Source organism: Legionella gratiana (assembly GCF_001467695.1).
GTDB lineage: Bacteria > Pseudomonadota > Gammaproteobacteria > Legionellales > Legionellaceae > Legionella > Legionella gratiana.
On record NZ_LNYE01000029.1, the window covers coordinates 497,773 to 555,443 of the forward strand.

Here is a 57,671-nt window from a genome sequence, read left to right on the forward strand (position 1 = left end):
TGTTGGCCAGCTTTGTACCATAGGAATTTTGGTGCTTGGTTTTTCCAAAGAATCTAAAGGTTTTCTCTCTAAAAGAATGTTGTAGCCCGCAATGACTACATCATTAATTACCTTAATGGGGCGTTGAAACTTACCGCCCGCATTGCCTTTATTGCTGCCTATCCAGGGTAGACCATATTCATCTCGCTTTTGAGCGATGCTTTTTGATGTTTCGGTCACATCGACGTTTTCCTTTTTAGCTCGTTTGGCAGCATCAAGCCATCCTTGACTATCGGATACTGATAATATGCCTTCCATTGGAGATTGGTTTTGTTCCAGTGCTTGTTTGACTTCCTGACAATCTTTAACCTTGAGGGTAAATTCGTTTTGTGCACTGGATGCAGCGTTTTGTAGAACATTGTATAAAGCAGGCATGGACTGTTGCAGCTTATAAAGAGGGAATCCTGCGACTGAACCTTTTAAGTTATCAATGACACCACCAGGGATATTTAACGCTGATTTTTTTAAATCCTGAAAGGTATTGGTAATGGATACGACAGGATTAAAACCGCTACAAGAGAATCCCATACGGCCATCAATATCTGCACCAATAACCAGCGTTTGATCTTTATTAACAGGTGGTATAAATAAATTGGAGGTTCCTCCTAATTCATAATAGTAATCTGATTGGCTGGGCATAAAGTTTCCGGCATGGGTTAGGTGCGGAATAAGTAAGGTTAATAATAGATATTTATTCATGTTGATGTCCTATCGTTTTTGAGGTTGTCCAACTTTTGGGAAAGTGAGAAAGTTCACGAGTTTGCCTTTGTTCTGAATACAGCCGCGATATTTGCGCCAAAGGACAAACACGTAATTGCCATTTCCGGCTTTTTCGTCTTCAATGCCGAAATCCTGTGCATCGCCTGGGTGGATATTGCGATTTAAAGGATAGATTTCCTGCCAGATGACTTTATTGTTTTGTGGGTCGTAAATGGCATTAGCCACCACACAATTTTTACCGCAGGAATTATTGGTTGACTTGGTGACATGCAAAGGATTTTTATTGGTGACAATATCTACGGCGTGCATGGCTGCAACAACTGAAGCTCTGTAGTTATAAGGTTGTGTTACGCGCATCAACCTGGGAATTTCAGAACCCCAATGTTGTGTTAATGTGCCAATTTCATGATTAATTAACAGATGAGGATGCGTTCCCATATATAACAATTCAGCTGCTTCTGTTCTATCCATGACTGCATCAGCTTCGGCCAGATAATAAGGAACGCCAAAACCAGTTTCCGGCCTGTGTGATAGATAAGGGATACGGTAAAATGCAGCAGGGCTGCCGATCACATCAACAATGCGCGTCCGCTCATCATTGATGTGAAGATCTGTGGTTTGACCGCTGTCATTGCCAAATCCTAACGCTGAACCAGTCGCAGCTTTATAGGCTTGTTGGTACATCGTTCTTGCTGCTTTATTTTCATAAAGCGTTCGAGCTTCAAGCCAGGGATTTTCTTCTGGTTTATTGCTGACGGTAATCACTAAATCAGGTAAAAACTGTTCAACCGCAGGAGTGACTTCAAGTCTTGGCGGTAAACGTCCCACCGTCCAAGTGCAAGAACCAATGACTTTGTAATGACTGTTTTGAAACAGTTTTTGCAAAACCCGTGTAGCGATTGTGAAGGTATTCACAGGATGAGGTGGGCTTGTGCTTTCTAAAGCAAGGGCAGTGTTAGTCATAAAAATAAGCCCTGTTATGAGTAGTTGCCTTTGGTTGTTCGAGTTTCTTAGCCATGATTTCAGCGGCGACCAGGACATCATGTTCTTTCTCCAGGAGGTGGCGTTGTGCTTTTTCTGATTTCTCAGTCATTAATAAGGCAAGCAGGTAGCGAGGTGGAATGACGCGAAACAATCCCTGATAGCGTGAGCCTAATAAAACTGCTTCTGCATACAAACCTTTTTGCGAATCAATATCTCTGATTAAGGTTTCCTGTTGCGGTGTTAAGGATTTAAAGCGTTTCACATCAGTGATTTCTTTTTCATCCAGCCCCAACAAAATCCAGGTTTCAATTAGCGATAAAATCTTTGCAGCCTTTTCAGAATTCATGTCGGTGACGTTTTGGGTAATTGCAACCAGCCAAAGCCCGAGCTTTCTGGCTACTTTGGCCACTAATAGGCACACCGTTACCACAGAAGGAATTTGAAATTGCAGATGGGATTCATCAATAAAAAGAAAGGTTGGCCTATTGTCGTTTTGAGTAGCCTCTGCCATGGCCAGTATTCTTGGCAACAAAGAAACCATAACCAAAGCCAGTTTTCCGGTGTCATCTTTAATGGCAGAAATATCAATATGAAAGATATCAAAATCACCTAAAGGTTCTGTTGGCACATTAAAGAAGCGTGATTTTGCGCTGTTAATGACATAACTGTTTAATCGGTCGTGCATATCCAGAATTCGGTCTTTCTTGCGAGATACCGTTTCTTTATCCAATCGCCGTTGAAATGCACTCACAATATGCTCAGTCAGCATTTGTGGTATGCCATCGTTAAATGAAGTTAGAATGGCATCAATTAATACTTCGATTAGCAGCGTTTCATCAGCCAGGGTAAATTGTTCTTCTTCCATGGCATTGGCTTCCGTAATCATGGTACGCAAAGCCAAGGCAAGCTCTGCAAGATATGCACGAGAACCATCACCACAAGCTAAATCTTCTGAGTGAGCAGGATCTTTAAGATCCATGATTTTTTGAGCTATTAAAGCAGCTTGTTCTGCGCTTAAATTATCTGTTATTTCTGGAATTGCTTTATACGCTTCACAAAATGGATTTAATGGAACAGCTTCCTCTTTTTTATTGCTTAATAATAACTGCTTGGTTTTTTTACCATGAGCTTTGGCATGAACGAGCATCCGATCAAACGAGTTTCCCATTTCAAAAAGTACTACACGGGCGTTTTTCATGGCGAGTAGTGATTGAATCATCCAACCTGTTAAAACTGACTTACCACCACCAGAGTTGGCGAAAATCGCGCAATGCGAATTTTGACTAATAAAATCATGGTGTAGTAAGTCAAAGAAAACGGGTTCGCCTAAGCGGTTGAAAAAGGGAAAGCAGGGTAAATGCCTTGCACCTTGGTTTCGGCCATAGACTGGAAGCAAGGCAGCAAGTTCTGTAGCAAACATCAGACGATCAAAACATAAGTACTTACGGGCATAGTGAGGATCGAAATTAAACGGCAACGCATTGAGCCAGGAATTTAAAGGGTGAATATCATAGCTGGAATGAATTAATGGCATCTTGGCGTCGTTGAAAATGGTATGCAGGTTTTTTTCTATGACTTGTGCTTGTTGTTCATCCTCTGCTTGATAAAAAACAGCCTGATTAACCCAGAACAGACGATTGCCAGTGCTTAATTCATTTCGGGCAGTTTTTATATCATCTCTTACTTCCTGTGGTTTTAAGCTGGTTCCCACAATTCCCTTTTCTAATCGTGTGAGATGATAATCCAGATTTTCATCATGGCTAAAGACGACTTGAATGGTGTAGATACTTCCTTCTGGCAAGGTATCCAAAAGCGCATAGCGGTGTTTCGGATTGGCTTGTTGTCTTTCTCGGGAGACTAAACCAATAATGGGTGCTTCTTTTAAGCCATCAACATACAGGATTCTTTGTTTTCGGCCTTCAAAAATAAATCCTTGCTCATCGCTCTCAGGCGGGGAAAAGAATATATTTTGCGTCAGATTAAAACCTGCGGGCATGGGATTAGGGTAGGGATATTGTTCCAAGATCTCATCGGCTGATTTCGGATTAAACCAGCGTATCCACCACTGATAATAATCCTGACCTTTAAGGCGTTTGATTTCTAAACCTGGTGAGCGTAGTTTGGTTTCAATCTGGCTGATGACTTCTTGATGTTCGAGAAGAATTTGTTCTCTGGTTAAAGTGGTTTGATGTAGTTGCCTATAAAATAACACTCTGATTCGTCGTCTTCGTCCTCGATAGGGCGCATCTGTTTTAGGATCGAGAAATAAACCTTCTGGCCTGGTCATTTTATTGTAGAGATCGTGCAGGCGTTGTAAGTAATCTTGCGTTAATGGGCTGTCAATAAACTGTTGTGGAATTTGGGCTTTAATATGGTCGATAACTGGATCAAGGCAATATTCGTCTTGAACAAACATTTGCATAACCCAAGGGTCTATTGCATGGAGGGGAACCACCGTTGCAAAGGTATCGCGGATTTTATTAAAGACGGCTTGCAAGTATTCGGGGGAGGCAGCTTCGGCTTGGATATCTCCTAGCTCAAACCCTGATCCCAAACTTTTTCCATCGGCAAATAAAAACACCTGTTCTTGTTCGTTGAAATCAACAATAGCCAGTCTGTCAGCAAAAGAGGGCAACGGATTGGCATATTGCTTTTTAATCATTTGTTCTTTGATAGCCTGGGGATTCATTTCCCCAAGCAACCAGTTAGATAATCGTTTCATCACACCTCCTTAATACAACTCTGATGCCAGGGCATATTGATTTTGCTTATAAAGAAAAAAGCGTGTGGTATAGGCTGGTTTGATGATTTGTTCATCGCCAAGCTGAGCCACATGAGCAAAAATATGGATAGGCACTTCGGAATTCGGCAGCTGCTTAAATTCTTCGCCTGAATCCTCAAACCGTACCTGTTGAACAACAGCCTTTTGTATAGGCTGTTGCATGCTTTGTTGATAAAGCTGACTGACTGTTAATCCCTGCTCAGGAATGGCGCTTTGCGATATATTGGCGGTTGAACAAGCGCTCAAAGCCAGACTAGCGCAAAGCATTGTCAAAGTTCTTTTGTTGATGGTAACCATAATCTAATACCCTCCCTTGGTGTTCTTTATCAATTGCTATTGTTTGACTGAAATGAAGACTGAATTGGTTTGGTATAAAACCTGAGTGACTGCGGATGCTGGCAGGAACAAAAACCATATCGAAGCTGCCTTGTATTCTTTTCTCAAGCCAATCAGTAATTTTTTGGCTGCCCTCGTTAATAGCACCGCCAGCTGCAAAATGTGCTAAATCACCCGTAGGCGTGGCAATCGCAGAACCACCTTCGGCTTGATAACTCATTTGCCATTTGGATAAAGCATTGCCAGCCCCCTGAATACCGCCAGCAGCCATGAAAGCGGCTAAAACTCTGGGGGCATTAGTGATGTACTGTCCTTTGATGCAAGGATTGCCGAATTGAGTAGTCAGATAACCAATGCTGTCATTGTTCACCATCTCCGCAGAGCTTTTCATTTGCTCTTGGCCGATACTGACAAAATGCCCATCCTCAAAGACAAATAAAGCGGCAGTGACATACGCGCGAACGCAGCTGATGTTATCGAGAAAAGAACCTACGCCAATGGAGTAACCACTGATTTTCATACCGATAATTTCTTCCGGCAATTGCATCCCATTGGCTGTCATTAAGTCTCCACGGCTGACCATTGCGGTAAAGGGAAACAAGGGCTGCATCAGTTTGCCTTCAACAGGTACTTCACCCATCAAGGCAGATAACAGCGTGACTTTACTGAAATCACTGCCTGCTGGAATGGTATAGAAGGGCGTTTTGGTTGGGGCTTCTTCTTTGGTTGAGGTGTCTTGTTCTGCAAAGACTTTACCCTCAATAGGAGCTTTATCCAGTAATCCATCCAGATCTTTGATTTGGCAAGATACAGGAGCTTGATTGCCCTCCATGGGGTATGATTGAGTTTGATGATCAGTAAGGGCTGAGAGCTTTTCTTTCAGCGTTTGCAATTCATCTTGTAGCGTATGGCTCGCTTCTTGTAGCGGTTGCTTTAATTGCTTTTGCAGCGATTTATTCTCCTTATGCATTTGTTCCAGTTTCTTTTCTGTTTCCAGAAGTCTTGCGGACACATCACGGATGTTGTCGTTGAATTGGCTGGTAATGGCTTCATGAAAATTGTTGGGATTAGGCGTATCATCATGAGCAGACGTAGTATGACGGCTATTGATAAGAATCATGACGACTGCGAACACCACCGATCCAGCTAAGATTTTAATGCCTTTATTTTTGTTCATCGGCTGTACCTCGCATGTTGAGTAAGTGCTGTGGCAAAGGGTTGATCTGAAACCAAAAAGACGGTGGTGCTTTCATGTTGATTTCGTGGAGGCAATTCCCCTTTGGGATAGAAACTTGCGGTTTGCCAATGTCCCATGAGTTTTGAAAATTGCAGTTTCACGGGTTGATTCAACAGGTTTTTCAAATCGACCGCAGTGACATAGAGACTACCGCCACGCCATGAAGCCAGAGGGTGCGCTTCAATGCTTGCACCATAAAATAAGGGAATGGTTTTGTTGGTTTGCATGGGCGAGCGATAAATACCCTCTGGAATATTTCTGACGCGTTCAGGCGAATACAAGGCTTGAATAGCAAATCGGGTAAGCTGGATGGCGTTATATTCGTATTGGCTTGCACCTGACTGATGAGTGGTTTTGGGATCATCAATCAGGATTTCAATAGGCGTGGTATTGACGGCTTTCTCATTGGCTTTAAGGTTCAGTATGATCACTTCACCTTCGGGTAAGAGCTGGACAATCAAACGTGCATCGTTGAAAGTGTCTTTGGCCTTTAAATACAAACTGCCTTTAACTTTTAGAATATCGAGGTTGGTACTGAGCTGTTGATCAATGATTTTAATGGCCTGGGGAAATTGAACCAGCCTTTCTTTATTGATAGGTAATTCAATCGTTAAAGGGACTTTTTCCCAAACCAGATGTTCGCTTTGCAGGGCGTAGCTCACTTGCGTGAGCATAAAGCCAAGCATTAATAAAATGTGTTTAATGCGTTTCATGGGATTCCTCCGTGTCGACCAATAAATCTTGTAAACGTTCTTCAGGACGGGTATAGCCATCGAGAGCGAGTTGGAAAGGGTTGTGTAAACGAGACAAATTGAGTTTGACTACACGCAGGTGATAGGCTACTACTTTGTCAGCAATCACCATGCCGCTGTTGTCTTTCAGTCTTTGAGTAATGCGCAGGATTAATTTCACCTCCCAAGTATCAGGAGCAATTTTTCTAATATCTTGGGGTTCCATGAAACGATAAAGACTGGCTACTTGGCTACGGTCAAAGAGCTGCGCGTTTTTATAAGCACCCAGCGTGTCTCTAAGTAATTGTTCATGACGAGTGGTAAAATAATAGTGAAAGGCTTTGATGTTTTGGTTAAATTCTTCTTTGCCTTTATTAGACCAGGTATATAGCGTTGGCATTAATGAGGACACAAATCCTTGTACATATTCATTAGGGATATCGTTTGCTTTCATTAAGCCGCCATTGGCTGCCATATTAGGGCTTAGCCAAAACTCATAGCGTTTGGGCATGGTCATGAGGTTAATGATTAAGGCCAAAACGATGACTGATAACAGGCCGATAAAAGCCAGTAATAAACGGTTATGGTGTTGTAGGTTGTCGATTTTTTTCCAATATTCAAACATGAGGCTCTCCAACAGATTTATTCTTTTGCCACTGTCCTTGATAATGAATCCAGGGCGAGTGTTTGAGCCTTAATCGCACCATCCATAGAATGGTTTTCTTCATCACATAACCATAAGGTTTGCCTGCTTTGATACGGGCGACTCCTTTTGGCCACACGGTAATGGAGAGGATGAATCCAATCACAAAACCGATGCAGCCAGCGGCCAGTGGATACCCTGCCATTGTTCCTAAAAGGATAAAAAACAAGGTGGTTACTGGTGTTGTAGTGATGACAATCCAAAATAATTCACGCAGACTTAAGCCTTTCCAGGCTGGGAAGTCATGTGATAGATGGCGCGAAGAAGGCTGACTCATAATTTCACCTCCTATATTTTGAACTTGGTAATCATGGTATAACCCACATAACCAGAAGCGATGCTAATGGCTAAATAGGTGATTCCCATTACGGCAAAAGTACCGAAGGCCACCATGGAACCTTCGTTCTTTTTGGATTCTTCAATACCGTGTTGCACCGTGGTAATGAACTTGATAAAGGTCACGACTGCGGTAATGAACAGCAATAAGCCAAGACCCTGTTTGACGTAATTGCCTGTTACCGACATCATGCTTTTGGAACCGTCACCAATGTTGTCCGCATCAGAAATTTTAGGGAACCAGTTATCTGCCAATAACACAGGGGCGTAAAAAAGATTGACAGCTCCCAGGTAGAGCGTGCGAAGCGTTGTTTTCATGTTGTCTCCTTAACGAATAACACTAAAATGAAAATCATCAGGCCAATGACAAGCCTGACCATTCGAGAGCCGAAATTCAGCAAGTATCCTTGTTGCTGTTTTTCCTCGGTTCCCATCATGTGGTTGACGCACCACATCACCGCTAAAATCACCAGGCTTATGGCAATAAAACGGATACTGCTGGAAAAGACTTGGGCTGAGATGTTGTTGCTGGCTTGTTTGAATGTTGAAGCAAACATTCTCGCTATTTCGTCTTTACTCATTAGGGTTTCCTCACAAAATCCATTTCTAATGGTTTAATTTTTCGAGGGGCAATGATGGGCTGGTTGATGTAGTCAATCAGGCCGTTTCGAATGTTTAGCAAGTCTTCTCTCAATCCGGAGTGATGCTGGCCTTGGAGATCTTCAAATCCTTCGATTTGCAATTGGATACGGGCATTTGGTGTTATCTGTGTTTGCGCTTCATCAAGCAAAGGCATGATGGCGTTAATCTGATTAATGATACGTACCAGCGTTTCATTCAAATCAGGGTTATTCGCAGAGCATTGCAGGCTTATTATCATTAAGGTGAGGCATAGTATTCGTTTCATGGTTTCTCCCTATAAGTATTTCTTAAAGCGGCTGGCCGTCATGGCTACCATTAATCCCATCAACAAACTGACAGGCACAAAGACATAAGCAGGGGTGATGCTAACGGGCAGGGCAAGCCACAGTATGAGTAAAATCACCAGTCCTTTTTTCAAATAGTGATTAAGCCTGTGGAACACGTAAGAGGATTCACGACCTAAACAAGCAGTGCGTATCGCTCTTTGATTTAGACCGTCAACCAGACCTGCAATCATGGTCAAAGCAAATAAGGGCATGGCAGCGAATAGGATAATGAGTTTTATTAAAAGGCACTGGCTGCTTAATAAAAGGATCTGCACGAATTGCTGTGATTTTTCGATTAAATCCTTGGCAAGATCATTGATGGCCAATTTGTTGAAATAAGGAATGGTAAATACCCAATCTGGTTTGGCATTTAAAGGAAGTACTACCAGCAATGAGCCTTGATAAACAGGGGTGATGGCCTCTCTTTGTGTGTTTACAAGGATATTCACTTTTTCAAAAGCAAAGGAGTAGCCATGCAACAGCCATTGACTTAACGCCCAGATAATAATCGCCAACCAACCTAAAAATAGTACTATGGTTAACTGCATGGTCATTTGTCTTGAATATTGTTTTACTGCCATAAAGCCCCCTCAGCAATGATTAAGGGGTAATGTTGTTCGTGAAGGTATGCAAGCAAGGGATCAACATTAACGGGCAGTAACGGTAGTTTGAATTTTTCTTGCAAAGCGACAATGGTTTCAAAGTCATTGACGTTGGTAATGAATCCTGTGGCTTGCATGAATTTTAATTCTTCTTGATGCTGTTCCAACCATTGAATCGATGCTTTATCTGCACCTATGACAAACAAAGGCATGTTTAATAAAGTGGTATCCAATGTTTTGCGGCTGACTTTGCCTGCGGTAGCTTTGCTTTTGGCTGGTACGCCTATTGGGCTGGACAAATTTAATTTTAATGACGTATCACTTTGTGACAGGGTTAAAGGAATGACGTTCATGCTATGAACATTCAACGCGACCGACAGTAAAAGTAGAATCCTAATCATTAAAATCTTCCTAAATCGACAACTTGCGAGGTTTTACCATTGGCTATTAACAGTAATGGGGTTTGTTTCTTGGCAAGTGCTAAGCCTTCAAATTGTTGGTTGCCAGGGGTTAGCGTGATTTGCTGATTGGTCACTAATTGAATGGGGATTTGATGTCGATTCGCCCACAGTTGTATGGCGTTATTGTTCATATCCAGAAACAGCAGGTTAAGTTTTGTATTGGGAGTGCGGTTAATCGCGTCAATCAGTTGCAGTACAATGGTGGTAACCGCATCGTCAGGTTTTATAAATAAATAGAGTGTTTCACCCTCTTTTAATTGAATAGGTTGATGAGCATAGGGTGAGTAAGGGGAGGGATCAAAATCGCCAACCACGGGTACGTCTTTAAATAGTTCGTTATAGGCCTTATAAAAAGCATTGTTCCAAGCGATATTTTGCGCCACTTTTTGTGCTTCCTGGCGAGCAGCAAGGCTTGCAAAATGTTCACGTTCCGCATCATCTCTGGCGTTAAGTCCAAGAATATCAATCGGTGTCATGCGCAAGTCTTTATAATACACACCGCTTCTGCTTTGCATTAATTGCAGATAGCGTTTTTCTTCTTTTTCATTCAATCCCCAGATTTTAGCTTCTTGCTTTTGAACATCATTCAGTAGGAAATCCTTTTCTTCGATCACTTCATCATGAAACTCAGTAAGACCTGCTTTTGCTAGGGCATTGTCGGCTTGTTGCATGGGTGAGGTGGCAATGCCAGGGATATACAAACCTGCGATGGCTTGCTGGCCTAATAACAGGCATAGAGTGATGGTAGACAATTTATTCATTGCCCACCTCTTGTTGAGTCAAATGCATCAGAACATGGGCTTTATCTGCGTTCTCAAATTCGATAGTTTGCTTGGCAAAATTGATATCTAGGATTTTCCATCCGGCTAGGGAATCCCCTTTCTCTAGGGCTTGGGTTTTATAATCGTAAGCAACCGATGCGACTGAAATTTCCTGTACGCTGTCTATGCTTAAAACTCTAAAAGGAAGTTCGCTTGCTGGCAGCATTTTAATAGGCTGCTTTTGGCTATCTAAATGCTTCAGCAATTCTTTAATGCCATCGAGCTGGTTTTTAATAGCAGCTTGTTCGGTTGAAAAAAGATCACCTAATTGATGGTCGTCTTTGTTTTGCATTTGTTGGATGAAATCCCCAAGCTGTTTGATATTGTCAGTAATAGGGGAAAGATCGGGTTGTTGGTTAGGTTTATTTAATTGCGATTGAATAGTTATAAGTTTTTGTTCCAGACCATTCAGATTGTTATTATTGATGGATGAAGATTGGTGTTTTACACACACAAACACAATCACCAGAACATTTAAAACAACCAGGCCAAGCCATTTGGCATCCAGAAATTTCTTCATTGTGCTCTCCTTGCATTAAGACTGAAATTGATTTCTCTTAAGAGGTCATCCTGCTTGAGGCTAAACAGGGTTTTCCCAACCAATACCGTGAGCCCGTCGGCTATAGTTAAAGGACCAAGGTTTCTGGTGACTTGGGGTAGGGGTTGTTGGAAGATTTGTTTAAGGCTTTCGTTTTGCTTATCCTGGGGAGCAAGATGGTAACCTGAATAACGAAGCCAATACTCAACCGCTTCACCTATCGTTTGAACTGAGCTTGGGAAATGAATCTGCTGGACTGTTTTAAGCGGATTTATCTGTGCTGCCAGGGGTTGATTATTCACGGTAGCATAACGTCCAACCTGGGTGATATTAGCAGCTTGTATTTGCAGGCTGCTTAGGGCTAAAAGGCCAATAATGGTTGTTCTCAACATAACTATCCCTATCCTTGATTTGACTTGTTTTCTTGGTCTAATTTTTGAATGTATTTGCGGATAAAGACTTCTTTGCGATCGATATCGATTTCGCTGGGTGCTCTGACACCAATTCCTATCAGGCCATTTTTTTCATAAAGAACAGTGATTTTGATTTTGCCTTTATTGATATAGATTTCTTCACCAATTTTGCGGTCTAGGATCAGCATGATTTTTTCTCCTTAACTGAGGGACTGGTTAGCTTTTCCATCATCTCTTTGATGTGGGATTTAACGATTTGTGGGTCGGTTCTTTTATGGTTTTCGGGTTTAGCCCGCAGAGCTTCTTCTCTTGCCTTAATACTTTTTTGAATGCTGATGCAAAGTTCTACAAAGACAGGAATAACGGGAGGGCGTTGTTGCGTTCTTTTTATTTTTTCCACCGCAAAGGTTAAGACCTGGCTATCAAATTCTTTGATGCTGTCAGCCCATTCCAGCTTGGCAGCTTCAAGGGCTTTTTCATTGTTATAGGCAGAAAGCCATAAGGCACCATAAATGGCATTAAATCTTAAGAACAAAGTATCAACCCGTTTGTCATACGCTTCTTGTTGAATTGAAGTGGAGGACGTTGTTTCCTGTTTGGGGTTTATCTTCAAAGTTGATGCTGAAGCTGGATTCTTTGCAGGATTCAGCGAGAATATCTGCGGCTGATTTTTTTCTATAACTTGTTTGAATGTTTGCATGGCCTTGCTCCTGTTTTCTTATGGGTAAAAGTTCATCATTCCAGCATTGTTGGGCTAGCCAATTGGCTGGAAACTTCCATTTAGGAACCCACTCGCCACAGAGCTCCATGTCTAAACGGTTTTCAATTTGTTCTTGCAGAGCATCCATCATCTGTCTAAACAGCGTTTCATCGGGCTTGAGTTTATAAAACTCCTGGAATGCCCTGGTCTCATCTTGCTTCTGTGGATAAAGTTCCCAAAATTTTTGAAATTGGGCGCGCACATACACACACAAATTTTCTGAGTTATGAGGTGTGTCGGGTTTTGTGTTTTCAACTGTGTTGGATTTTTTAGAAAAATCATCGTAACTTGATGATTTGTAATTCTTTTTGATGTTCGGGTTTGTGTCGGGTTGCTGTGTCGGGTTTGTGTCGGGTTTATTTTGGACAGAAATATCCGTATCAGCTAAAAGGCATTTTACAATCAGGTTCATGCCTATGGACTCAATCTTGATTAAACCAGCTCTCTCCAGCGCATAGATGATTCTTCGCAATTGTTGACGACTAGGACTACCGGATTGTTGAAAGCCTTGATGAGGCTCAATATATAAAGCCTCAGCGAGTTGCTGATAACTGATTTTTCGTTTAACCCCAACCAGAAAGGTTTCCCTATCCATATAAGGTCGAATCCCCAGCAAGTAGGTCGATTGCTGGATATAAGGCAATCCCATCAGTGCGGATAATTCGTTAGTAGTAACAAACAAAAATCCCATTTTCTTATTCATCCATCTAAAAACACTGTTCCAAATTCAGTGTTTGCAATATCAAATAATTTCATTTAGTATCAATCAATAACACGAAACGTGTTGTTGATAACCCATTGTAAATAAGCACTTTTTAGTGTCAATGGGCTATTTCCGTTTGATATCAAATGAACCTAAATGAACATGAAAAAAATTATAGGTAGTAGGATTACGCAGGCTAGAAAAGCAAATGGGTTGACGATTAAGATATTGGCAGAGAGAACAGGATTTGGCGCTGCCAGGATTGGGAATTGGGAGCAGGGTACGAGAAGCCCAGGACCTGAAGAGGCTTTAGTTCTGTCCAAAGAGTTGGTTGTTGCTGCTTCTTGGTTGCTTGGTATTTCTAATGACCCACATGGAGAGTGGATGGATCATGTTATATTTGAATATTAAGATCGCTTTTAATGCAATCTGAGTTTGGCAAAGTTGAAGGCAATCAACGACGTCTTCTAGATATTGGCGATAGCCATTCGGGGCTCGTTGTGGTGTCTCAATCAAACCGTAGCGTTCATACAGACGAATGGCAAACAGGATAAATCATTATGCTAGGCCTAACCCCTGTGAATTCACAATCCATCAAAGATCTTTATGAATTTACTGTGACTCCAAACGGAACAAACAGTGTTTTCCCATCGATTTGCACTTGGGCGAACATTTTAATAAATCCTACTTTGTTAGGTTTTATATGAAATAGCAATTCAGGTCCTCCTCGTTCCGTATTATTTGTAGGTTCCTTGCCCATTGGATGAACATGAGTTACTGTTTTAAAGTCCTCATTAAAACCAACGATGTGGGCATAAGCACCCATAATGGGTTCTAGGGTATGAACTGGGTTTTCCTTTGCATCGGTGATGTCAATTTTGCCCATGACTGCTTGACCGACGTGCAATGGTGTTTTATCAAAAGACAATTTAAAATGGTAGCCATCAACACTACTTTCAAATAATGGTTGTCGATGAATAGGATTTTCCAATTTCTTTTTTGTCTTTGGGTAAGGTAAATCAGCAACTACATATTCTTGGGTTTTTGTATTAGTCGGTATAAGATCAGCCCATGCTCGATAGGAGGCACTCTTAAGCGTAGGCTGCCATTCAAATTGATAGATGCCTGGTATCGTTGTTTCGACTGGATGGACATGACTGTAGTCAAGAAGTGTATCATCGATAATCAACAAATGAATCTTTTGTGTATGTGCTTCAATAAGATCGTTTAAGGTGATTGGTTTATTGCTTTTGGTGTCAATTAATTTGATTAATACCAGTTTCTTGTCCTTTTTATCCATTATCTCTTGAATAGATAATTGCAAGGTATTTTTTGATTTCAAAGAATGTGTCGATTGATTGTTCATCATGCGTTGATTAGGTTTTTCGGAGAAAGCAGTAGGATAATATGAGTTAATGAATATCAAGCTCATTAGGGTGATGGCAAATTTCTTCACAATATTTTCGTCTCCAAGAAAACCAATAGGTTTTAAAATAGTTTCTTATAGTTATATTTTGTATGCTATTTATTTTAATCAGTAAATAGAATGATATCATGATTGTCTTTTTAAGACAGGCATTAAATATAAGTAGAGGTACCCTAAATGTTGGTTAGGATCGTCAGCGATGGTTCTTTGTTGGGATGACGAAATGGATGTGATACGTGTCAATTAATTAGTTTAATATTTCAAAAAACTAACTCAAATTTTGAATCGGTTTAGGATACGAAAAAAGTGAGCTAAAAACAATTCAACTATCATTCAATTAATTCAAAACAAAGGGACAAAGTTTTCTTTTGCACGTAAATTTTTTTAGGTTTTTTTGAGGACACATCAAGACATTTTAATTGAGCTTCTCAAAGGTTATTCCTAGCTAATTGTTCGTCAAAGCATAGAACACTTTGTTTTGACTTATCCATACCAAAGAGTCTATATTGTAATTATTTCCTTTAAAATCAAGGATAGAAATTATCATGAAACAAAGTCATTGGATGGTTTTGGCGTGTTGTTTAGTCCTTACTGCGTGCATGAGCAGTGGCACGAGTAGTAAGTACACTAAAAGTCTCGAAGAGCATGTCGCTCAAGGTCATGTTGGCCATGGTGGCGGTGGTGGTCGCTAACACTAAAATCTTTATTACTCAATCCTAAAGATTCATATGAGCGCTCATCCTATAAAGTCTAAGAACTATTAATCTATTCGGGCACTAAAAATTGAGATAAAATGATGCGCACCACATCATAGTGGACGGGCGAATGCAAAGGATGGCTGTCATGGCAGAACAATGGCACGAAAAAGCACCTGCAGATATGGTGTTGTTGTTTCAAACCGACTTATCTTTAGGACTATCTGAAAAAGTAGCAGAACAGCGGCTAAAAGAAGTAGGACCTAACCTGCTGAGTCAACAGAAAAAAACATCCCCTTTCGTCATTTTTTTGCAGCAATTTGCAAGTGTGGTGATTTGGGTACTTTTAGGTGCTGTTGTTGTGTCTTTTTTGTTGGATGAAAAAGCCGATGCCATTGCCATTTTGGCCATTGTCATTTTAAATGCCATCATCGGATTTTTTTTGGAATATCGCGCTGATAGGGCAATGCTTGCGCTTCAGCAAATGGCTGCTCCCAAAGCAACAGTGCTTCGCGATGGCCATGCGAAGGTGATAGCCGCTTCTGATATCGTACCAGGTGATATTCTTCTTTTTGAAAGCGGTGATTTAATCGCTGCCGATGCTCGCCTTTTTGAATTATCAGCGCTTAAGGTTAATGAGGCGCCACTCACGGGTGAGTCGATACCCGTTGCTAAAAATCTGGATGTTTGCACTGCCGAGACGCCTCTAGCCGATCGTAAAAACATGGTGTTTATGGGCACCTCTATAGCCGATGGCACCGGTCGCGCGCTTGTCGTGGCGACTGGTATGCAAACGGAAATGGGGCACATTGCCAAAATGCTGGGTGAAGCGTCTCGTGATGAAACGCCTTTGCAGAAAAAACTCAATCAAGTGGGTTCTCGTCTATTGTGGCTTTGCTTTTTCATTATCATTGCCATTTTTGGCTTAGGTCTTTTACGTAATATCTCTCTATTCAGCTTATTCATGAGTTCAGTCAGTCTTGCAGTGGCTGCAATTCCTGAAGGCTTGCCTGCCGTAGTAACGGTGGCTTTAGCACTCGGCGTGCAACGTATGGTACGGCGTGCCGTACTGGTAAGGCGATTATCGGCGGTTGAAACACTCGGCTGTTTACAAGTCATTTGCACGGATAAAACAGGAACATTAACCGTGGGTGAAATGACCGCACGTCAGCTTGTGACAGCAAGTGATGTTTATAGTATTCATGGAGAAGGCTATAACCTCTCGGGAGGATTTACTCTTCAAGGTCAAGAAATTAATGTGTCAGAAGACCCGTTGTTGCAAGCTACTTTGCATGCGATGGTGGCTTGCAATAACGCGAGTTTTGAGAGCCAAGATGGACAGGTAGCTACTGTGGGAGACCCAACTGAAGTGGCCCTTTTGGTTGCAGCAGCCAAAGGAGGCGTTTGGCAAGGGGAACTGCAAGCCTCTTATCCTCGCATCAAAGAGTTACCCTTTAGCTCCGAACGCAAACGCATGACGGTCGTGTGTCGACAAGACCATGAACACATCGCTTTTGTGAAGGGGGCACCAGAAATTATCTTGGAGCGCTGCACCCATATTTTAACCAAAACAGGCATTAAAAAAGTAACGCCGAATGATAAGGCGCGCATGAAACAATCCTGTGAACTCATGGCCAGCGAAGCATTGCGACTGTTAGCTTTTGCGAAGCGCCAATTAGAGCCTACAACTTTAGAAGAAGAGGAAGAGATTGAACATAACCTGGTGTTTTTAGGTCTTATTGGTCTTCAGGACCCACCTCATGCGAGTAGCAAGGAATCCATCAGTCGCTGTAAAAAGGCTGGTATTAAACCAGTGATGATTACAGGAGACCATCCTGATACGGCAAGAGCCATTGCCAAAGAGCTTGGCATTTTGGAGGCAGGTGACCGATTGCTCACTGGCAATGAACTTGAAAACATGTCGGAGGAAGAATTTAACCATTGCGTCAAAGACATTGCTGTCTATGCTCGTGTGACTGCGGAGCATAAATTAAAAATCGTACGGGCCTGGAAAAAACAACAAATGGTGGTGGCGATGACAGGCGATGGGGTGAATGATGCGCCTGCTTTAAGAGAAGCTTCGGTGGGCATTGCCATGGGGAAAACAGGGACTGCTGTAACTAAGGAAGCCTCTGACATCATCGTCATGGACAATAACTTCACCTCGATTGTGGCAGGTATTGAAGAAGGTCGCACGATTTACGATAACATTGCCAAAACGCTTGCCTATTTATTAGCAGGCAATAGTGGGGAGTTACTGGTTGTGTTTGTAGCACTTTTAATCGGCTGGCCATTGCCGTTGCTTCCTATCCAATTATTATGGATTAACTTAGTAACCGATGGTTTGCCGGCCATTGGCTTAGCTACCGATATGTCAGAGCCAGGGATTTTGAATCGTCCACCCAGAGCCACGCAAAAATCCATGATGGATATGGCGTTTTTCAAACGAGTAACCTTTGTGGGTTGTTTAAAGGCTTTAGTAATCCTTAGTGTGTTTGCTTATGAATATTTAATCGATAAGGATTTAATTCAAGCCCAAGATGCGGCCTTTTCTGTTTTAGTAACCGCCGAGCTTTTATGGGCCTTTGGAGCGCGAAGCGACACCAAAAATATTTGGCAAGTAGGATTGTTTTCCAATTTAAGACTCTTTTTTATTGTGAGCATCAGTTTTTCCCTGCAGGTCTTGATTCATCATATCCCGGTATTGCGCGAATTATTTGGGATACAACCGGTCTCATTCACCCAATGCCTGGTTTGGATTCTATTAGGCATGGTGCCTTTGTTAGTGATAGAAGCTCAGAAACGGCTAAGGAAGGCACCCAATGAAGCATTTTAGTGCTAAAAAAATGATTTGGACTATTCTCTTAGGTTTCTGTTGTTTTGCAGGGCCAGTATCTTATGCCAAGACACCGCCTGCTTTATCGCAGCTAATCAATGAGGCCACTCAAAACAACCCTCAAATTCGTGCGGCACGCGACCGACTACTGGCAGCAATCCATGTGATTCCACAGGCAAAAGCGTTACCCGATCCGAAGCTTAATGCAGGGTACATCAACATGTCTGAGAATATCCCTATGGATGTGGATCCAAGACGCGAGCAAATGTTGGGTGGCCAACAAGAAATTCCTTTTCCTGGCAAACTCATTGTGCGAGGAAGGATAGCAACGCTCGAGGCCAAAAGAGCGGAAGCAGAATACCAAGCCACTAGTTTCGCCGTCATTGCTGAATTAAAACGGCTCTATTACGATCTTTATTTTGTCAATAAATCCATCGAGATCGTACAAAGAAACCAGGAACTTCTTCATGAAATGGAAAAGAGTTCCGAAGCCAATTACAGTGTAGGGAAAACACCCCAACAAGATATTTATCGTGCCCAAACTGAGATTTCTCGTCTACTGATGCGTTTAGTCATCTTAAAGCAACAACGGGGATCCCTGCAGGCGGATATCAATCGCCTTTTAAATCGTTCCTTAGAAATTACAATCCATACACCAGCAGTGCTTCCTGTAACGCCAATGGGGCATAATTTAGAGTATTTTTACACGCTCGTTAAGAGCCGAGCACCGCAATTAATCATGCAGCAACGTGCTGTTCAAAAAGGACGACAAGCCATCCGCTTAAGTAAAATGGAGTATTTCCCGGATGTGGAAATCGAAGGGGGACGACTTCATGATACGGGAATGCACACCAAAGGCTATCAAGTGTTGTTAAAAGCAACGGTTCCACTTTATTTCATGCAAAAGCAAAATCATGCCGTGCGCGAATCACTTGCGCGGTATAATGCGGATATTGAGGATTTGCAGACCACCTATCGTATGCTTTCCTTTCAAGTGAAAAATGCCTATTTGTTGGCAGAGCGCTCGGCAAAACTCATTCATCTGATTCAACATACCATCATTCCACAAGCCACTTTAACATTTACTTCATCGCAAGCCACCTACGGCGTGGGTAAAGTGGATTTCTTAACGATGCTGAATAATTTATTGACGCTGCAAGAAAATGAATTGGAATGGCACGGTGAACTTGCTGAACATGAAAAAGCGATCGCGCAAATCGAAGAAAGCACAGGGACGTTCTTATGAATTTTAAGTTAATAATCAAGAGTGCGGTTATTTTGAGTTTACTTTCGTTGTTGCAGGTAACTCAGGCGCAACAGGCCATGGATAATCATGGCAAGATGGACATGAAACAGTCCACTCAAGGAAATGAGATTGTGATTGATCCGGCTCGTTTACAAGCCATTGGCATTACGTCAGAGCCGGTGCGTCGCCAAGTGGTTGAAAAAATAATCCGTACCGTGGGGCGTGTTGAAGCCGATGAGCGGCGTGTTGCCCATATTCATGTACGCTTTGATGGGTGGATTGAGAACTTATTCATTAATTTTACCGGAGAAAAAGTCAAAGCAGACCAAGCTCTTTTTACCGTTTACAGTCCTGAATTGGTCGCCACCCAGCAAGAATATTTGCTCGCCCTTAATGCCCAAAAAATATTAAGCAAAAATACGACATCGAGTGCGGCTCGTGGTGCGCAGTCTGCTTTTCAAGCAGCCCACCAAAGGTTGTTGCTGTGGGGGATTTCCGAAAAAGACATTGAGCAATTAAGACGTACGGGCAAAATCACTCGGACGATGACGATTCATTCCCCCATCCAAGGTACGGTTCTTAAAAAAATGGCGCTGGTGGGCATGCGCATTGAGCCAGGAGATGAACTCTATACCATTGCTGATTTATCACGCTTGTGGGTTTTAGGGGACATTTACGAATATGAGCTTCCTTATATTCGTCTTGGTCAAATGGCTGATTTGACCCTTACCTACTTGCCCAATGAATTATTTAAGGCCAAGCTTGATTTTATCTACCCTACGATTGACATGAAAACACGTACAGCCAAGGTTCGCTTTGAAGTGGACAACCAGAAGGAGCAATTAAAACCGGGCATGTATGTGAATCTGGAACTCAAAGTACCTTTGGGTGAACGTCTTGTGGTCCCTAAAAATGCTGTTCTACTCACAGGTGAGCGCGCAGTGGTGTTTATTTACCATGGCAATGGCAAAATTGAATGGCGGGACGTGACCTTAGGGGTTAGGGCAGGGGATTTGCTTGAGATAATCAAAGGGGTTAAAGAGGGCGATCAAATTATTACGTCTGCCAATTTCCTCATTGACTCAGAGAGCCAGTTGAAAGCGGCCATGGGAGGTATGCAACATCAATAGACTTTCTTACCGAGCCTCTACAATAGGAAAGAAGCTCTAATAAAGAGGCGTGATTTGGCCTTGGAATAAAGGGATTTTATGGTTGAACGGATTATTGAGTTTTGTGCACGCAATCGTTTTATTGTGTTGCTTTTTGTGCTCGGGTTTTCTTTCATGGGCTATATGGCCTTGAAGAATACCCGTATGGACGCATTGCCTGACATTTCAGACACTCAGGTCATTGTGTATACGACCTGGATGGGACGTTCGCCCGATCTCATCGAAGATCAAGTCACGTATCCTATTGTAACTGCATTGTTGTCAGCACCAAAAGTAGTAGCTGTGCGGGGATTTTCTGATTTTGGCTTTTCTTATGTCTACATCATTTTTGAGGATGGTACGGATATTTATTGGGCGCGAAGTCGGGTCTTGGAATACATGAGTCAGCTGTCTGGAAAATTGCCCGAAGGAGTGACTCCTCAATTGGGCCCTGATGCGACACCGGTGGGTTGGATTTATCAATACGGCTTGGTGGATGACAATGGCAAGCATAACCTGGCTGAGTTACGCACATTTCAGGATTGGTATTTGCGCTATTGGTTAAGAGCGGTTCCTGGGGTGTCTGAAGTAGCCAGTGTGGGAGGTTTTGTCAAGCAATACCAAGTCAATTTGGATCCAGTCAAAGTCCTTGCCTACAACCTATCGGTTCCTGAGATTGTTGAAAAAATTCGTATGAGTAATAACGACACCGGTGGTCGAGTCATTGAGTTTTCGGGCGTGGAGTACATGATTCGTGGTCGCGGATACATTAAGTCTACTGAGGATATTGAAAAAATTGCCGTGGGCACCAATGCCAATGGCACACCGATTTTATTACGTGATGTAGCGACTGTTCAGCTTGGCTCGGACATGCGCCGCGGGGTGGTCGATTTAAATGGCCAAGGCGAAGCCGTGGGTGGCATTGTCATCATGCGCTTTGGTGAAGACGTGCTGCAAGTGATTGGTCGCATCAAGGATAAATTGAAAGAATTAGCTTCGGCAATCCCGGAAGGGATAAAAATGGTTCCTGTGTATGACCGAAGTCATTTAATCCGGGAAGCGATTTCCACGGCCAATTGGAACTTGATTGAAGAACTGGTGGTGGTTGGGTTACTCATTATTGTGTTTTTAGGGCATTTTCGCTCGGCATTGATTCCTATTATTACTTTGCCGCTGGCGATTTTGATTTCGTTTATCCCCATTTATTTCTTACATGTCGGACTGAATATCATGTCCATCGGAGGCATTATTGTCGCCATTGGCGATATGGTCGATGCGGCCATCATCATGGTCGATAATGCCCATAAACGCTTAGCGGATTGGGAAGCAAAAGGAAGCCCAGGTGATCGCACCCAGGTGTTAATCGATTCGGCGAAAGAGGTGGGGCCTGCCATTTTTTCATCCCTTTTGGTCATTGCCATCTCCTTCATGCCCGTTTTTACCTTGGAAGCTCAAGAAGGGCGGCTGTTTTCGCCCTTGGCTTATACTAAGAATTTGGCCATTTTCATGAGTGCTTTACTTGCCATCACCTTAATTCCTGTCCTATTGCCTCTTTTGGTGCGTGGTCGAATTATCCCTGAACAAAAACATCCGATTACTCGCTTGATGCAAACCATGTACGCGCCCGTGTTGAAGCTTGCTTTGAGGTATCGCAAGTTCGTAATGGGAATTGCCATTGTATTGGCTATGGCCACCATTCCTCTTTATAAACTCATTGGCTCTGAATTCATGCCCCCTCTTTATGAAGGGACGATTTTGTATATGCCGGTTACTTTACCGGGTATTTCGGTGACGCAAGCGACGGCTTTGCTTCAAGAAATGGATAAGAAATTAAAAGCATTTCCAGAGGTGGCACACGTTTTTGGCAAGACGGGAAGAGCCGAAACGTCTACCGACCCTTCTCCATTTAATATGATGGAGGTGATTGTGGAGTTAAAGCCTAAAGAATTTTGGCGCAAAGGAGTGACTTATGAAAGCCTGGTGAAAGAGATGGATGAAGCGTTGCAATTCCCAGGTGTGAGTAATGCTTGGACCATGCCCATTAAAGCGCGTAATGACATGCTCACCACAGGAATTCGGACTGCTGTAGGAATAAAAATTTTTGGCCCCGACATTAAAAAAATTGAAGCCATTGGCAAAGAAATTGAAATGGTGGCCAAAGAAGTAAAGGGCACCAGTACGGTTTATGCCGAGCGGGTGGCTGGAGGCTACTTCCTTGATTTTCAAATTAATCGGGACCAGTTGGCTCGCTATGGTTTAACCATTATGGACGTTAATCGCATCATTGAATCGGCCGTGGGTGGTGAAAACATTGCCACCACGATCGAGGGGCGTGAGCGCTACCCAGTGAATGTGCGTTATTTGCGAGAATTGCGCGATGACCCCGACAAGCTCAATCGTATTTTAGTCAAAACACCCAGTGGTGCGGAGGTACCCATCGCGCAATTGGTGACGCTAACTTTTCGTTCAGGACCTGCCATGGTTCGCGATGAGAATGGCATGTTGGCGGGTTATGTCTTCATTGACATCAGCGGCCGAGACATTGGCGGCTATGTGGAGGAGCTAAAGCAAGCAGTCAAAGTCAAAGTGAAATTGCCTCCAGGTTATACATTGGCCTGGTCGGGACAATATGAGTTCATGCAACGGGTTTATGAGCGACTTAAAATTTTTGTGCCACTGACCTTAGCTATTATTTTTGTTTTATTTTACTTTACCTTCCGCACCATCACTGAGACTTTAATGGTGATGCTAGGCGTTCCCTTTGCTTTATTTGGCGGCTTTTTACTGCTTTATGTATTAGGGTATAACATGAGTATTGCGGTTTGGGTAGGGATGATAGCGCTTGCAGGAGTTGCTGCTGAAACCAGTGCTGTGATGCTCGCTTACCTTGATTCCGATTACCATGAACAAAAGGAAAAAGGGGGGCTCAGAACCTTGTCCGATTTGATTCAGATGGTGCAACAATGTGCAGTCTCCCGCATTCGTCCCATGGCTATGGCGGGTCTTGCTAACATCATTGGCCTATTACCGGTGATGTGGGCTACAGGCATTGGAGCCGATGTGATGAAGCGTCTTGCCGCTCCTATGGTCGGTGGGGTTTTTTCAGCGCTACTGCTGACCTTAATTGTGATTCCTGTGGTTTATGTGATGTGGCGGGGCCAAATGGATTTGAAAAAAACAGCAGACTTAACGGAGGCAAGATGAAATTAACTTTTTTAGGAGCAACTGAGACGGTTACTGGTTCTAAATATCTTTTGACCGTCGGTTCTAAAAAAATCCTGATTGATTGCGGTCTTTTTCAAGGCTATAAAGAATTACGATTACGCAACTGGGCTCCTTTACCTATTGACCCCCATGATATCGATGCGGTGATTATCACTCATGCGCATATTGACCATACGGGTTATCTTCCCTTGCTCGTCAAAAATGGATTCCAAGGCAAAATTTATGCAACACCGGGTACCAAAGCACTGTGTTCCATTTTGTTACCCGACAGTGGTCATCTGCAGGAAGAAGAAGCCCGCTTGGCCAATAAGTATGGATTCTCCAAACACCAACCTGCTCTTCCTCTTTATACTGAAAAAGAAGCTCATACTGCATTGCAGTATTTTGAAACCATTGATTTTGATACCCCGCATCAATTATTCCATGATTTCAGTTTTGTGTATCATCGTGCTGGTCACATTGTGGGTGCGGCCATGGTCAAAATAAAAACCCAAAAAGGTTCCATTGTATTTACTGGAGACATTGGCCGTCCTTATGATCCCGTTATGAAAGCCCCTGCCTTCATTCAAGAAACGGATTATCTGGTGATGGAGTCCACCTATGGTGACCGATTGCATGATGCCACAGATCCTTTGCCTCAAATGGCTCAGGTGATTAATCAAACCGTTAAACGAGGGGGCTCAGTCGTTATTCCTGCGTTTGCAGTAGGGCGTGCGCAAAGTCTTCTTTATTTTATTTATGAACTGAAACGACAAGGGCAAATTACCAAAGACCTTCCTGTCTTTTTAGACAGCCCCATGGCCATTGATGCCACTCATTTACTCTGCACTTATAAAGAAGACCACCATTTAACTGCAGAACAATGTCGTGGACTATGCCATGTTGCCACCTATGTGAACACACCTGAGGAGTCCAAGGAGATTGACCGTCATCACATGCCGCAAATCATCATAGCGGCCAGCGGCATGGCGCAAGGCGGCCGCATTCTGCATCATTTAAAAGCCTTTGCGCCTAATCCTAAAAATACCCTACTTTTTACTGGCTTTCAGGCGGGTGGCACTCGTGGTGCTCGAATTGTGAATGGGGAGAAGCAAGTCAAAATTCACGGGAGTTTTATTCCGATACAAGCTAAGGTCGTAGTCATGAGCAGTACATCGGCTCATGCCGACTACCCGGAATTGTTAGAATGGCTAACTCATTTGACTAATCCGCCTAAAAAGGTTTTTATCACCCATGGGGAGCCTCACAGCGCCCAATCGCTAAAACAGAAGATTGAGAAGCAATTAGGTTTTTCTTGCACCATTCCTTCTTATCTGCAAACGGAGGAATTGTGGTGAGTAAGCAAACCTCTCATGGGCTTCGGTTAAAACATTTAGGGATTAAAACCTATCACGAAGCTATTATTTACATGCGCGAGGATTGTCATGTTTGTCATTCGGAAGGATTCGAAGTACAGACCCGTATCCAAGTGACTTTAGGTCAGCGCTCTATTATAGCCACTCTTAATGTGGTGACCTCAGAGCTACTTCAGCCTGGTGAGGCTGGTTTGTCGGATTACGCCTGGGAGTCTTTACATGCCAAAGAAGGCGATGAAATTCAGGTCTCCCATCCAAAACCCTTGGAATCCTTAAGCTATGTGCATACCAAGATTTATGGCAAAGAACTGTCTTATGAACAAATGAAGGTCATCATTGATGATGTGTTAAGCGGTCGTCTTTCTGATGTACAAATCTCCGCTTTTCTAGCGGCAAGTGCCTCAGGACGTCTAACCAGTACGGAAGTGATGAAGCTCACCAAAGCCATGATTGATAGTGGTGATCGCTTATCTTGGCCTTCACCTCTGGTCGTTGATAAACATTGTGTGGGAGGATTGCCTGGAAATCGCACCACTCTGATTGTGGTTCCCATCGTGGCTGCCTTTGGGTTGATGATACCTAAAACGTCGTCGCGTGCCATTACATCACCTGCGGGGACTGCGGATACCATGGAGACTTTAGCTCCAGTCCACTTAAGTCCCCAAAAGATGCGCCAAGTGGTTGAACAAGAAAACGGCTGTATCGTATGGGGTGGGGCTGTGAGTTTAAGTCCTGCTGATGACGTGCTCATCCGTGTGGAACGAGCTATTGATTTAGATAGTGAAGGGCAATTAGTAGCTTCCATTCTTTCTAAAAAAATTGCAACAGGTGCTACACATGCGGTCATTGATATTCCCGTAGGACCTACTGCCAAAGTCAGGAATCAGTCTATGGCGCTCCTTCTGAAACAATTGCTTGAGGAGGTAGGTAACGAGTTAGGGCTTGTTGTCCATACTTTATTGACCGATGGTTCACAACCGGTAGGATATGGCATTGGCCCATCATTAGAAGCTCGCGATGTATTGGCGGTGTTGCAAGGATTGCCTGATGCACCCAATGATTTGCGTGAACGAGCGTTGACGCTTGCGGGTGCTGCGTTAGAGTGTTCTTCGAAAGTACAACCGGGTTTAGGGAAATCCATTGCGAAGCAATTATTGGAAAGTGGACAAGCCTTTAAGAAATTTCAGGCCATTTGTGAGGCTCAGGGTGGGATGAGGGAATTGACAAAGGCACGTTTTACTCATCCTGTTGTGGCTGCAAAGGCAGGAAAAGTCTCCCTCATTGATAATCGAAAGCTTGCAAAAATTGCCAAGCTTGCTGGTGCGCCAAAATCGAAATCGGCGGGTATTGACCTCCATGTCCATGTCGGCGAATCCGTTGAACAAGGTGAGCCTTTGTTTACAATTCATTCGGAGTCTTCAGGGGAGCTCCATTACGCCTGTGATGTTTTACGTGACAAACAAGACGTAATTCTTTTAGGAGAAAGCCCTTGAAGCCCTTATTATTTTCATTATTTGACTCATCAGAAATCGCCAGACGATTACAAGAAGTTCTGCAAGTGGACGTGGGGGATGTGACTTTTCATCGCTTTCCAGACACGGAGTGGTACTTAAAAATCAATTCAGAGGTTAATAATCGCAGTCTTATGGTGGTGGACAGCTTAAACGAGCCGGATGAAAAAATACTCCCTTTGTTGTTTTTTGCCAAAACGGCTAAAGAGTTAGGGGCTCGAAAAGTTGGCTTGATTGCTCCTTATCTTTCCTATCTACGTCAAGATAAACGCTTTCATCAGGGTGAGGGGATTACTTCACGTTATTTTGCACAGATGTTATCCAGTTCATTCGATTGGTTGATGAGCATTGATCCGCATTTACACCGTTATCACTCGTTAGATGAAATCTACTCGATCCCCACTTTTGTTTTGCATGCCACATCGATGATTGCTACATGGATTAAACATCATGTTCCTAAGCCAATTCTAATTGGTCCTGATATGGAAAGTGAACAGTGGGTTGCCGATATTGCAGAAAAAGGTCGTTTTCCCTATGTGATTTTGGAAAAGATTCGGCGTGGTGACAAAGAAGTGACTATTTCAGTACCCACTATTCCTGAACTCGAATCCTCGACACTCGTGCTTGTCGATGACATCATTTCCACCGCTAGAACCATGGTAGAGACGGTGAAGCAGTTACAACAAGCAGGGGGCAAGTCCATCGTTTGTATTGGTGTGCATGCGCTGTTTGCAGAAGATGCTTATTCTTTATTATCTGAGATGAAAGGGGTGCAAGTTATCACGTGTAATACCATTCATCATGTCACCAATGCGATTGATGTGAGTGATTTGGCTGTGGAAGTTCTAGTCAAAAACAAACTGGCCGCTTTAAAAAGTAAGCTAAATAAGTTGATTATTAACAAGGAGTAATCCATGTTTAAAGCCTTTAGAATGATTGCAGTGCTTATTGGGTTAATCGGAGGACTATTCTTTTTGAGTTCCTGCGATGGAGCAGTGAAGCATGGCTCCCAAGAGGTCGATGGCGGCTATGGAGGACACAGCGCGGGCGGGCATGGTGGTCATGGCGGCGCTGGCCATTAAGCCTGTTCGCTGTCTCGGTAAATCAAGTCAAAGCGTACTCACACATAACAGGTAGGGCAAACCATGAAACACGACCATCACCAAGGGCATACCCATACTGACAAAGAACCTGCTTGCTTTCACAAAGAGCATGGCCTCCACAAGCGGCAAGACACGGCTTCTAAAACCGATGGTGCCGTTATCTATACGTGTCCCATGCATCCAGAAATTCGCCAATCAAACCCTGGCATTTGCCCGATTTGTGGTATGACTTTAGAACCGGAATCGATAACTACTGAGGAGGGAGCGAGCCCTGAGTACCTCGACATGAGATGGCGATTTTGGGTAGGGTTGGTTCTTACTTTTCCTATTGTATTGTTGGAAATGGGAGCCCATGGATTTGGGCATTTCATCTCGGCCAATATCTCAAACTGGATTCAATTGCTATTAGCCACACCTGTGGTATTGTGGGGTGGTTGGCCTTTTTTTGTGCGTGGTTGGCACTCTCTAAAAACGCGCCAATTAAACATGTTTACTCTAATTGCCATGGGCATTGGGGTGGCTTGGGCTTATAGTGTAGTGGCTGTTCTGTTTCCTGGGATATTTCCCCTTGCCTTTCGCAGTCAATTCGGCACAGTGGCTGTTTATTTTGAGGCGGCGGCGGTGATTACGACTCTGGTCTTATTAGGGCAGGTGCTGGAATTAAAAGCACGAGAACAAACTGGCAGCGCCATCCGTGCCTTGCTGAAATTAGCTCCTGAAAGTGCCCATCGCATTAAAGAGGATGGCAGCGAAGAAGAGGTATCTCTTGATAAGGTGCACGTTGGCGATAAGCTTCGTGTTCGTCCTGGTGAAAAAATACCGGTGGATGGGGAAGTGCTGGAAGGACGAAGTTTTATCGATGAATCCATGGTGACCGGCGAGCCTATTCCTGTTACAAAAGAAGCGGGCGCCAAAGTGATTGGTGCAACAATCAATCAGACAGGCAGTTTTATCATGAAAGCCATGCATGTGGGCAGTGATACCATGCTGGCACGCATTGTCCAAATGGTCAGTGAGGCGCAACGAAGCCGTGCGCCGATTCAGCGATTGGCGGATACCGTCTCAGGTTGGTTTGTGCCGGCGGTGATTTTGGTTGCGGTGTTGTCTTTCATTCTGTGGGCACTGTTCGGCCCGCAGCCAGCCTTTAGCTATGGATTAATCGCTGCCGTTTCCGTACTCATCATTGCGTGTCCTTGCGCGTTAGGCTTAGCAACACCGATGTCCATCATGGTCGGAGTGGGAAAAGGCGCTCAGAGTGGCGTTTTGATTAAAAATGCTGAAAGCTTGGAGCGCATGGAAAAGGTCAATACGTTAGTGGTTGATAAAACAGGTACCCTAACGGAGGGGCGTCCTAAACTGACGCGTATTGTCACTGATGATGAGTTTGATGAAGAGGCCATTTTGACGTTTGCGGCGAGCATCGAACATCAAAGTGAGCATCCGCTCGCCACTGCCATTGTCATGGCAGCAAAAGAAAAACAATTGTCATTGGGGACGGTTGAAGATTTTGAAGCACCTACTGGAAAGGGAGTGATAGGTAAAGTAAATGGCCATCGTATTGCCGTTGGTAATGCACGATTAATGCAAGAGTATGGCAGTGATAAGCTTGCCCTTTTTGAAAAAGCCGATGAACTTCGCAGCAAAGGCGCATCAGTCATGTTCATGGCAGTGGATGGTAAAACGGTTGCTCTTTTGGTGGTGGAAGACCCCATTAAATCGACTACTCCTGAAACAATACGTGAGTTGCAGCAAAGCGGCATCGAAATGGTTATGCTCACCGGAGATAGTAAGAAAACAGCAGAAGCGGTGGCAGGTACCCTTGGTATTAAAAAAGTAGTGGCTGAAATCATGCCTGAAGATAAAAGCCGCATCGTGAGTGAATTAAGAGACAAAGGTTTAGTGGTTGCTATGGCGGGTGATGGGGTCAATGATGCCCCGGCCTTGGCAAAGGCGGACATTGGTATTGCCATGGGAACGGGTACTGATGTGGCCATCGAAAGCGCTGGTATTACCTTGTTACATGGGGATTTGCGTGGCATCGTTAAAGCGCGTCGTTTGTCAGAAATGACCATGAGCAACATTCGTCAAAATCTTTTCTTTGCATTTATTTATAATGTACTGGGTGTGCCCTTAGCTGCGGGGGTTTTATACCCACTAACTGGCTTACTCTTAAGTCCGATTATTGCAGCAGCAGCGATGGCACTGTCTTCTGTTTCGGTCATTGTTAATGCGCTGAGACTACGACGGATAAGGCTATGAACAAAAGATGAAAAAAACGGTTGTTAATAGAAAAAAAACAAAAGAGATCTATACTAATAGGAAGCAGTCGGTTGTTCATAAGGCAAAATCATGGTGTTCCCAGCTATTATGATTGTGGTTGGTATTGTCTTTCTAATCGGTGGTGCCTATTTAATTAAAAGCGTACTGCAACAAACGAGCCATTATCGTTGGCAGTGGCTCGTTTATCTTGTTTTTATTGGCGCATTTATTCTAAGTTATTCGGCCAGTATTTTTTATGGTCTCTTGGTTGATCCCCATTGTCTTAATTATTTTTATGGCAGTGTGTTTTTATTAGGCGCTACCTATGTTTATTTGTCTTGTCGTCTTATGACTAAGACCATTCAAAAGATGGAAGTAATGGATGATTTAAAAAATCGCTATGAACTATTAAGGCATCATGTCAAATACGATTCGCTGACTGGTTGCCATAACAGAGAGACTCTTTTTGAAATGTTGAACACACGGTTTCAGCAAATTAAGAGCAGTGATGGATGGGTTATTGTCCTTTTTATTGATATGGATAAATTTAAGGCGGTTAACGATCGTTATGGTCATGATGTGGGAGACAACACGTTGGCAGCATTTGGACAACTCCTAAGGCAGCGATTGCGAAAGGATGATATTGTGGCTCGTTATGGTGGTGATGAGTTCATCGCTGTGATGGAACACATCTCCTTGGATGAAGCGAAAAAGATTGCAGAAAATCTTATTACAGTAGCTAAGCAATCCTTCAAAAAAGGTATTTTATCGAAGCTTAATCTAGGCTGCTCCATTGGCATCACTCAGATGAATCCTCACTCGGCTTCAGTGAATAGCGTGATTAAAGAAGCGGATTTGGCGTGTTATGCGGCAAAGCAAAGAAAAATCAATGGTTCCGTTTGTGTCTATAATCCGATGCTTGCAACAAGGAACGATACGATTGATTTGGGTATTCATCAAATTGCCGAATAAAAAATGAAAACACACAAAACAGTCGTCTTACTGCAGTGCATTAAGCACGCTATTAGCGTGCTTTTCTGTTTTTTTGTTCTACCTCGTCAATTAATATACCACTCTTGTTTAATGGCATTGGGTGGGAGATACTAGAGAATAAAATAATAAAAAGAAGGGATTAATTCATGATTCATTTTCAGATGAAACGCACCATCCTATTGATGGTTTCTGTACTCCTTGTGGGCTGTTCTTATAATGCCAAGTTAACTCCTGAGGGAGAAAAAGTGACCCTTCTCCAATCAGGTAAGCCTTCCAAAGCCTGTGCTTTTTTAGGGGAAGTCAGAGCCTCCGATCGTAATGGCATGAGCCAATCCTATCAATCCCATGATCATTTGATTAAGGATGAATTAAATATCTTAAGAAATGAAGCAGCTCTATTAGGTGCTAACAGGGTTTTAGTGACTCAACATCAGCAAACTTATGAAGGCAATCCCAAAAATGATTTCGTAGCGGACCATTGGATGGTAGGTCGAGCATACCGATGTAAGACGAATTAAAAGTTATTTTGAATCTTATTATTTATGGAAATTAATTCTATGAAGTGGTTTTTTGGTTGGGTGATGCTTCTATTACTGTGTTCCTCTCTGGCTACAGCAGGCAACGTATTAACCCTTCAAGAAATAACTCAAATTGCTCTAGCGAACAACAAGGATTTAAAAGCAGCCCGTTATACTGTTTCTATCGCCAAGGCGCGTTTAATCCAAGCAGGTCTTTGGCCTAATCCAAGTCTTAATCTTTCCAATAACGACGATCGCTTATTTAATGACGAAGGGGAATATTCACGCAGTGCTGGTTTTAGCCAAGCATTTCCTATTTCAGGACGTATTGCAAAACAAAAGACAGTGGCGCGCTTGGATGTGTTAAAAGCCATGGCAGAAATTAGGGAAGCAGAGCGTCAATTAAGTAGCAAAGTAGCGAATGCGTATTATGCTGCTGTGATTACCGAGCGTCGCATGCAACAGGTGAATTACTTATTACGGATAAACCACGAGCTTGTTGATGTGATTCATAACCGTTATCACGCGGCTGAAATTTCAAAGCTGGATGACAATGCAGCACGCATTGAGTATCTGAGGATTGGACAAGAAAAACATCTTTTGCATAGTTTTAGTATCAGTCAATATGCCCTACTGAATCAATTGATGGGGCGGAAAGCCAATTCTCCTTTATCTCTTAAGAGGGATGTCATCACAGGTAAAAAACTTCCTGAGTTAGCCTTCTTAAAAACATTAGCCCTTAAAAATCGTCCTGATCGTCAGGCCATCGCTTTATCGATTCATCGTGCCAATGCCGACAGGCGTTTGGCAAAAGCCGAGCGTTTTGCGGATTGGACGGTAGGGCTTGGTGTTCAACAAGATAAAATTGTGGTGGAAGAGGGACCACCCCAACCCGCTGATCGCACCTTGGGGGTCACGCTTTCTGTGCCTCTTCCTCTTTTAAATCGTAATCAGGGGCGAATTTTAGAAGCCAGTCACACAGGAACTCAAGCGATGATGGCATTACGTGCCTTGGATTTAGTTATTGAAACTGAAATAGCCAGTAACTATGCCCAACTGAAAGCACTTCAAATGAGTCTTAGGGAAACGCAAACTGTTTCTCTTAAATTAGCAGTTGAGAATGTCAAACTGGCACGTGATTCTTATGAGAGCGGACAAATTTCTTTTTTGAATGTATTGCAAGTGCAAAAACAACAAAATGATTTGCAAACAACATATCTCAATACTTTAGAAAAGTATTTGCAAGTGTATGTGGCTTTATGTACGGCTATTGGTCCAGGTAAAACCAATGGGTTTTGCTCTTATTTAGCGTATCAAAGGAATGGGGATAGCAAATGAGATGGTGGCAGCAAATGAGAAGGATGGCATTAATTAGTCTGTTTCTTAGTCTACTCTTTCCTATTCAAGGGTGTTTTGCCCATGGAGAAGAAATTGAAGTGAGCGAGGGAGGAGCCAAAGGCCCCGTTCATTTAACACCAGCACAAACTAAAATGCTTGACATCAAGGTGGTGGAAGCAACCAATCGCCCCATGGCGCAAATGCTTGGTTTAAATGGCCAAATTCAATTGTTACCTGATGCCCAAGCCGATGTCAGTATTCGGATTAGTGGGAGCGTGACCGCCATTGATGTGAATTTAGGGGATAGCGTCAAGGCAGGGCAACGTTTGGCCACAGTACAGTCAAGGTTAGTAGGTAATCCTCCTCCAAGTGTCGCCGTCACAGCCCCCATTGCGGGTATTATTGATGCGAGAAATATCAATTTAGGTCAAGCGGTTGAGCCGAACACGGTTCTTTTTCACATCAGTAATCGCGATAAATTATTAGTCGTAGCCCAAGTGTATGAAGAAGATTTAGGTAAGGTTAAGGTAGGGCAAGAAGTGACTATTCATGCCTTAAGTTACCCAAAGAAGGTTTTTGCAGGACAAGTAACTTTAATTGAACCCAATCTTGACTCCTTAACTCGTACCGTGAATGTGCGCATCACCTTGGATAATGAAGAGAAACTCCTAAAGCCCGGGATGTTTGTACGCGCCAACGTCATTTTAGCTCGTAATGAGGCAGCACTTGCCGTACCTAACGCGGCTCTTTTACAGGCGGATAATCAGCAATTTGTTTTTGTGCAAAATGGGGATACTTACGAGCGAGTGGATGTTCAAGTCGGTGCTGTGGATGATGACTTCTCAGAAATTACCGATGGCTTGGTTCCTGGCGACCTCGTTGTCACTCAAGGCAATCGTGAGCTTTATACATTATGGCTTAGTGGTGGTAGTAAATTTCAATCCGGCAGTCATGAGGAGCCCCAATAAATGTTTACTCGCCTCATTGCCTGGTCTTTACATAATCGCCCTTTGATTTTGGCGTTAACGATTATTCTTTGTTTACTGGGTGGTTATACCCTAAAACGAATGCCGGTGGATGTTTTTCCTGAATTTGCACCACCGCAAGTGGTAGTTCAAACCCAAGCGCCTGGCATGGCAACCCAAGATGTGGAAACCCTGGTGACTTACCCTTTGGAAAGCGCTATTAATGGAACACCAGGGGTAGCTAGTGTTCGCTCAAAAACCTCCGTTGGATTATCGACGATTACCGTGGTATTTGATGATAAAACGGACATCTACCGCAATCGCCAACTGGTTAATGAACGTATTCAACAAGTAGTAAACCGCCTTCCTCCGGGGGTTTCATCACCGGTGATGCTGCCCGTCACCTCAGCGGTCGGGTGGTTGCTTAAATATGCTTTGGTGAGTGGCAGCGCAAGCCCAGAAACACTGCGAACCATTTCTGACTGGACTATTCGTCCGCGCCTCTTAGCTTTAGGCGGGGTGGCTTCTGTAGTTTCCTTAGGCGGGGAAGTCAAGCAATATCAAGTGCGGCTTATTCCTTCGCGCATGCTGGCCTATGGCATCACGGTTGAAGAAGTGCGCCAAGCGTTGACAACAGGAAATCAAAATGTGCCTGGTGCTTTTGTCCATCAAGCCGGTACTGAATTCGTAGTGAGCACCATTGGGCGGATTAAAACGCTTAAAGATATTAAAAAAACACTGATTGTAGTCCGTAATGGGGTTCCTATTACCATTGATAACGTGGCTGCAGTCGCTTTCGGTGGTGAAATTAAACGGGGTGATGCGTCTTATAATGCAGAACATGCGGTGATTGGTACTGTTTCTAAAATTTATGGCGCCGACACATTAACCACGACACATAAAGTGGAACAAGCTTTAGCGGATATCAAAAAATCGTTGCCAGCAGGGATTGAATTAATCACCGAGGTGTTTCGTCAAGCCAATTTTATTGAATCGGCTATTCATAACTTAACGAAAGCCCTGATTGAAGGAGCAATTATCGTCATTGCAGTATTGTTTCTTTTTTTAATGAATTGGCGAGCTTCTTTTATTACGTTTTTGTCCATGCCGGTTTCTTTTATTGTCGGCATCCTGGTGCTTCATTATTTTGGTTTTGGTATCAATTCGATGACCTTGGGTGGGATGGCGATTGCGATTGGGGAAGTGGTTGACGATGGCATCATCACCGTTGAAAACGTGGTCCATCGCTTAAGGCTTAATCGCATGAGCGATAAACCGTTACCCGCGATTGAAATTGTTTTTGATGCGGTTTTGGAAATTCGAAGTTCCGTAGTTTATGCGACCATTATTATTAGCCTCGTGTTTTTGCCCATTTTCTTTCTATCAGGAATCCCTGAGCGGATTTTTAGTCCTTTAGCCATTGCTTATATCGCATCAGTCTTAGGTTCTCTTGTTGTCTCTATTACTATGGTGCCGGCCCTTTGTTATCTCCTTTTAGTGCGAAAAAGTGAAAAACAGCAAGAGAATAAAGTGGTGATGCATGCTTTATCTCAAGAGGAACGTTATCATTTGACGGAAGAAGAAGCAGCCAAACAATCTCAAGCGGAAACTCGTTTTGTGATTTGGCTAAAAAAACATTTTTTAATGGGGTTAAATTGGTCATTGGACCATTGTAAAACGGTCGTGACTATCGCGATTGGCGCATTTGTTTTTGCTTTAGCTTTACTTCCTTTTTTTGGGACTTCCTTCTTACCTGAGTTTCATGAGGGCAATTTTATTATTGTGATGAGTACGTTGCCAGGAACTTCGCTGGATGAATCCATGCGCTTAGGCAATCAAGTCAGTAAAACCTTGTTGAAGTATCCGCAAGTGATTTCCATTGCTCAACGGGCAGGCCGCAGTGAATTGGACGAAGATGCCCTACCACCCAACATCAGTGAGTTCGATGTGCGCCTGGATTTTGGCAAAGACAAGAGCATATCTCCGGATGAATTATTGCAACGCATTCGAGCGGATTTGGCAAACATCCCAGGAGCGCTGTTTAATGTAGGTCAATTTATTGCCCATCGTATGGATGAAGTGCTGTCGGGGGTCAGAGCACAAGTCGCGGTAAAACTCTTTGGTGATAATCTTGCGACATTAAACGAACTGGGTCAATCAGTCGAAGCCCTATTAAAAACCGTACCAGGAATAGTGGATGTTAACAAAGAGCAACAAATTAATGTACCCCAGTTGGTCATTACCATTGACCGAGAAAAAGCCGCGCGTTATGGCATTAATGTGGGGCAAATTTCTGAGGATGTTCAAGTTCTTTTGAATGGCGTAACCGTGTCGAGTATTCTCGAAGGGCAGCGAACGTTTGATTTGTATTTGCGCATGAGTGAAACAGGACGAGATAGTGTTAAAGCCATTCAAAACATGCTGATTGACGCTCATGGAACGGAGAATCAGAAAACTAAAATTCCTTTGCGTGCGGTAGCTGATATTCGCCTAGAACCCCAGCCTTTTGCAATTAATCGGGAAAATGTGCAGCGTGTTTTGGTGATTGCTTTTAATGTGCAAGAGAGGGATTTAGGTAGTGTGATTCAAGAAGTGCAACAACGGGTTAAGGAAAAGGTGACCTTGCCCAGCGGTTATTTCATCCAATACGGCGGTCAGTTTGAAAGTCAGCAGCAAGCCTCTCGCGTGATTATTCTTTTTGGTGCACTTGCTGTTTTTATCATGTTAATCCTGCTTCATAAGGCTTTCGGAACATTTCGTGAGGCACTGCTTGTGATGTTCAATTTGCCTTTGGCTTTGATTGGTGGGGTCATTTCTTTGTTTCTTGCCGGTGCTAACATGAGTGTGGCGGCTATGATTGGTTTTATCACCTTATTTGGAATCGCGGCACGTAATGGGATTATTTTAGTGAGCCACTACAATCAATTGCGTGTCCAGGGACAACCACGTGAGCAAGTGGTCATTCAAGGAACCCTCGATCGCTTAGTGCCCGTACTCATGACCGCCGCAACAGCAGCGCTTGGCTTAATTCCTCTGTTATGGGGTTCGCCTGCAGGAAAGGAACTGGAGCGTCCTTTAGCTCAGGTGCTTTTGGGAGGATTATTTACTTCTACTGTACTCAATATGTTTGTAGTACCTACGGTGTATAATGCTATTGAAGTATGGCGAGAACAGCGGATGCAATTCAATAAAACGGAACAAGGAGAAACAACATGAAGCACGTTACTTTGAAACAAAAAAGTCATTTTTGGTTAGGGCTTATCACCAGTGTTTTGTTGGTTTGTGGGTATTCTCAAGCAATGGCTGATTCTACTGAAGAGTCAACACAATCCATTCCCAAAACGATTCCAGCCATTTGGGAGGCTGTAGATAAGCATGCGGCATCCATTAATCAAGTGCTTAGTAGTGATGATTTAACGACAATACACCAGCATGCATTTGCCATTCGTGATTTAGTCAACGCATTACCTGCATTAAGCAAAGATTTGTCAGAGGAGCAGAAAAAAACACTGCAGCAAAATCTAAGCTATGTCAGTCAATTGGCCACTCGTCTTGATAAATCAGGCGATGCCAATGATAAAAAAGGGACACAAGTCAACTGGCAAAAATTACAAAAAGTGTTGGCGCAGCTGCGTTCTTTGTATCCTTCGGATGCCCCTAATTAATTAAGGCATCGGTTGTAATATATCCTGTGATTCGCAGTTTATTACTGATTCACATTTGTCCTATATAGCCAAACAGGTGCAAATGCGTTTTGCCCAGAGGGATATTGCAGTTGCTAAAATGAGATCAGACTTGTCAAGTATCCGTTCCCCATTACTGAGGAGTGGTTACTTGACTAAATATATTGATGTAAAATAACGTGCGCGGCATATTTGTTTCGTCTCTTCTGCAAAGATAGCTAAAAAATAGGCTTATGCAAAACAATAAATTAGGATAAGCATACATGACTCAGGTGATGAAAGAGAACAATAGAGTTAACGCAAGTTTAACAGCGCTTTCCGTGATGAGCAGTTATATTCAATCTATAAATAAGCCATTAATACCTTCTGAATTTTATATCGAACTATGTTTAGCCCAACACATCATTTCATCAGTGGTTGATTTCGAATCTTATGGCTGCTCTTATGGAGATGAAAACAGTCTAAAAAAACTGTTACATTATTTACAACATAATTTTTTTAATAAAACAGTTACTCCTGGTTATCACTCCATGATATTAGCTAGAAAACTAATGCTGAAACACAAGGTAGAAATGGGTATTTTATCTAACGGTGTAAGACAAGTTATTTTTCTAGGTGGTGGCTATGATGTACGAGCGTTTATCTCATCAATAAAATTTCCAAACGTTCAGTTTTATGAATTGGATAGGGGACAAACTCGTCAAATAAAACTGAAAGCACTCTTGAATATTCCAAAGGAAATTGGAATCCGACAAACACCAGTTGATATAAGAATTAACCATACCCACATTTTTAATGAAAATTTCTTTTGTGTAGACTGTGATTTTTTAGAAGATAATTTAGAAGAAGTTCTGTGTGCTAATGGATTTAAGAAAGGAAGCAAAACATTAGTAATCGCAGAAGGTCTTACGATGTATTTAAATGAAAAGGGAGTAATGCAGTTATTAGCAGGGTTGGCTAATCTTCTTGAGGAGCATGATGAATTCATATTGAGTTTTATTCCTAAAATAATTAATTCTTTTTCAGAAGACATGCCAATTGAATCTAGAGAACTGCATTGTTTTTCTTTACCGCCTGACGAGGTTAGTCGATTTGTAACAGCTTATGGTTTTGAGGTGATTCATAAAAATTTATTTAAAGATCTTCTGATGCTCATGGGGGATATAAACAATGCGAAAAAACATGAAAACAACCTAATTTTAAAACAAGAGCATTATTATACATTGAGAAAATGCACTCATTTACTTAAAGCAAGCAGCAAGACGATTCATGAGATTCCTGATTATCAATTTTCAATTCCATTCAATTGCTGTGCATAAGTGACAATATTGGTAGGCAGTGTTTGCAAAATGGCATTAGGCCATATCAACTTCTTCCTCTAGTAGTTCGCCAAACCATTTTTTTACGGTTTCTTCTCCTAGATGGTCATAAATATAGAATAAATATCGACTGAAATCGACTTCAAATTCATTGTTAGGTATTGGCTCGTTGTCTGAAGCGGGTGTATGATGTACATACTTTCCAAAAAATTGATCACAAAAAGCCATATAATCCTTTGTAAAAAGAAGGAAAGTATGCCACATGTCATCAATATCCAACATGTCAGGGTATATTCCACAGGAGAACTTTAATTCGTCATTTTCTGGAAAATGACATAAATCTTCTTTATGTTTTTGAGAAATCCATAAGTATTTCAATAACTCTGGAAAGGCTTCTTCGGCTTTTAATTTATTATTGGGATAATCTTTTTTATACCTATTTAATACTTGTGTGTTTTTATATTCTAATAATTTATCAATTGGCGTTGTCATAACAATGACCTCTTAATAAGATAAATACCATTCACCTAAGTCATGAGGTGAATGGTATCTTTTTATAATACTGGTATTACCAACAACAAAGATTACGTCCTTTAGTATTTTTCATTTTTTTTGTAACAATTGTCCTTATGAGATCTGACTTATTCATTTTAGCTCCTTTTAAATGACATGAGATGGAATGATTTTTAACATTCCGACATTACAATATTATGCTAGCTAATTGAAGTCAAGTACGGTGCTTTTGTATAGTTAACGAGTCGAATGGTGCGATAAATGGTGTTAACAACCTTGATTTAGGGTTAATAGAAATACTAGGACAGGTTGATTTTTGTTGCGTAGCCTGCTTTGAAGTAATAGTGAGGTAGGGGAGAATCTCAGGTTCTCTATCTTATCACTCTAGCAGGTACTGTGATGGAGCCGGTGTATAAGTCTGATACTTGTCTGGATAGAAATGTTCTAAAAATCATCATAAACTTCTTTTCGATGTTTTATTGCAATAATAACGACGGTATTTGTTTCTGCTTCGATGCGGTAAACAATCCTATAATCACTAACTCGCAAACGTCTATGTCCTTTAAGGCTATATCGCAGTGGCTTACCGAAACCGATAGGATCAGCCATCAAACGCTCTTCGATGGCTTTTTTTATGAGCTTTTTGGCTGAAGTTGACAAACTAGGCATGTCGTTTTTAACAACATCTTCTATATATTCAATTTGATACAGTTTACTTCCAGGCGTCATCATGCTTCACTCTTTTTACTGTAGCATGATCACGAAATTCAGCAATGGCAGACAATACTTTATCTTCACGTCTTTCCAATGCCTCCATGATAAGTTCTTTAGCCAAGCCTGAAATCGATTTATGTTCTAGCTCTGCAAGGTAGGCAAGTAACCCTGCTGTTGATTCCTCAAAAGTAATATTTATTCTTGGATTTTTAGTAGGCATGATATTGCTCCTAAATTGGTGCCTAATATAAGTGTAACACTTTTGCATCACCTGTCAAATAGTAATACTAATAGAAACATTTGATTGAGTTACATATCATTCTATATAACTCGGGATAAATTTTTTAATCGAGAATCTACCACTATTTATTATGGAAATTGCTATCAAACTTCCTTCAACGTTAAGTTTTTTCTTTTATTACCTAACTCAAATTTTTTATTAGTATTTTTTTCGTTGCCACAAAAGATAAACCACTGGAATAACAATCAGAGTGAGTATGGTGGCACTAGCCATCCCGCCAACCATCGGTGCAGCAATACGTCGCATCACTTCAGAGCCCGTGCCGCTTAATAGCATAATCGGCAATAAACCTCCAATAATGGCAGTCACTGTCATGATTTTGGGCCGTAGGCGCAGGAGTGCTCCTTCGACTACGGCGGTATACACATTATCTTTGGTAAGAGCACGCTGCTCTTGCTTCGCTTGCCGCTGTTGCTTTTCCAAGGCTTGATTAAGAAATACCAGCATGATGACCCCTGTTTCAGCGGCAACGCCCGCCAAAGCAATAAAGCCAACTCCTACGGCAACGGATAAATGATATCCCAATAAATAAAGTAGCCAAATGCCGCCGATTAATGCCAAGGGCAGGGTTGCTAAAATAATGATGACTTCACCTAAGCGACGAAAATTAAGATACAATAGAAAGGCAATAATAGCTATTGTTAAAGGAACAACAAGGGATAAACGCTCTTTGGCACGCTCTAGGTATTCATATTGCCCGGACCATGCCAACGAATAACCTGCGGGTAATTTTACCTGTTGCCTAATAATATTCTGAGCTTCTTTCACATAAGAACCTAAATCGCGTCCTGCAATATCCACATAAACCCAACCATTGAGTCTGGCGTTCTCACTGCGAATCATATCAGGTCCTTCGGTAATCGTAACGGTGGCCACTTCACTTAAAGGAATAGTGGCTCCTGTTGGAGTGACAATAGGTAGTGAACGTAAGTTTTCCAAAGAATCGCGAATCTCACGAGGATAACGCAAGTTAACCGGATAACGTTCCCGCCCTTCAATCGTTTGTGTCACATTCATTCCACCCACGGCTGTTTCAACAATTTGCTGAATGTCTTCAATATTTAACCCATAACGTGCCGCTTTGACGCGGTTGATATCTACTGTCACATAACGGCTACTAGCTACTCGTTCAGCAAAAACAGACGTTGTGCCCGGTACTTTCTTCAATACAGTTTCAATTTGTTGACCAATAGATTGAATGGTTTTTAAATCAGGTCCTGCAACTTTAATCCCTACTGGCGTTTTAATCCCAGTTGCTAACATGTCAATGCGAGTTTTAATGGGCATCACCCACGCGTTGGAAAGCCCTGGCAACTTGAGACCTGACTCCAGTTCATCACGCAATTTATTCATAGTCATTCCGGGACGCCATTCATTTTTAGGTTTGAATTGGATGGTGGTTTCTATCATCGATAAGGGAGCCGGGTCCGTTGCTGTTTCAGCACGCCCAATCTTACCAAATACTGTTTTAACCTCAGGGACAGTTGCAATCAATTTATCAGTTTGTTGTAAAAGTTGCTGTGCTTTACCTGCCGAAATGCCTGGAAAAGTGGTTGGCATGTAGAGTAAGTCCCCCTCATCCAGTTCTGGCATAAATTCACCACCAAGATAAGAGACAGGCCAAAATCCAATAAGCATGATGAAGGCTGTGATTGTTAATGTTGTTTTGGGTGTTTTCAAACTCGCTTGTAGAATCGGTCGATAAACAGCCATTAAGGCACGATTGATTGGATTTTCTTGCTCCGCCTTTATTTTGCCACGGATAAGATAACCCATTAACACGGGTACTAAGGTAATTGAAAGTGCTGCAGCAGCTGCCATCGCATAGGTTTTGGTATATGCAAGCGGTGCAAACAACCGTCCTTCTTGAGCTTGTAAGGTAAAAACCGGTAAGAAACTCACGGTAATGATAAGTAAAGAGAAAAATAAAGGTGGCCCCACTTCAAGAGCTGCTTGTTGCATCATTGGCCAGCGATTTTCTGAAGTAATGGCATTATGCTCTATGTGCTTGTGGGCATTTTCAATCATGACAATGGCCGCATCCACCATGGCGCCAATGGCAATAGCAATACCCCCTAAGGACATAATATTGGCATTAATCCCTTGCACATGCATGATTATCAATGCGAGCAAAATAGCAATAGGTAAGCTAATCACAATGATTAATGAAGAGCGAAAATGGAATAAAAAAACCACACAAATTAGAGAAACAACAATAAATTCTTCAATTAACTTATCCCTTAAAGTATTAATCGCTCGTTGGATTAAACTTGAGCGATCATAGGTAGTAATGATTTCCACGCCTTTAGGAAGACTTGCTTGCAATTGATTGAGTTTTGCTCTGACACTGGCAATGGTTTGCATGGCATTTTGGCCTGAGCGCATGACAATAATGCCCCCCACTACTTCCCCTTCGCCATTTAATTCGGTCATACCGCGTCGTATTTGTGGACCTAGTTGTATATGAGCGATTTCTTTTAGCAAAATGGGTATGCCATTTTTACCTAAACCTACTGGAATTTGCTCAATGTCCTGAATGGATTGCAAATAGCCTTTGGCTCTTATCATGTATTCTGCTTCGCCCATTTCAATGGTGGCGCCTCCTGCTTCACGATTACCTCGCTGCACCGCTTGCTTGACCTGGTCGAGAGTCAAACCGTAGGCGCGTAATCGGTTGGGATCTAAAGTAATTTGATATTGCTTCACCATGCCACCTGCGGTAGCTACTTCAGCAACACCAGGTACTTTTTGTAATTCAAATTTGAGAACCCAGTTTTGTAAACTGGTGAGTTGCGACAAATCATGTTGGCCTGTGCGATCAACAAGCGCGTATTCATAGACCCATCCAACACCTGTTGCATCAGGCCCTAAAGCTACTTTTGCCCCAGGTGGTAATTGATTGGCAATTTGGCTTAAGTATTCCAGAACCCGGGAACGTGCCCAATACAGATCAACGCCATCTTTAAAAATGATATACACATAAGATACTCCAAAACCTGACTCACCTCTTACTGTAACAGCACCGGGTACTGCTAACATGGCGGTGGTTAAGGGATAAGTCACCTGATCTTCAACCACTTGTGGTGCTTGTCCGGGAAATTCTGTTTTAATAATCACTTGGACATCCGATAAATCGGGAATGGCATCAACAACGGTGTTATTGATGGTGTAGAGGCCTCCTACTATCATCATTACAGTGACGAGTATCACTAGAAAACGGTTGTTAATTGACCAACGAATGATGCTTGCAATCATGGTTTTTGTCCTTTGGGGTTCGTGGATTTCATCCCTGAGGATTTGGCTTTTTCATTTTCTTCAGGTGTTTCCAAGCGCTCCAAACCCGCTTTTAAATTCGACTCGGAATCAAGCAGAAATTGTCCGGAAACAACGACGTTTTCTCCTACCTTAAGGCCCGAAAGAATTTCGACTCGATCACCCGATTCCATACCTGCTTTGACTTGGCGAACTTGAAAACGTCCCTTGCCTAAGGCCACTATCACTCGATCACCTTGTGGACTTCGAATCAAAGCCTCAAGAGGAATACTCAGTACATTGGATTTCGGATTGACCAGGATAGAAATGCTGGCATACATATTAGGTTTTAATTGATTATCGGGATTATCAAAACGAAATCTTACTTTGACGGTGCGAGTCATGGGCTCTAATCGAGGGTAAATGTATTCTACCCTACCTTTCCATTGTTTTTGTGGGAACGCTGATATTCGAGCTTCGGCTTGGTCACCTATCTTGACCCAATTGGCTTGTTCTTCAAAAATTTGGGCAATCATCCAAACGTTGGCAAGATCAACTAAACTCATTATTTCCACATCCGGTGTAACTCGCATACCTTCCCGAATATTAAGAGCGGCAACAATGCCATCTTGTGGAGCATAAACAGCTACTAATTGATTCGATTGATGATTTTTTTTGATGTCTTCAATTTGTTGTTCAGAGATGTGTAAGGCTTGTAATCGTTTATAAGACGCTGTAATTAAGGATTGATTATTGCCTTCTAAGGCGATTAGATATTCTTCTTGGGCAGTTACTAATTGGGGTGAGTAATATTGCAACAGCAATTGGCCTTTTTTAACAGAATCACCTACTGCCTTGACCACCAGATTTTTCACCCAGCCATCAGCATAAGTATGAATATGACTGATTTGATTTTCATTAGGCTCTACAAACCCCACTGTGTCTATATGTCTTGCTAATGTTGTTTGTATCACTGGAACGGTACGTACACCAAGATTATTGACTACAGATGGTGAGATTTGAACTGTTGCTTTTTCACCTTTTTCTTGGTTGTCGTCTGGATAGACCGGAACAAGTTCCATGCCCATGCGCGATTTTCCGGGTCCTGGGTAATGAATCATTGGCTCCATGGGATCAATCCAATAGAGTGGTTTTTTGTTGGTTGCCTCTTGTGAAGCTTTTCCAGTAATGATGTTAGTTGTCCAACGCCCCAGGAACACTCCCAAAATAATGGAGATTACGATTATGAGTACTAATTTCTTGTTCATAGGGCAACTCCTTCTAAATACAGTAGTGTTGCACGGGATTTCAGGCGCTCAACTTGTATCTGTACTTGTTCCAGTTGAATGGTTAATTGGCTGCTGTAGGCGCGTAGCACGGTGGTTAATTCAGTGGTTGCACTTTGATAAGCCAATAAAGCCGCTTTGGCATTTTGTTTTGCTTCAGGAAGCAATTGCTTTTCATAGATGACCTCACGTTCTGAAAGACGCTGCCATGTCGCATATTGCGCACTGAGTGCCTGAAGCAAATCTCGATAATGTGTTTGTCTTTCAAAGTGGCTCGCATTGAGTCGGTTGTAACTGGCATTTAATTGCTTATCTTGTCGATTAGCAGTAAAAACAGGCAGATCCATTGTAACTTGAGCGGTCAACATATCCGAGCGAGGCATCCTGTCTGGCATGACTCCTTGCCTGAAGCCATAACTCACACCAAGTAACCAACCTGGTTTATATTGTTCTTTGGCATACGCGACCTCATAGCGGGAGGCTTTCACATTGGAGGCATCGGCTTGTAACAAAGGATGCTTTGGTAATCGGGCTTTTAACTGATTCAATGGTGGTGGCCGAGACCACGCAGGCATTGAAAGAGCTAATGGGCGATTGACAGGATTAATCCCAATCCATCGACCTAGTTGTGCGCGTAAAATATCAAGTTGCTGCTGAATTTGAATGGCCTGATCATTGAGTCGTGATAATTCCAATTCCACTTGAATCACATCGGATTGATTAATTTTACCGTTACTGTATTGAGATTGCGTGACCTTCAGTAAATCCTTATATAACAACCGATTGGCGTGAAGAACCTGCAAGGCTTTCGTCCAATAATACAGATCTAACCAAGTTTCTCGTACGTTACGTAACAAGGTGATGACTTGATCAAAGGCTTTTTTAAGCTCTACTTTCGCTAACGCTTGTGTTTGTTGGGATTTCATCTTTAAAGAGTGACCCCGTGGAAATTGCTGTTGCAAACCGACCTCTACCATGGTCATCATGTCTTGGGTAAAACTGAAGGTATCGGTAGGGACATTAATCGTACCTGCCAGTAATTGTGGGTCGGATAATTGGCCAACGGCGACGGCTTGCTGTTGTAACGCTCGACTGTTTGCTTGTAAACGTTTTAATTCAGGGGAGGTGGCAAGCGCTAAATGTTCTGCTTCGGTTAACGTCAGGGGTGTATTGGCAATTGCAAAGGCTAGCCCTCCCCAACATAGGCAAATCATGGTCATGATTCCTTGAAGAAAACAGGTTGTTTTCATACGATAACCTTTAAAAAATTAATGGAACTAAAGTTTGGTTCATCCAATGTCCATTTCGCATACTTAAGAATGAGAGACATCACAGTGCTTATCGATTGCGCTTGTTTGACTAATGAATCGGATAATCTAACCTATTGATTTATAGGATGCTCTTCTACCATTTTATATAAATATTAAATAGTATATTGTCGTAAATCCTTACTTATCACAATTTTTTATTGAGTTTTTTAATTTATTTTGTCGAGAAAGGGCAACCCGTACAATAAAAAATCAGCGGCAAACCCCTTGTGTTAGCTGTGAGAGAATTGGGTTTATTTATATTGCAAATAAAAAAGCAACAAGCAACATTTTTGGTTCTCATTTTCATTGGATAAAATTGGATTTTGTCCTATGTTGAGTGCAAACGGGCCAGGTAAAATGTTTATAAATTAATTTGGTTTTAAATCCAAAGTAATGACATCGTCTGCTTTCCCACTTTTGGGGATGATAGTCACTGTGCCTTTTGTAAAAGAGCCAACCTGGTAGCTTTCTTCTTCTAGGGTCACGGGGTTTCCTTTTTGATCCCGTGCGGAGGATAAATCCGCAACTTGTGCTAACTCTTCAAGACTAATCGAGGAGCCGCGATACAGGTGTTTCGTTTGGTTTGTAGTGTCAGTGGCTTCAGTGGTTCCATGACCCAAGGTCACAAAGGATATGGCGAGCATGGTTAATAAATACAATAGAAAATTGATTTTTTTCATGAGATTCATCCTAATCAAATGAGGTATTACCATAATAGATTATCTACGGCGCAACAACAAACGGTTACGACTGGATTATTTGTTATTTAATCTCCCTTAATCACTTCCTTGAGCAGTCGTTGACTTTAATAGGTCTTGTCCATATCAGTCATCCAATGGAGAGAAAATTTTTGTAAAAATCTTATCCCTAGTCCACAATAGATAAAGAGGTGGGTTATTCAGGATGGTGGTGATGCATGGGCAAGGAAAATACCGATTCGCCTTATCAAATGGGGCATGATTTTTTTTCTTATCAACTGGATTGTTGGCAGCGTTCTATTTTGTTTTGGAATACTTTGCGTGAACGCGCCAATAATATGATGGAGCACGAACAACAAGGGTTGCCACCACTGCTTAATTTCAAATATGAATTTGTTTTGGATGGGAAATCATTGGAGCCTAAAACGAATTATGCATTGGTTAAAATTCTTGAAGTCGGTGATGTGTGCTTTGAAGAATGTTTTGATCCTCATGCTCATCCAGTTATTATTGTGGATCCCAGATCAGGCCATGGGCCAGGGATTGGTGGTTTCAAACGGGACTCTGAAGTAGGCATCGCGTTACATAGTGGTCATCCTGTGTATTTTGTTATTTTTTATCCTAATCCGGTGTCTCATCAAACGCTCGCCGATGTCCTGATGACTTTGCGCCATTTTGTTGAAAAAGTCCAAGCCTGGCATGAAGGCAAAGCCCCCATTCTTTATGGCAATTGTCAAGCCGGTTGGATGCTGGCTTTATTGGTCTCTGATTGCGTGGGATCGGTTGGCTTGACGGTCATGAATGGCTCACCAGTTTCTTATTGGTCCAACAGCGAAGAAGAAGCCAATCCCATGCAGTTATTGGGTGGACTCTTGGGTGGTTCCTGGAGTGCCCGCTTCCTATCGGATTTAAAAGAAGGAATCTTTGATGGGGCCTGGTTGGTCTCTAATTTTGAGTTACTCAATCCCACCACGGCCATTTGGGATAAGTATTATGGCTTATTTGATGAAATTGATGGGGAGCGTGAGCGATTTTTGGAGTTTGAACGTTGGTGGAATGGTTTTTATCAATTCAGTCAAGAAGAGATAATGGCCACAGTGAATAATCTTTTTATTGGCAATCAACTAGAGCGTGGTGAAATGCGGATTCATAAAGGATGTGTTTACGATTTGAAACGCATTCAAAGCCCTCTTGTTCTCTTTGCTTCCCAAGGCGATCAAATTACCCCACCGAGGCAGGCTTTACATTGGATAAGAACCATTTATCCTACGACACAAGCCTTGAAGAAGGCCAAACAACGAGTGGTTTATCTGCTTCATCCTTCCGTTGGGCATTTAGGAATCTTTGTGTCGGCTAAGGTCGTTCGATTGCACCATCGTGCTATTTTAGAGCATAGTGATGCCATTGAGCAATTGCAGCCAGGGCTTTATGAAATGATAATCGTTAACCCAACGGGCGATCCCGATTGCAGTAAAGAACAATATCATGTGCGTTTTGAAGCGCGAGAACTTACAGAACTTTGCACAACGAGCTCCACGCAACCGTTTGACAAGGTTCGTCAAACATCCGAAGCCAATGACTCAATTTATCAAAAAGTTATCCAACCTTCTGTGCAGAGCTTAAGTAACCCTTTTTTATCCTGGTGGCTTGAGAAAACGCATCCCATGCGCCTAAGTCGCTATGTGTTTTCTGAAAAAGTGAATCCACTGATGAAAGCAATCGAACTATTAAGCCCACCCATTCAAGCCAATCGCCGCATGGCTACACAGAGCAATTGCTTTAAAAAAATAGAGCATGGTGTTGCGCAGATGATGAGGGATTCGTTGGAATCCTCCCGAATCATGCGTAATGAGGTGATGACCAATTGGTTTGAAGCCCTTTATAAGGATCCCGATTAACAGGCGAGGACGTTAATTCATAGAGCGTATGGCATCAAACTCCTCGTCAAGGTCCATTTCATTTTCTAAGTCCCTGGCTTCATGAACCTCTTTCTCATCAAAAAGAGATTTAGTTTCTCTAATTTTTTCTTCGTGGTCATTCTCTGCAAAACAATCCTTAGCGTTCATAACAATTCCTTCAAGATTATTGTTCTTGTTCTTGCCAACGACTAAAAACAACCCGGTTTATTGTTGCTATTTTTATCTCTGGCATTTAGCATAACGGATAACAATTCAATTGACAAAAATACTAAATAAGAAATAAAAAGGGGGTAACTGAATAGCCATTTGGCTATTTTTTTATAAGAAGAAACGAGGGAATAGGATGTTGGTTCCCCAAACTGGAATAAGAAACGCATCGACCATGATAGAAATTATCCCTAATTGGCACCCCATTTTTGTCCATTTTACCGTGGCCTTATTTTCTGTTTCGGTGATTCTTTATGCTTTAATCTATTTCGCCTCTAATACTCGATGGAAAATCAACCCGTTTATTGTCGAATTGGAAATCGTGGCGCGTTGGTGTTTATGGCTGGCCGCATTGAGCACGATTGCCACCGTGTCGGCTGGATTTTATGCCTTTTATACGGTAAAACATGGTGCTATGGTGCACGCCGTAAAAGTGATTCACCGCAACTGGGCACTAACTACCTCGAGTGCTATTGTACTTGTGGCTTTCTGGATGGTTTGGCGTTATATTAAACACCAAAAACCGACGCTGGTCTTCTTAATGGCGTTGCTCTTTGTCCAGGTGTTGCTGCTCACGACGGCTTGGTATGGAGCGGAATTAGTCTATCGGCATGGGTATGGTGTTCTGCCTGTCACAGCAGAAAAGACAGTATCACCGCATTAATACGATTTTTATGGAAGGATGGAAACATGTTACAAAAGGATTTGCGTTGTCTAATAAGGAATTATTGCTTTATTTTTTCCTTTTTACTGCTTAATTCTTCTGCTTTGTTTGCCCAGCATGAGCAACATGGTGCCTCAACACAACCGTTACCTTCTCCCAAGACTACATCGTCTCAATCGAAACCTGCACAATACAAAATGAAACAACCTATCGCTAAAAGCCAACCTGTTAGAACAGTGAAACCTCTCACTATGACAGGTGGAGCAAAGCGTACGGTTAATTTGGTGGTTGCTTATAAAACGGTGAATTTTGCAGGCAAACTAAGACGCGCTATTGCTGTTAATGGGCAAATTCCAGCACCGACGTTGCATTTTAAAGAAGGGGATGATGTCACCATCAATGTGTATAACCATTTGGATGAGGGAACGTCCATTCATTGGCATGGTCTTTTAGTCCCTTGGCAAATGGATGGGGTGGACGGGGTGAGTCAAAAACCAATTCCTCCGGGAGGCGTGTTCCATTATCGCTTTAAGCTTCACCAAAGGGGAACCTATTGGTACCACGCCCATGCCAAGGTTCAAGAACAAGAAGGGTTGTATGGTACTTTTATTATTGATCCACCCAATCCTCCAAGCTATCACTACACCAAAGATTATGTGGTGGTCTTATCCGATTGGAGCAACACTCGCGCCGAGCAAGTGCTTGCGAATTTAAAAAAAGACGGCGACTATTACGGTCCTCGATTTCCCCTACAACCCTCGCTTATGAAGTTTCTTCATGATTATCGTAAAGCTTCTCCTGAAGAGCGTAAAAAATTAATCGCTGATTATAAAATGATGCAACAAATGCGCATGAGTATCTATGATTTAAGTGACGTGGCTTATGATGCCTATTTATTAAATGGTCACCCAAAATCTCATCCTTGGACTGCCCCTGTGAAGGTAGGGGATAGGGTGCGACTGCGCTTCATTGGCGCAGGAGCAAGCACCATCTATCGTGTTAAAATTCCTGATGCCAAAGTGGAGATGGTGCACATTCAAGGAAATGATGTGAGCCCTTATCCCATTGAGGATTTTTGGATTGCACCAGGTGAAACCTATGATATCCTGGTGACCATTCAAAAAAACAAGCCTTACATTATTTATGCCGAGTCGATTGACACGCTGGGCAAAGCTTATGGGGCCTTAGTGACCCATCCTAATCAAGTCGTCAACTATCAGCACGTGACTCCTTTCCCTGAACCACTTCCTGTCACAAGAGAAATGATGGCCAACATGATGATGTCTATGAATGGCGGGGGAATGGGTGGAAATCAACAACACGCCTTGATGAACAAAAAAACATCATCAACGGCGATGAAACCCTCCATGACCATGCCTTCGCACTCTCAAGCAATGAGTTCGCAAAGTGCTAATCATTCGATGTCCTCTAAGACTATCCAAAAGAAAATGGACAAGGCATCCAATCATTCCGCTCACACCTCATCAATGAAGTCCAAATCCTCATCGACCTCGATGAACAAGAGTATGGACATGCCAGGTATGAATCATGGGGCAATGAGTCAGAATAAGACGTCTAACTCTGCTCAAATGAAATCTGACTCCTCGTCGACCTCAATGAACAAGAGCATGGCCATGCCAGGTATGAATCATGGGGCAATGAGTCAGAGTAAGACGTCTAACTCTGCTCAAATAAAATCTGACTCTTCGTCGACCTCAATGAACAAGAGCATGGCCATGCCGGACATGAATCATAGCGCAATGGGCCAGAATAAGACGTCTAACTCTGCTAATGACACGTCTATGAATAGGAACATGAAGTCTGACAGGCCTATGGAGCAGGGCATGTCGATGAATGGCTCCATGAACATGAAGATGCCCATTGAGCCGACCATCATAGGCGATAAAATAGAGCCACCTGATTCGGCAAAAGCCACCACCTTAGGAACCAAATACCAAGAGTTAAAAGGGGCAGTGAAAACCAATAATCCGAATAAACCAGTCGATGGGATTATTAAAATGGAATTGTTTGGCTACATGGACCGTTATATCTGGTTTATTAATGGTCTACCGGAATATAAGGCCAAACCGATTTTGATTGAGCCAGGAAAGCGTTATCGGATTATATTTACCAATAATTCGATGATGCGTCACCCCATGCATATTCACGGCCATTGGTTTATTTTACGCAATGGTCATGGGGCTTACGATCCGTTATTGCATACCATTGAAGTCCCTCCAGGAGCGACTGCCGTTGCCGATTTTGATACTGAAGCCAGCGGTCAATGGTTTTTCCATTGCCACCATCTTCTGCACATGACCGCGGGCATGGCGCGCGTATTTCAATACACCACCATCATTGAGATTGCCAACGGCACTCGAAAGCCAGACAATTACGCCTATCAGCAAGCCTACATCAATCGGCCGGTCGTACGAGAAGACGAAGTCATGCCACTGGATGCTTCTCTCATCAAACACCCTGCAGGACATCATCAAGGCTTCTATCGTTCAAGCTATATCGAGCTGGGCGAAGACCCTTTTCATAATGCTCAGGAAATGACGTTTAGAGGCCTCTATGGCCCAGATTACAATAAGCTCCAGTTGTATACTGAGGACGCTGAAATTTATAAAGGAACCGTTGAAAACGCAGACATCGATGTGTTCTATTGGCATTTGATTAGCCAATTTTGGGCGGTTAAAGGAGGAGTCAATTATTTTTATCGCCCGGGAGGCCCTTATTGGCAACCTGGTATTGGTATTGAAGGGTTAATGCCTTGGTATATTGATACCAACATTAGAACGTATTATCGTGATGGCAGTGTCAAGTTTGACATTCAGTTAGCACGGGCTAACCAGCTGACCAATAACTTCTTCTTCCTCACAGGAATTCGCAGCATTTTGGCCACTCATACCGTCGTCAAAAACGAGATTGGCAATGGCTTAAACCAAATGCGTTATATCCTGAGACCTTATTATCGTCTTAAGCCAGGACTTAATATTTTTTCAGAGTATGAGCATGATGTAGAGTATGGTGCTCTTAAGAGGATTCTTCGAAGTCAGGGAGAGCCTACCACTCAAGATACAATCACGTTAGGAGTTGCTGTTCTTTTTTAAAAAAGCCAAATATACATTGGAATTATTTTATGAATTCATAGGAATAAATAGTCACCTTCATGATATTAATCCATCCATGAGGAATATATCACCTATCAATGACCTTGTTCATTGGGGTGTTGAGCTTTCTCTTCCCAAGAAAATCCTTCCTCATGTCTTTAGGATGGGGACAATTTATCTGACAATACTGGGTTAAATTATCCTCAGTTTTGTAATTTAACCCAGGGTCCTGGATTTTTTAATGATTGATCTGCAGGTCATCATTTTCAAATAATGGAGTTTGCTTAATTTCTAAATTTCTTTGTTGTAATTGGTCAACTTTCACATGGGGACAGTAATAGGCATTAGCTATTACGGAATGGATATTAATAGTTGTTAAGTTTTTTGATCCCCTTACATATCTCTTATGAGCTTCACTTGGTGTATGGGTTACAAGAACGATAACATTTGCTCCTAACTTCGCACCTTCATTTTTTAAAAAATTATTATCATCTTTTTCTAGATCTTTTAAAGAGGTGCGGATATCCACAACTTCATGTACATTTGGGTTTTTAATAATCCCTAAGAAACGGCAATTTCCTGTAGGATAGGAAAAATATAAGTTAACATTTTTCGCATCTGCATTTACTTGACGTAATCCACCACAGCCCGAATTCAAAAGAAGAATCATAAAGCTAATTATTAAATAAACAATTTTCATATCTATAATTCCTTTTATTTAGCGTGCTTTTAACATACCCATATAAGACTATTACTTACTTTGATTATGAATAAAAGTATTAATTGTAAAAATATAAAATTAATGTCGCTTTCAATTGAGTAAAATAAATTTCGCCATTTTGTATAGTGATGGTTAAAATGCGTACCTGATTTGCGAGCTAAAGTCCCTTGTCACTTGCCATGATGTTTTCGGCTACTTCTTTCTCTTGTTTTTGATAGGTGGTAATAATCTGCTTAAAATAATTAATCCGCTGTTACTAATCATTGGTCGTTGTTGATGGGGCACAAGAGGCCAACAGAAGCATTTTGCTGAATAAGGCCATTACCCCAATAACGGCTTTAAAAAATCTCTGTTTTGGCATATATCCATGCTACTTGCAATGAAATAAAGTGATTGTGAAATCAATAGAAAAACAATCCATCTCATCTTATAAATCTTTCTTAATAATATAGCACCGTTTAGAAACAAGTAGTGTCAGTTATAACTACTTATTGAAAGAAAAATCAGCTGTCTTTAGGCATTTTAATTAATACGCCTAATCGAATCATTCGTCTCTATTAATTTTACCGGTATTGGCATCTACTCTTAATTTTACTATCGTATCTTCTTTGCCAAGGGCTTTCACTTCGTACTGGCTACCATGAGATTCTATTTTGTAAATAGAATGATAACCAGCCCCTTCAATTTTCTGGGCGGCTTCTAATAGGGATATTGGATATTTTTGAGTGTTTTGATTTTTGATGAGATCGCCCGTTTGTGGATTCATTCGTAATATTATCTGATTTCCTTGTTCATCAAGGGCTTCTACTTCATATAATCCGTCATCAAACTCAACTTCTTGTATAGTATGGTAACCCTTACTCAGCAAGTGTTGCAGGATTTGCGACATGGGCAATGACCGAGTTGGAATGTCATCAGCGATAGCAATTTGTGTCATACAGGATAAAATAAATCCACTGCAGACCGATGGAATAATCCGTTTTTTCATAGTTGCTCCTCCTTGATTAAAATGAGCGCAATGATGCTCGATGTGCTTTGATGACGCAAGTATCTCATGATTTAAGTTCTTCCGAGACCATTTTTTAGTCGAGTATATCTTAGCGATACCAGTAAAAAAACCATTATACTCAATAACTCGTATCAGTAATCTTTCCATTTGATGCCTCAGGATTTGGCTAAAAGCGTTTTAAATGCCACAATCAACAGACTGTCGCTTACTATTCAATAATCAAACTTAATAAAAAGGAAGAAAATACATGAAACACTTCACTTTAGTAAAAAAATTAATGGAAGTTCTTTTAGTTTGTTTATCCTTTTTATTGTTTTCCTGCAGCGCTTCCGTTTCTAAAGAGGACTCAAAAAGTAACACGCCGGTTAAGAAGCGATTTGGTGGCTATCATCCTCATGTCCATGGGCGTGGAACTCGTTAGAAAGGACCTAATTAACACTAATTAGTATAGACAATTAGTGCATGGGTATCGTATGAAAGTATTTGTTATACAAGGACAAGTAAATTCCATTTCTTTCAATTTGTTTTAGGGCTTGATTCATTTTGTTAATTAGCGCCATCGAATTTTTTTTAGCCATGATACCATAACCTATTCCAATCGGAATGGTGTCCCCAACTCCTTTAAATAACCGGTTGTTATTTGCTATCCAATAATCGGCAGAAAAATCATCCATAAGCAGAACATCCACTTCATATTGATTTAAGGCGGTTATTAATTTATCTGTCGAAGGGTATTCTTTAATCGAGTTGGATTTGAATTTCTGAGTAATTAATTGTTTAAAGAGAGAGTCCCTGATAATACCTGTTTTCTTATGGGTAAGCTTTTTAAGGCTCTTGAGCGAATTGTTTTTGGTGGTGACAAAACGTGCTTCACTGGCTAAATAGGGAAGACTAAAAAGAAAGGCTTGTTGTCGTTCGTCGGTAATAGTAATTGCTGCAATGGCGAGGTCAATTTTACCTGGCATTTAAGTCCGTAAACAGCGCGTTAAACAGCATGGGCTTGAAATTGACGCTGGATGTTGATTTGTTTGCACAATTCCGTCATGAGTTCGATATCAAATCCAAAAAAATGATTTTTATCTGCGCGTGAGTCGTTTGCTACAATCCCAATGGTTAATGATTGAGCCCTTAGTTCAGCGGTAACGAGTATTTATAAAATAAAGAATAATCGTATCACCATGGGATAAAATGACGAGGGACCATAAAACGCAGTGTATCTCAATTTGAGAAAAATTTCAGTGCATTAGCATCAGATTGTCTTGATTTTAGCAATAGGGTGTATCAAGACACGAAATCAAGGTACAATGAAACAATAAGGTTTGACATGGATTTTCTTAAAAGGTAAGGAATGCGTTATTTTTCACGTCTCGTCATTTTCATGATGATGTACTTCGTTGTTTGCGAAGTACTGGCGGCTACCCCCTTTACTTTTAAACAGGCTTTGGACACGGCTTATCGAAATAATCCTGAATTGCAAGCCGAAATGGACAAAGCAAGGGCCATGCGGGGTTACTTTATTCAAAGTGGCCTTTATCCCAATCCGCAACTGACTTTAACGGCGGAGAATTTCGGTGGCTCTGGCGCCTACTCCAGTTATGAATCTGCGGAAACCACGTTTTCAGTCACTCAACCGATTCCTTTAGGCCATCGACTTCAGTATTTGAAAAAAGCAACCTATGCAGACTATCTGGCGTCTCTTGCCAGCATCAGAGTTCAGCAAACAGCGCTGTATATGGCTGTGGGTGTGGCTTATGTGGATGCGCTATACGCCGGTCAATGGCATCAAGTGACCAAAAAACTGACTCGACTGAATCAGGATATTGTGGCGGCTATTGAGCGCCGGGTTAAGGCAGGTGCTGGGGCAGAGCTGGATTTGCGATTGGCGCAAGTACGATTGGGCGAGGCCAAAATCCAGGAAAATAAAGCAGCACGGGACGCTTTGTTGCAGCGAGCCAAGCTTGTGCGCTTGTTAGGTGATGGGTTAAGAGTGGATAGGCCTTTGGTGGATAAAGGGTTACCAGGTGTTTCAGTCAATTGGACTGAATTAGTAAAAAAATTACCGCAAAGCCCTCAGCTACTGCAAATGCAACTGCAATTGCAAGCCAAGCGCAAGACGATTACCGCCGTTAAAAAATCCGTTTGGCCGGATTTAAACATTCAATTGGGAGGTCGTCATTTTTCTGATGACGGCAGTAATGCGGCCGTTATGTCAGCTTTTGCAGAAGTGCCAGTATATAATCGAAATCAAGGCAAAATCATGACAGCAGAAGCGCAATACACCCAGACGGCCCATGAATTTCAAGGAACGCGTCTTGATGTGCGTCAAAGTGTCTATGCGGCCTTTTTACAAGCCCAGCAAAACCACTATGAAGCCAATTTGGTTACGGATTCCTTATTGCCTTTGGCACGTAAAGCGATAAAACTGGCTCAAGAGGGCTATCAAATGGGACGTTACACGTACATTGAATTATCAACCGCACTCAATTCTTTGTATGAAGAAGAGCGGCATTACCAGCAGGCTCATGCCGATTATCATAAAGCCTTAATTCAGATGACAGGACTTTTAGGACTGGATAATTCTAAGAAGGAGAGCAAATGACATTCCTAAAGCCATTTAAGCCATCCATTCTGCTTCTTATTCTTTGGTTTGTTATGGGGGTTTTTTCCTGGGCAGGGGAGGGCTCTCATGCTATGGAAGAAGGCAACCATCAAGAAATCATGGAAAAAGGCCCTCAAGGTGGTCGCTTATTCAAGGAAGGTGATGTAGCCCTTGAGCTTTTGATTTTTGAACGGGGTATGCCTCCTCATTTTCGTGGCTTTGTTTATGAGAAAGGTGAACTGATTATACCAACCAAGGCCCGTTTAGTTGTTTATCTCACCCGATTTAATGGTAAAAAAGAGACCATTACCTTCATTCCCGTTGAGAATTTTTTACAAAGTAATGAAGTGATTGGAGAACCCCACTCCTTTGATGTCACGATTCAATTGGAGCTAAAGGGCAAACGATTGTCCTGGCATTATTCCACCTATGAAGGACGAATCAAAATAGCACCGGCTATTTTAAAAGCGGCTGATATTCAAACTTCGGTTGCTGAAAGCCAAACGATTAAAACACAATTAAAAGTGGTCGGAAAGATTGCCCCCAATCGCGATACACTTGCTCCGATTTACCCTCGTTATTCTGGGATTATTAAAGCGTTGACTAAAAAT

The 57,671-nt window shown here is 42.2% G+C and carries 56 protein-coding genes (2 of these 56 only partly in view); 25 read left to right on the forward strand and 31 right to left on the reverse strand.

Features of this window, described 5'->3' with window-relative positions; all coding sequences use genetic code 11:
* The 19 genes in view from Lgra_RS15195 to Lgra_RS15285 are tightly spaced (at most 11 nt apart) and all read right to left on the reverse strand, a layout consistent with a single transcriptional unit that may run on beyond the window.
* On the reverse strand, positions 1-738 hold the 5' portion of the coding sequence (locus tag Lgra_RS15195) for an integrating conjugative element protein (RefSeq protein WP_027219603.1). The gene continues 630 nt to the left of window position 1, outside the view; 738 of the gene's 1,368 nt are visible here — the first part of the coding sequence; the start codon lies at positions 736-738; its stop codon lies beyond the left edge, outside the window.
* Between the two features lie 9 nt (positions 739-747).
* On the reverse strand, positions 748-1,722 hold the full coding sequence (locus tag Lgra_RS15200) for a TIGR03756 family integrating conjugative element protein (RefSeq protein WP_011946083.1): 975 nt from the start codon (positions 1,720-1,722) through the stop codon (positions 748-750).
* Entirely contained in the window at positions 1,715-4,465 is a 2,751-nt protein-coding gene (locus tag Lgra_RS15205; RefSeq protein WP_027219602.1) for a conjugative transfer ATPase, read from the reverse strand. Before Lgra_RS15205 ends, Lgra_RS15200 begins: the two co-directional genes overlap by 8 nt.
* Before the next feature lie 9 nt (positions 4,466-4,474).
* On the reverse strand, positions 4,475-4,822 hold the full coding sequence (locus Lgra_RS15210; RefSeq protein WP_027219601.1) for a TIGR03751 family conjugal transfer lipoprotein: 348 nt from the start codon (positions 4,820-4,822) through the stop codon (positions 4,475-4,477).
* Positions 4,779-6,038, reverse strand: coding sequence for a TIGR03752 family integrating conjugative element protein (locus tag Lgra_RS15215; RefSeq protein WP_027219600.1), 1,260 nt, complete (start codon positions 6,036-6,038; stop codon positions 4,779-4,781). Before Lgra_RS15215 ends, Lgra_RS15210 begins: the two co-directional genes overlap by 44 nt.
* Positions 6,035-6,811, reverse strand: a complete 777-nt coding sequence (locus Lgra_RS15220) for a TIGR03749 family integrating conjugative element protein (RefSeq protein ID WP_027219599.1) — start codon at positions 6,809-6,811, stop codon at positions 6,035-6,037. Before Lgra_RS15220 ends, Lgra_RS15215 begins: the two co-directional genes overlap by 4 nt.
* Positions 6,798-7,454, reverse strand: a complete 657-nt coding sequence (locus Lgra_RS15225; RefSeq protein ID WP_027219598.1) for a TIGR03746 family integrating conjugative element protein — start codon at positions 7,452-7,454, stop codon at positions 6,798-6,800. Before Lgra_RS15225 ends, Lgra_RS15220 begins: the two co-directional genes overlap by 14 nt.
* Positions 7,447-7,809 (reverse strand): TIGR03750 family conjugal transfer protein, encoded by a 363-nt coding sequence (locus tag Lgra_RS15230; RefSeq protein WP_016356825.1) that lies wholly within the window; start codon positions 7,807-7,809, stop codon positions 7,447-7,449. Before Lgra_RS15230 ends, Lgra_RS15225 begins: the two co-directional genes overlap by 8 nt.
* Before the next feature lie 11 nt (positions 7,810-7,820).
* Positions 7,821-8,186, reverse strand: a complete 366-nt coding sequence (locus Lgra_RS15235; protein WP_011213425.1) for a hypothetical protein — start codon at positions 8,184-8,186, stop codon at positions 7,821-7,823.
* Complete coding sequence (locus tag Lgra_RS15240; RefSeq protein ID WP_011215143.1) at positions 8,183-8,449, reverse strand: hypothetical protein; 267 nt, start codon at positions 8,447-8,449, stop codon at positions 8,183-8,185. Before Lgra_RS15240 ends, Lgra_RS15235 begins: the two co-directional genes overlap by 4 nt.
* Complete coding sequence (locus Lgra_RS15245) at positions 8,449-8,775, reverse strand: RAQPRD family integrative conjugative element protein (RefSeq protein ID WP_016356826.1); 327 nt, start codon at positions 8,773-8,775, stop codon at positions 8,449-8,451. Before Lgra_RS15245 ends, Lgra_RS15240 begins: the two co-directional genes overlap by 1 nt.
* A 9-nt stretch (positions 8,776-8,784) precedes the next feature.
* Entirely contained in the window at positions 8,785-9,417 is a 633-nt protein-coding gene (locus tag Lgra_RS15250) for an IncC plasmid conjugative DNA transfer DtrJ family protein (protein WP_027219597.1), read from the reverse strand.
* Complete coding sequence (locus tag Lgra_RS15255) at positions 9,408-9,839, reverse strand: integrating conjugative element protein (RefSeq protein ID WP_014843642.1); 432 nt, start codon at positions 9,837-9,839, stop codon at positions 9,408-9,410. Before Lgra_RS15255 ends, Lgra_RS15250 begins: the two co-directional genes overlap by 10 nt.
* Entirely contained in the window at positions 9,839-10,660 is an 822-nt protein-coding gene (locus tag Lgra_RS15260; protein WP_014843643.1) for a TIGR03759 family integrating conjugative element protein, read from the reverse strand. Before Lgra_RS15260 ends, Lgra_RS15255 begins: the two co-directional genes overlap by 1 nt.
* Entirely contained in the window at positions 10,653-11,240 is a 588-nt protein-coding gene (locus tag Lgra_RS15265) for a hypothetical protein (protein WP_010946736.1), read from the reverse strand. Before Lgra_RS15265 ends, Lgra_RS15260 begins: the two co-directional genes overlap by 8 nt.
* The gene (gene pilL2 / locus Lgra_RS15270) at positions 11,237-11,650 is read right to left on the reverse strand and encodes a PFGI-1 class ICE element type IV pilus protein PilL2 (RefSeq protein WP_010946737.1); all 414 of its coding nucleotides are present in this window, start codon (positions 11,648-11,650) and stop codon (positions 11,237-11,239) included. Before pilL2 ends, Lgra_RS15265 begins: the two co-directional genes overlap by 4 nt.
* Before the next feature lie 8 nt (positions 11,651-11,658).
* Positions 11,659-11,859, reverse strand: coding sequence for a carbon storage regulator (locus tag Lgra_RS15275; RefSeq protein WP_010946738.1), 201 nt, complete (start codon positions 11,857-11,859; stop codon positions 11,659-11,661).
* Positions 11,853-12,284 carry a hypothetical protein gene (locus Lgra_RS15280; protein WP_223381092.1) on the reverse strand — a complete coding sequence of 144 codons (432 nt, stop codon included), beginning with the start codon at positions 12,282-12,284 and terminating at the stop codon, positions 11,853-11,855. The genes Lgra_RS15275 and Lgra_RS15280 overlap by 7 nt, the downstream gene beginning before the upstream one ends.
* Positions 12,223-13,122: a hypothetical protein gene (locus Lgra_RS15285; protein ID WP_014843644.1), complete on the reverse strand. Its 900-nt coding sequence runs from the start codon at positions 13,120-13,122 to the stop codon at positions 12,223-12,225. The genes Lgra_RS15280 and Lgra_RS15285 overlap by 62 nt, the downstream gene beginning before the upstream one ends.
* A gap of 168 nt (positions 13,123-13,290) precedes the next feature.
* Here Lgra_RS15285 and Lgra_RS15290 point away from each other — a divergent pair, with 168 nt between their 5' ends.
* Positions 13,291-13,545: a helix-turn-helix domain-containing protein gene (locus Lgra_RS15290; protein ID WP_011215153.1), complete on the forward strand. Its 255-nt coding sequence runs from the start codon at positions 13,291-13,293 to the stop codon at positions 13,543-13,545.
* An 11-nt stretch (positions 13,546-13,556) separates the two neighbouring features.
* Positions 13,557-13,688, forward strand: a complete 132-nt coding sequence (locus Lgra_RS18490) for a hypothetical protein (protein WP_256388347.1) — start codon at positions 13,557-13,559, stop codon at positions 13,686-13,688.
* Positions 13,689-13,738: 50 nt separating this feature from the next.
* Here Lgra_RS18490 and Lgra_RS15295 read toward each other — a convergent pair whose 3' ends face one another.
* Positions 13,739-14,590: a hypothetical protein gene (locus Lgra_RS15295; protein WP_014843645.1), complete on the reverse strand. Its 852-nt coding sequence runs from the start codon at positions 14,588-14,590 to the stop codon at positions 13,739-13,741.
* Positions 14,591-15,105: 515 nt separating this feature from the next.
* Here Lgra_RS15295 and Lgra_RS18025 point away from each other — a divergent pair.
* From Lgra_RS18025 to Lgra_RS15370, 17 genes are all read left to right on the forward strand, one after another.
* Positions 15,106-15,252, forward strand: a complete 147-nt coding sequence (locus Lgra_RS18025) for a hypothetical protein (protein ID WP_016356828.1) — start codon at positions 15,106-15,108, stop codon at positions 15,250-15,252.
* A 151-nt stretch (positions 15,253-15,403) separates the two neighbouring features.
* Positions 15,404-18,091, forward strand: a complete 2,688-nt coding sequence (locus Lgra_RS15300; protein ID WP_027219596.1) for a cation-translocating P-type ATPase — start codon at positions 15,404-15,406, stop codon at positions 18,089-18,091.
* Positions 18,078-19,337, forward strand: coding sequence for a TolC family protein (locus tag Lgra_RS15305; protein WP_027219595.1), 1,260 nt, complete (start codon positions 18,078-18,080; stop codon positions 19,335-19,337). Before Lgra_RS15300 ends, Lgra_RS15305 begins: the two co-directional genes overlap by 14 nt.
* Positions 19,334-20,467, forward strand: a complete 1,134-nt coding sequence (locus tag Lgra_RS15310) for an efflux RND transporter periplasmic adaptor subunit (protein ID WP_014843648.1) — start codon at positions 19,334-19,336, stop codon at positions 20,465-20,467. Before Lgra_RS15305 ends, Lgra_RS15310 begins: the two co-directional genes overlap by 4 nt.
* Before the next feature lie 78 nt (positions 20,468-20,545).
* Entirely contained in the window at positions 20,546-23,689 is a 3,144-nt protein-coding gene (locus Lgra_RS15315; RefSeq protein ID WP_014843649.1) for an efflux RND transporter permease subunit, read from the forward strand.
* Positions 23,686-25,047 (forward strand): MBL fold metallo-hydrolase RNA specificity domain-containing protein, encoded by a 1,362-nt coding sequence (locus Lgra_RS15320; RefSeq protein ID WP_014843650.1) that lies wholly within the window; start codon positions 23,686-23,688, stop codon positions 25,045-25,047. Before Lgra_RS15315 ends, Lgra_RS15320 begins: the two co-directional genes overlap by 4 nt.
* The gene (locus tag Lgra_RS15325; protein WP_014843651.1) at positions 25,044-26,558 is read left to right on the forward strand and encodes a thymidine phosphorylase family protein; all 1,515 of its coding nucleotides are present in this window, start codon (positions 25,044-25,046) and stop codon (positions 26,556-26,558) included. Before Lgra_RS15320 ends, Lgra_RS15325 begins: the two co-directional genes overlap by 4 nt.
* Positions 26,555-27,487 carry a ribose-phosphate pyrophosphokinase gene (locus Lgra_RS15330; RefSeq protein WP_014843652.1) on the forward strand — a complete coding sequence of 311 codons (933 nt, stop codon included), beginning with the start codon at positions 26,555-26,557 and terminating at the stop codon, positions 27,485-27,487. The genes Lgra_RS15325 and Lgra_RS15330 overlap by 4 nt, the downstream gene beginning before the upstream one ends.
* Positions 27,488-27,490: 3 nt before the next feature.
* Positions 27,491-27,658, forward strand: coding sequence for a hypothetical protein (locus tag Lgra_RS18030; RefSeq protein WP_014843653.1), 168 nt, complete (start codon positions 27,491-27,493; stop codon positions 27,656-27,658).
* Between the two features lie 63 nt (positions 27,659-27,721).
* Positions 27,722-29,938, forward strand: a complete 2,217-nt coding sequence (locus Lgra_RS15335; protein WP_014843654.1) for a copper-transporting P-type ATPase — start codon at positions 27,722-27,724, stop codon at positions 29,936-29,938.
* Between the two features lie 90 nt (positions 29,939-30,028).
* Entirely contained in the window at positions 30,029-30,910 is an 882-nt protein-coding gene (locus Lgra_RS15340) for a GGDEF domain-containing protein (protein ID WP_014843655.1), read from the forward strand.
* 167 nt (positions 30,911-31,077) lie between these two features.
* Positions 31,078-31,449 (forward strand): DUF4156 domain-containing protein, encoded by a 372-nt coding sequence (locus tag Lgra_RS15345; protein WP_013101324.1) that lies wholly within the window; start codon positions 31,078-31,080, stop codon positions 31,447-31,449.
* Positions 31,450-31,488: 39 nt separating this feature from the next.
* On the forward strand, positions 31,489-32,787 hold the full coding sequence (locus tag Lgra_RS15350) for a TolC family protein (RefSeq protein ID WP_013101325.1): 1,299 nt from the start codon (positions 31,489-31,491) through the stop codon (positions 32,785-32,787).
* Positions 32,784-33,755 (forward strand): efflux RND transporter periplasmic adaptor subunit, encoded by a 972-nt coding sequence (locus Lgra_RS15355; RefSeq protein ID WP_014843656.1) that lies wholly within the window; start codon positions 32,784-32,786, stop codon positions 33,753-33,755. Before Lgra_RS15350 ends, Lgra_RS15355 begins: the two co-directional genes overlap by 4 nt.
* Complete coding sequence (locus Lgra_RS15360) at positions 33,756-36,968, forward strand: efflux RND transporter permease subunit (protein WP_013101327.1); 3,213 nt, start codon at positions 33,756-33,758, stop codon at positions 36,966-36,968.
* Positions 36,965-37,417, forward strand: coding sequence for a hypothetical protein (locus Lgra_RS15365; protein ID WP_013101328.1), 453 nt, complete (start codon positions 36,965-36,967; stop codon positions 37,415-37,417). Before Lgra_RS15360 ends, Lgra_RS15365 begins: the two co-directional genes overlap by 4 nt.
* Positions 37,418-37,698: 281 nt before the next feature.
* On the forward strand, positions 37,699-38,754 hold the full coding sequence (locus Lgra_RS15370) for a class I SAM-dependent methyltransferase (RefSeq protein WP_013101329.1): 1,056 nt from the start codon (positions 37,699-37,701) through the stop codon (positions 38,752-38,754).
* A 36-nt stretch (positions 38,755-38,790) separates the two neighbouring features.
* Here the strand turns inward: Lgra_RS15370 and Lgra_RS15375 are convergent, their stop codons facing one another.
* The 7 genes from Lgra_RS15375 to Lgra_RS15405 all read right to left on the reverse strand — a co-directional run bounded on the left by Lgra_RS15375 (position 38,791) and on the right by Lgra_RS15405 (position 46,810).
* The gene (locus Lgra_RS15375) at positions 38,791-39,246 is read right to left on the reverse strand and encodes a glycine-rich domain-containing protein (protein WP_013101330.1); all 456 of its coding nucleotides are present in this window, start codon (positions 39,244-39,246) and stop codon (positions 38,791-38,793) included.
* A gap of 465 nt (positions 39,247-39,711) precedes the next feature.
* On the reverse strand, positions 39,712-39,999 hold the full coding sequence (locus Lgra_RS15380; protein ID WP_011946126.1) for a type II toxin-antitoxin system RelE family toxin: 288 nt from the start codon (positions 39,997-39,999) through the stop codon (positions 39,712-39,714).
* Positions 39,980-40,201, reverse strand: coding sequence for a hypothetical protein (locus tag Lgra_RS15385; RefSeq protein WP_011946127.1), 222 nt, complete (start codon positions 40,199-40,201; stop codon positions 39,980-39,982). The genes Lgra_RS15380 and Lgra_RS15385 overlap by 20 nt, the downstream gene beginning before the upstream one ends.
* A 219-nt stretch (positions 40,202-40,420) precedes the next feature.
* Positions 40,421-43,537: an efflux RND transporter permease subunit gene (locus Lgra_RS15390; protein WP_013101332.1), complete on the reverse strand. Its 3,117-nt coding sequence runs from the start codon at positions 43,535-43,537 to the stop codon at positions 40,421-40,423.
* A complete protein-coding gene (locus tag Lgra_RS15395; protein ID WP_013101333.1) occupies positions 43,534-44,802 on the reverse strand; it encodes an efflux RND transporter periplasmic adaptor subunit in 1,269 nt (422 codons plus the stop codon). The genes Lgra_RS15390 and Lgra_RS15395 overlap by 4 nt, the downstream gene beginning before the upstream one ends.
* Complete coding sequence (locus tag Lgra_RS15400) at positions 44,799-46,070, reverse strand: TolC family protein (RefSeq protein ID WP_013101334.1); 1,272 nt, start codon at positions 46,068-46,070, stop codon at positions 44,799-44,801. Before Lgra_RS15400 ends, Lgra_RS15395 begins: the two co-directional genes overlap by 4 nt.
* 428 nt (positions 46,071-46,498) lie before the next feature.
* Complete coding sequence (locus tag Lgra_RS15405; protein WP_013101335.1) at positions 46,499-46,810, reverse strand: hypothetical protein; 312 nt, start codon at positions 46,808-46,810, stop codon at positions 46,499-46,501.
* Positions 46,811-47,046: 236 nt separating this feature from the next.
* On the opposite strand from Lgra_RS15405, the gene Lgra_RS15410 reads away from it, so the two are divergent.
* The gene (locus Lgra_RS15410) at positions 47,047-48,726 is read left to right on the forward strand and encodes a DUF3141 domain-containing protein (RefSeq protein WP_013101336.1); all 1,680 of its coding nucleotides are present in this window, start codon (positions 47,047-47,049) and stop codon (positions 48,724-48,726) included.
* 12 nt (positions 48,727-48,738) lie between these two features.
* Here the strand turns inward: Lgra_RS15410 and Lgra_RS18035 are convergent, their stop codons facing one another.
* Positions 48,739-48,894 carry a hypothetical protein gene (locus Lgra_RS18035; RefSeq protein ID WP_013101337.1) on the reverse strand — a complete coding sequence of 52 codons (156 nt, stop codon included), beginning with the start codon at positions 48,892-48,894 and terminating at the stop codon, positions 48,739-48,741.
* Between the two features lie 196 nt (positions 48,895-49,090).
* Here Lgra_RS18035 and Lgra_RS15415 point away from each other — a divergent pair, with 196 nt between their 5' ends.
* Together Lgra_RS15415 and Lgra_RS15420 are read left to right on the forward strand one after the other, a co-directional pair.
* Positions 49,091-49,618: a DUF2231 domain-containing protein gene (locus tag Lgra_RS15415; protein WP_013101339.1), complete on the forward strand. Its 528-nt coding sequence runs from the start codon at positions 49,091-49,093 to the stop codon at positions 49,616-49,618.
* A 26-nt stretch (positions 49,619-49,644) separates the two neighbouring features.
* A complete protein-coding gene (locus Lgra_RS15420) occupies positions 49,645-52,731 on the forward strand; it encodes a multicopper oxidase domain-containing protein (RefSeq protein WP_013101340.1) in 3,087 nt (1,028 codons plus the stop codon).
* A 238-nt stretch (positions 52,732-52,969) separates the two neighbouring features.
* Here Lgra_RS15420 and Lgra_RS15430 read toward each other — a convergent pair whose 3' ends face one another.
* On the reverse strand, positions 52,970-53,431 hold the full coding sequence (locus Lgra_RS15430) for a DUF4156 domain-containing protein (protein WP_013101341.1): 462 nt from the start codon (positions 53,429-53,431) through the stop codon (positions 52,970-52,972).
* A 565-nt stretch (positions 53,432-53,996) separates the two neighbouring features.
* Complete coding sequence (locus Lgra_RS15435) at positions 53,997-54,440, reverse strand: PepSY domain-containing protein (protein WP_013101342.1); 444 nt, start codon at positions 54,438-54,440, stop codon at positions 53,997-53,999.
* Positions 54,441-54,708: 268 nt separating this feature from the next.
* On the opposite strand from Lgra_RS15435, the gene Lgra_RS18040 reads away from it, so the two are divergent.
* Positions 54,709-54,882, forward strand: coding sequence for a hypothetical protein (locus tag Lgra_RS18040; RefSeq protein ID WP_013101343.1), 174 nt, complete (start codon positions 54,709-54,711; stop codon positions 54,880-54,882).
* 34 nt (positions 54,883-54,916) lie between these two features.
* Here Lgra_RS18040 and Lgra_RS15440 read toward each other — a convergent pair whose 3' ends face one another.
* Entirely contained in the window at positions 54,917-55,426 is a 510-nt protein-coding gene (locus tag Lgra_RS15440) for a transporter substrate-binding domain-containing protein (protein WP_013101344.1), read from the reverse strand.
* Between the two features lie 383 nt (positions 55,427-55,809).
* Here Lgra_RS15440 and Lgra_RS15445 point away from each other — a divergent pair, with 383 nt between their 5' ends.
* Both Lgra_RS15445 and Lgra_RS15450 read left to right on the forward strand, forming a co-directional pair.
* Positions 55,810-57,060, forward strand: coding sequence for a TolC family protein (locus Lgra_RS15445; RefSeq protein ID WP_013101345.1), 1,251 nt, complete (start codon positions 55,810-55,812; stop codon positions 57,058-57,060).
* Positions 57,057-57,671 carry the beginning of an efflux RND transporter periplasmic adaptor subunit gene (locus tag Lgra_RS15450; RefSeq protein WP_013101346.1) on the forward strand. The gene runs 639 nt beyond the window's last position, so the window shows 615 of its 1,254 coding nt (coding positions 1-615); its start codon is at positions 57,057-57,059; its stop codon lies off the right edge, out of view. Before Lgra_RS15445 ends, Lgra_RS15450 begins: the two co-directional genes overlap by 4 nt.

Excerpts from the sequence above, each read along its gene's own strand:
- Lgra_RS15200 (WP_011946083.1), bottom strand. The coding sequence starts at position 1,722 with ATGACTAACACTGCCCTTGCTTTAGAAAGCACAAGCCCACCTCATCCT.
- Lgra_RS15205 (WP_027219602.1), bottom strand. The coding sequence starts at position 4,465 with ATGAAACGATTATCTAACTGGTTGCTTGGGGAAATGAATCCCCAGGCT.
- Lgra_RS15210 (WP_027219601.1), bottom strand. The coding sequence starts at position 4,822 with ATGGTTACCATCAACAAAAGAACTTTGACAATGCTTTGCGCTAGTCTG.
- Lgra_RS15215 (WP_027219600.1), bottom strand. The coding sequence starts at position 6,038 with ATGAACAAAAATAAAGGCATTAAAATCTTAGCTGGATCGGTGGTGTTC.
- Lgra_RS15220 (WP_027219599.1), bottom strand. The coding sequence starts at position 6,811 with ATGAAACGCATTAAACACATTTTATTAATGCTTGGCTTTATGCTCACG.
- Lgra_RS15225 (WP_027219598.1), bottom strand. The coding sequence starts at position 7,454 with ATGTTTGAATATTGGAAAAAAATCGACAACCTACAACACCATAACCGT.
- Lgra_RS15230 (WP_016356825.1), bottom strand. The coding sequence starts at position 7,809 with ATGAGTCAGCCTTCTTCGCGCCATCTATCACATGACTTCCCAGCCTGG.
- Lgra_RS15235 (WP_011213425.1), bottom strand. The coding sequence starts at position 8,186 with ATGAAAACAACGCTTCGCACGCTCTACCTGGGAGCTGTCAATCTTTTT.
- Lgra_RS15240 (WP_011215143.1), bottom strand. The coding sequence starts at position 8,449 with ATGAGTAAAGACGAAATAGCGAGAATGTTTGCTTCAACATTCAAACAA.
- Lgra_RS15245 (WP_016356826.1), bottom strand. The coding sequence starts at position 8,775 with ATGAAACGAATACTATGCCTCACCTTAATGATAATAAGCCTGCAATGC.
- Lgra_RS15250 (WP_027219597.1), bottom strand. The coding sequence starts at position 9,417 with ATGGCAGTAAAACAATATTCAAGACAAATGACCATGCAGTTAACCATA.
- Lgra_RS15255 (WP_014843642.1), bottom strand. The coding sequence starts at position 9,839 with ATGATTAGGATTCTACTTTTACTGTCGGTCGCGTTGAATGTTCATAGC.
- Lgra_RS15260 (WP_014843643.1), bottom strand. The coding sequence starts at position 10,660 with ATGAATAAATTGTCTACCATCACTCTATGCCTGTTATTAGGCCAGCAA.
- Lgra_RS15265 (WP_010946736.1), bottom strand. The coding sequence starts at position 11,240 with ATGAAGAAATTTCTGGATGCCAAATGGCTTGGCCTGGTTGTTTTAAAT.
- pilL2 (WP_010946737.1), bottom strand. The coding sequence starts at position 11,650 with ATGTTGAGAACAACCATTATTGGCCTTTTAGCCCTAAGCAGCCTGCAA.
- Lgra_RS15275 (WP_010946738.1), bottom strand. The coding sequence starts at position 11,859 with ATGCTGATCCTAGACCGCAAAATTGGTGAAGAAATCTATATCAATAAA.
- Lgra_RS15285 (WP_014843644.1), bottom strand. The coding sequence starts at position 13,122 with ATGGGATTTTTGTTTGTTACTACTAACGAATTATCCGCACTGATGGGA.
- Lgra_RS15290 (WP_011215153.1), top strand. The coding sequence starts at position 13,291 with ATGAACATGAAAAAAATTATAGGTAGTAGGATTACGCAGGCTAGAAAA.
- Lgra_RS18490 (WP_256388347.1), top strand. The coding sequence starts at position 13,557 with ATGCAATCTGAGTTTGGCAAAGTTGAAGGCAATCAACGACGTCTTCTA.
- Lgra_RS18025 (WP_016356828.1), top strand. The coding sequence starts at position 15,106 with ATGAAACAAAGTCATTGGATGGTTTTGGCGTGTTGTTTAGTCCTTACT.
- Lgra_RS15300 (WP_027219596.1), top strand. The coding sequence starts at position 15,404 with ATGGCAGAACAATGGCACGAAAAAGCACCTGCAGATATGGTGTTGTTG.
- Lgra_RS15305 (WP_027219595.1), top strand. The coding sequence starts at position 18,078 with ATGAAGCATTTTAGTGCTAAAAAAATGATTTGGACTATTCTCTTAGGT.
- Lgra_RS15310 (WP_014843648.1), top strand. The coding sequence starts at position 19,334 with ATGAATTTTAAGTTAATAATCAAGAGTGCGGTTATTTTGAGTTTACTT.
- Lgra_RS15315 (WP_014843649.1), top strand. The coding sequence starts at position 20,546 with ATGGTTGAACGGATTATTGAGTTTTGTGCACGCAATCGTTTTATTGTG.
- Lgra_RS15320 (WP_014843650.1), top strand. The coding sequence starts at position 23,686 with ATGAAATTAACTTTTTTAGGAGCAACTGAGACGGTTACTGGTTCTAAA.
- Lgra_RS18030 (WP_014843653.1), top strand. The coding sequence starts at position 27,491 with ATGTTTAAAGCCTTTAGAATGATTGCAGTGCTTATTGGGTTAATCGGA.
- Lgra_RS15335 (WP_014843654.1), top strand. The coding sequence starts at position 27,722 with ATGAAACACGACCATCACCAAGGGCATACCCATACTGACAAAGAACCT.
- Lgra_RS15340 (WP_014843655.1), top strand. The coding sequence starts at position 30,029 with ATGGTGTTCCCAGCTATTATGATTGTGGTTGGTATTGTCTTTCTAATC.
- Lgra_RS15345 (WP_013101324.1), top strand. The coding sequence starts at position 31,078 with ATGATTCATTTTCAGATGAAACGCACCATCCTATTGATGGTTTCTGTA.
- Lgra_RS15350 (WP_013101325.1), top strand. The coding sequence starts at position 31,489 with ATGAAGTGGTTTTTTGGTTGGGTGATGCTTCTATTACTGTGTTCCTCT.
- Lgra_RS15355 (WP_014843656.1), top strand. The coding sequence starts at position 32,784 with ATGAGATGGTGGCAGCAAATGAGAAGGATGGCATTAATTAGTCTGTTT.
- Lgra_RS15360 (WP_013101327.1), top strand. The coding sequence starts at position 33,756 with ATGTTTACTCGCCTCATTGCCTGGTCTTTACATAATCGCCCTTTGATT.
- Lgra_RS15365 (WP_013101328.1), top strand. The coding sequence starts at position 36,965 with ATGAAGCACGTTACTTTGAAACAAAAAAGTCATTTTTGGTTAGGGCTT.
- Lgra_RS15370 (WP_013101329.1), top strand. The coding sequence starts at position 37,699 with ATGACTCAGGTGATGAAAGAGAACAATAGAGTTAACGCAAGTTTAACA.
- Lgra_RS15375 (WP_013101330.1), bottom strand. The coding sequence starts at position 39,246 with ATGACAACGCCAATTGATAAATTATTAGAATATAAAAACACACAAGTA.
- Lgra_RS15380 (WP_011946126.1), bottom strand. The coding sequence starts at position 39,999 with ATGATGACGCCTGGAAGTAAACTGTATCAAATTGAATATATAGAAGAT.
- Lgra_RS15385 (WP_011946127.1), bottom strand. The coding sequence starts at position 40,201 with ATGCCTACTAAAAATCCAAGAATAAATATTACTTTTGAGGAATCAACA.
- Lgra_RS15390 (WP_013101332.1), bottom strand. The coding sequence starts at position 43,537 with ATGATTGCAAGCATCATTCGTTGGTCAATTAACAACCGTTTTCTAGTG.
- Lgra_RS15395 (WP_013101333.1), bottom strand. The coding sequence starts at position 44,802 with ATGAACAAGAAATTAGTACTCATAATCGTAATCTCCATTATTTTGGGA.
- Lgra_RS15400 (WP_013101334.1), bottom strand. The coding sequence starts at position 46,070 with ATGAAAACAACCTGTTTTCTTCAAGGAATCATGACCATGATTTGCCTA.
- Lgra_RS15405 (WP_013101335.1), bottom strand. The coding sequence starts at position 46,810 with ATGAAAAAAATCAATTTTCTATTGTATTTATTAACCATGCTCGCCATA.
- Lgra_RS15410 (WP_013101336.1), top strand. The coding sequence starts at position 47,047 with ATGGGCAAGGAAAATACCGATTCGCCTTATCAAATGGGGCATGATTTT.
- Lgra_RS18035 (WP_013101337.1), bottom strand. The coding sequence starts at position 48,894 with ATGAACGCTAAGGATTGTTTTGCAGAGAATGACCACGAAGAAAAAATT.
- Lgra_RS15415 (WP_013101339.1), top strand. The coding sequence starts at position 49,091 with ATGTTGGTTCCCCAAACTGGAATAAGAAACGCATCGACCATGATAGAA.
- Lgra_RS15420 (WP_013101340.1), top strand. The coding sequence starts at position 49,645 with ATGTTACAAAAGGATTTGCGTTGTCTAATAAGGAATTATTGCTTTATT.
- Lgra_RS15430 (WP_013101341.1), bottom strand. The coding sequence starts at position 53,431 with ATGAAAATTGTTTATTTAATAATTAGCTTTATGATTCTTCTTTTGAAT.
- Lgra_RS15435 (WP_013101342.1), bottom strand. The coding sequence starts at position 54,440 with ATGAAAAAACGGATTATTCCATCGGTCTGCAGTGGATTTATTTTATCC.
- Lgra_RS18040 (WP_013101343.1), top strand. The coding sequence starts at position 54,709 with ATGAAACACTTCACTTTAGTAAAAAAATTAATGGAAGTTCTTTTAGTT.
- Lgra_RS15440 (WP_013101344.1), bottom strand. The coding sequence starts at position 55,426 with ATGCCAGGTAAAATTGACCTCGCCATTGCAGCAATTACTATTACCGAC.
- Lgra_RS15445 (WP_013101345.1), top strand. The coding sequence starts at position 55,810 with ATGCGTTATTTTTCACGTCTCGTCATTTTCATGATGATGTACTTCGTT.